Origin of the sequence: Nocardia sp. NPDC049737 (genome assembly GCF_040674755.1) — a bacterium.
Taxonomy (GTDB): Bacteria; Actinomycetota; Actinomycetes; order Mycobacteriales; family Mycobacteriaceae; genus Nocardia.
In genome coordinates this window covers 1-57362 of sequence record NZ_JBFANH010000042.1, presented here as the reverse complement: position 1 = coordinate 57362, position 57362 = coordinate 1, and the positions used below count along the sequence as shown (strand labels likewise).

Below are 57362 nucleotides of genomic sequence, written 5' to 3'. Positions count from 1 at the left end.
CTGAAGGATCACGCGGTGGCCACCCAATTCCTGGTTACGACACACCCTGCGCTGCAAGGGCGTTCAGGTCGTACACCATCTTCCTGGACTCAACCTCAATGCGCCTCCAGTTCTCACTGTAGGTGGAAGATGGGCGACGTGAGCTCTCCGCAGAACCGGCAAGCCCCACGGCGCAAGATCCCTATTCGCACAACACGATTGAGAAACCCTCGTCCTGCACGCCGTCGGCCACCGGCAAGAACGTTGATGCGGCCTCGACCGATCGCGAAGCGACCGCGGCGCGTCGCGAGTGTCAAGCCGAAGCAGCTGAGCCGCTTCAGCCGTGCGAGGACACGCACACTCGCCGTGTTGACCTGGGACGGTTGGCTGAAACTCGGTGCGATCGCAGCAGCGGTCGGTGTTCTTGGGGGCCTTTGGTTTACAGCTCACTCGTTCGAGTTTGCTGGCAAACAGGTCGAGATCGCTAACAAACAGGCCGGGGTCGCAGAACAGACCGAGATCACAACAAGGTTTTCGAAAGCGGTCGAGCAACTGGGCAGCCAGACCGTAGATGTTCGACTCGGCGGCATTTACTCGCTCGAACGTCTGACGCGAGATTCGGATCCAGACCGTTCCACTATCCTTGACGTCCTGGCCTCGTTCGTGCGCAGCCATGCACCAAATGGCAAATCATGCACACGAGAAGAATCCCCAAGGCCAAGCCCCGATGTTCAGGCTGCGCTGACAGTCATTGGCCGCCGAAGCGTTGACACATACCCGCTCGACCTCTCCGGGGCCTGCCTTCGCGGAGCCAGCTTGATGCGTGCCAACCTTCGACTGACTTGGTTCTATCTGACGGACCTGACCGATGCCCAGTTGGTGGCAGCGGATCTGCAAGACACCACCTTCATCGGATCCGACTTGAGCAACACCCACTTGGAAGGCGCGAATCTGGGGCGCGCACGACTCGCCTACTCGAACCTCGATGGCGCCAAGATGGCCGGACTAGGAGTGCGCCGCGGCGAGGATTTCACCAGGCCGACAACCCTGGATGACGCGTACATCGAGGAATGCCACTACGACAAGGACACGGCTTGGCCTAGCGGTTTTCCCCAACCGCCGCAAGGACTTGGGAGCCACAAAACAGGATAATGAGACATCGGATTGCCTGAGGTTCCGCCACTTTCGTGGAGGGCTCTGACGATCAGGATGCCAGTGTGCGAGTGGAGTACTCAGTGCCTGTTAGCCAACTGCTCATTTCCGTTGTCGGGCCAGGTGGCGTGATATGAGCACGACCAGGAATGCCCTATTGCGAGCGCGACGACCCGAAGCAGCCAGGTCGTCCGGGAGTGGAACACGGTCTGAACGATGCTGTCGAGTGATGGCTGCCGTCGACGACTGCGGCCATGTAGCGGTCGATGTCCTCGATCGCGGGCAGGCCACTGGCACGGATCGCCAGCGGGGCATCGGCGCACACTTCAGGGCGTGCGCAGACCTGATTGAGAGTTGCCACCACCGAGTCCGCCACGGCCAGCCAGGTGTGTAGGAATCGCAGCTGCCGGTAGAGGCGGTAGCTGCTGGTGGCCTGTGGCAGGAACAGTTCCCGGCCGTCCCAGCCGATGGATCTCGTTGCGCGAGCAGCCATTGCATCGAGGCTGCGGCGGTGAGCGCCCCGGTCGTAGCTGCTGCGGGCAAGGTCGGCCGTGACCGGCGCCAACGCCGCGTGGGAGGGTCGGAGCGCTGTCAGGCGTTGCCAGGTGCGGTGCAGGTCACGCCGTAGCCGCACAGGCAGCTCGAAGATCACCAGCACGTCGGCAGGGATCTTGCGCCGCGCCTGCTTACCTGCGGTCGGCGCATTCTGGAACGTGCCCCACACGCGCCGCTGCAGCGACCAACCGGGCAGCACGCCCAGGCGGACGCCCGGCATCGGGTGCTGGTCGTCGATGTACAGCTCGAAGACCCAAGATCGCGCCACGCGTCATCGGTCTCTCGGGTGTGCGGCCTCGCATTGGGTGAATAGCTCCGCCATCGCTGCCAACGGGTGTTGCCATTTGGCGGTTGCTTCGTCCATGCGGCTGAGGGCCGCGCCTGCTGCGGGCGTGGGCGAATCCCCGACACGGCGCACCCACGGCCACAGATCCTGCTCGAAAACGGCCATCAACTGCGTCGCCTCGTCGATGATTTCGGTGGCGATCGCTCGGGCCATCAGCTGTGCGATGTTGGCGTCGGACGTGATCCGGCGGCCTTCGACGGATTCCTCGAAGTCCAGGGCGTCGTCGCTGCCCTGAAGGCGAACGCAGCAGCCCAGCCTACCTTGACTTGCTGCTGCGAATCACCCGCGTTCTCGACCTTGGCTTGCTTGTCGCAGCCATCGGCGTCCTTGGCTTGCTTGTCGCAGCCATCGGCGTCACCGGTAACGCGGTCGAGCTTGATCCTGCTCTACCTGGCACGCCGGTGTTGTGCAGAGCGTGGTGGTTGCGTCTGATCAGATTCGCGCGCCTTTTTCGAGATTGCATCTGCGGCAGAGGATCTGGAGATTTCCGACGCTAGTCGCGCCGCCTCGACTCAACGGTATGACGTGATCGAACTCGAGGTAGTGGCTATCGCCGCATTGGCAACACTTGCCGCCATCTCTTTGCCAGACTTCGGCTTTTATGTTTGGCGGTATCGAGCGGGTGTCCCGTTGCCCTGGAGCGAGTACGAGTCGCTTCGCTATCCGTAATGCCCCTTCGAGCACGGCCGCAACATATTCAGGGTCTGGGACGCTGTATGTTCCACCGCCGCGGGCCGTAGTCGCGGAGATAATGATATTCCCGTACTCGCTCGCTATCGAAACAATTTTCGCCCATGGAAGCTCGGTACCTGCTCCTGCCCCGACGAATCGGAACTTCTTGCTACTGCCGATAATCCTGCCGCTGTTGTGCCGCGGCCCACTTGCCGTGTATTTGATCTGTACTGCGTTGACGTCGATGTACGGTGTTTCGTCAGCTTCCAAATGTAGGTCCGATCGTTGTACGCGGGGCAGCTCGCCAGCGCGAACCTGGGTGAGCGATCGGCCACGGAGCATGCGTTGTCGAAGTTCGTTGACACGCGATTGGGCGACGCCCAGATCGACAGCCAATTGAAGATCAGTTACCGCTTGCTGAAAGCTGTCTAACTCGTGTTGCTCGATTTCGTCATCGGCGAAGGCGAAGGCGACCATCCGCTCCAGATAGCCGATTGCGAGTGGCCGCAATGCTTCCCGACCGCTTGTTTCGTGGATCCGCTGGAAGCGGAGGGCGATCCATAGCTCGTTCCATCCTGTGCCGCGCGGACCAGAGGTGGTCAGCACCTGCCACGCTTGGGACCGCCACATTTCCATGAATCCGTTCACGTCGGACTCACACCAGCGACACGGTGGTGGGGTACCGAAACGCGGCACTCGTTTCGCTCGGCCGCAGCGCTCGCAGATGGCCGGATCTACTGGAAACACCTGCCTGATTTCGTCGGTCCAGGTTGCACCGTTCCACCAGCGAAGACGATTCGAATCGATGGAGTCCGGATACCATGCGGGCTCCATATGCGGTGGGTATTCTTGCGGCGCAGCGTAGTTGGGCTCAAGAGCGGATGGTCCCACCGGAGGCGGGGTGGCGGGCGGGTCGTCGACCTCGACGCCGAACTCCTCAGCTAGTCCACGTAGCCCACTTGCCCATCCCTGGCCGACCGCCCGGAATTTCCATGCCCCGTTTCGTCGGTAGAATTCGCCGAGCACTATCGCTGTCACAGCATCGGGCTGGTCGACCTCGAACAAGATCGGTATGCTGTTCGTGCCCTGGACAGTCAGCGTGAGATCGGAAACATCTCGGAACGATCCCCGGTCGACCGATCCAGAAATGACGATTCGCGAAATGATGCCTTCGACATTAGTCAGGGAGACAGTGAGTTTTGCGCGCCCCACCGCTGACTCGTCCAGCGATACGGCGCCAGTCGGATGTTTCGCAGCGTTGTAGAATACGAAGTCATCGTTCGTCCGAATCTTTCCAGTTTCGGTCAGCAGCAGCGCTTGGGGGTCAACCTCGCACTGGGACCCCCATTCGAGTGTCACGGTCACGGTCGACGCGGTAACTGGAGCGTTTCCGCCACGTACGAGCTTCACGTTGTGCACACCGTTCCCACCGGGCCCGCTGTTACGCGCTGCAGCGGCGTGTCTGCTTTGCTGAAGGAGCCTCGCGTGTCGTCGCCCCTTCCGGGTGCGTGTGGGCAATCGGCGGCGCACACATCGGCTACCTAGAATGCGTTTACCAGACGCGGCCCCCCACTGCGACACACTGGTCCTAGACGTGACTTTTCGCTGATACAAACGGATCTCGGCCGCGACAGCCGCGTCGTAGTCCGGCGACCAACGACGTCGGAGTTTACCGGCGCGGCCAGCGCCCCTTGAGTGAGTCCTGCGTTGGATACGGGGATCGTCGAGCCGTGTGTAGCGTCGCCATGCGCGCCGCCCATTCGGTTTGGTCCGGTCCGAGTGCTTCGAGGCTGGCCAGCTTGCGAAACAGTGCTGTTCACTGTGGTCGGCGAAGTCGAGGAGTTCGACCGCCACGCCCCAGCCGTCGGCGCCGCGGCTGAGCGGATGGCGACCGGTGGGGTCGAACCAGAAGCGATTATGGGCACGGTGACCGCGTCGATGGTCAGGTCTGCAGGCACGAGATACAGGTATATGCCGGGCACGTTATACGCAGCCGCGACGGTTCGTTCGGTCGAAACCCCAGGAGTCGTCGGTGCGTTCTGTGATACTGGCCAGACCGAAAATGCTTGGGAGTGTGGTGAACACGGACGACGAGCCCGACAACGGCCAGTTCGTATTGGAGTGGGCGGAATCTGTTGCGCTCGCGACGATGCAGATCACGATGATGCAGGCCGATCTGGCGGCAACCCGGGACGAGGACGAGATCTCGGCGAAGCGGGTGGTTCGTGACGAGGCGGTAGCACGGTTGTGTACGAAGTTGTCGTCTGTCGAAAGTTCCACCGCCAAGACACAATTCGTATCGGAACTTGTCACCGAGATCGAGTCGAATGGCATCGCTCCCGTTGCGCAGCGAGTAGCCGATCTCGGTCGGCGGGCACCGCGAAGTATCGGTTCCCGCCCCCGGTCGCTGCTGGTGCTGGTCGATCTCGTGCTCTTCGATCCCTGGCCCGCCAAGCGCAAGTGGAATGCATCGGCTCGTCAGGAAATACTGCGGGTATTGACCGCGGGTTTTCCTGATGCGAGGGAATCAGACCTCGACGCGATGCTCGCCGAGCAGAAGGCACTCATCCGTCGGCTCCGCCGCAAGAACGTCCGTTGGGGTCGGGTAGCGGCGGCGGGTGTGCTCGGTCTTGGTGTCGGAGTTGCGACCGCTGGCTGGGCCGCGCCATTGATCGGCACCGCAATCGGCACGGCGGCAGGACTTTCCGGCGCGGCGGCCACCTCGGCTGGGTTGGCTACCCTCGGTGGCGGAGCGATCGCGGCGGGCGGCTTCGGTGTTGCCGGTGGTACGGCATTGGTCACCGGTGTCAGTGGCGTCGTGGTCGCGGGTGCAGCCGCGAGCGGTGCGCGTTGGACTCCGTTGGCCGCCGGACAGGTCGTGGTCGGGGCGATGCGTTTGGATCTGATCAATCGAGTTGTGCTCGCGGAGCAGACCGATCGGGACGAACAGCGTCGACGGGTGGTGCTGGCGCTGCATCAACGGTTGGAAAGCCTTGTCGCGGACCGTGAGTTGCTGATCGCGCGGATCGGGCGCCTCAGCGCCGATAACAAGCGACTCACGGCGGAGAACCGGCGGCTGCGCGACGAACTGCGCCTCGAGCGCGATCAGGTCGAAATGGTGGAGAGTGCAATCGAAGTCGTGCTCAGCCGCATCCCTGAATCGGCTGTGAGTTAAGATGGACGATTCATTTGATCGCAATCTCGATACCATCAGTCGGCGGATGGCCGAGCTCGAGGCCGCCACCGAATCGGCGCTCACCGACGGCGATGTGGTGATTGTTCGCGGCGAGCCGATGCCTGCTTCCTACGCCGAAATGACCGAGATCAACGATCAACTGCGCGCCGAATCCGGTTGGTCCGAAATAGATCTCGACGCCGCTCTCATACCCGGGCAACGTGCACAGTTCGAGAGTTGGCGGGCGCGCCAACGCATCGCCTGGGATCACGATGATCTGCTGGCGGTTGGTGTCACGGGCATCATCGGAGCGCTTGCGGCGTGGTTCGATTCGGCGCTGGATCGTGCCGTCGTCAAATCGATGGAGCCGATTCGACGCACCAAACAGATGCGGGCCTGGGAACGTGCCGGAAAGCGGCTGCCGATCGACTACACCGGGCCGGGATTCGGCGGGCGAGCACATCGTGTCCGCTCTGCCGGACACGATCTTGCCCGGCCGTTCGAGGCGCTGCGGCAGATCCGCACCGGCGAATTCCGTGGGGTGCGTTGGGATCACGGAGAGAAAGAAACGATCTCGAAATCGGGTAAGTTCCGTGAGGTCGAATCCACCCCGGAGGCGTTGGTACTGTGGCTCAAGCATCTCGCCGCAGATCTGGTGACACCGATGAGTCTGCCGCTGCCCGGGTCATCGTTGTTGTACGAGCTCGACAATCGAGATCTGCGTAAGTTCGCGCACGCGGTCTACCTCGGCCCTTCGGCGGGTAATGGGCTCAACATGCGATCCGGGGTCCTGACGCCATCGCTGAGTGTTCTGGCCACCGAAGTCGTCCTGCGAACCCACATCCATGCGAAAGCGTACGTCGTTACTGGCAGCGCCGATCTCGACGAGCGGCGTCAAAGGCTGCGTGCTGAACTTCTCCTCGCCGCGCACGCATTGGCGGGCGCCGCGGCGGCGGGCAAGACGCTGACCCGGTTCGTCACACTGGATGACAAACAACGCTGGACAGCGTTGCGTCACATGAATATTCCACTGGCACTGCGGATCGGTTGCCTAGCTGTCGAGAACGCGCGCGCGACGCGAGCCCGTCAGCAGTCCAGCGCCGAAGGATGGGATGAACTCGAGCGAATGCTGGCCGCAGACTAGCAAAAGGCAGCGCTCCAAGCGGCATGTCATCGAGCTTCATGATTTGTGGGCTGGGCCGATATTTCGGCACGACGTGAGCGTCCGCGACTTCAAGTGGTTGTCGTGAAATTGACCGGGGCACGGGCACGTAACGAGCCAAACGCCGCGGTCGAATACCACGACAATGCAGCCGGTGCCGCTCATCGATGTTGCTGGTCGTCGGTTCTCACCGGGTGGGTCGGATCTACTGGTGACCGTGGATATCGAGTCTGGGACGGGGTGTGAGTTCTCCGATGCGCGCCAGTGACAGATCGCAGCGATCGAAGAAGCGCAGGACATCCAGCAACGTCTCCACCACCAGTCGACCCCCAACCCAGTAGCGAGATAGCGTTGCGTCGGTTTCTGCGGCTCGCCGGACCAGCACCGGATTGTGCGTGGCGCAAATCGCGATCGGCAACGCTATCTTCCCGAACCAGAGCCACGATCGCGGCGGTGTGCTGATCGGTGTACAGACTGTCCACCCTGGGCGCATTCCGCGCTGAATACATATGTCCGTGCGGGCATGGCGGCGAGCAGCCTCGACGGTCTGACCGAAAGATAGGTAGTATTCGGCGGCATGAGCGACGGGGGTACGCCAGCTTCGGGACAGAACCTCTCGGTGGTACCCGAGAAAGTGCGCGAAGTGGGGGAGGAAGTATACGAGCTGTCCACCGCGATGCAGACCGCGCTGGGTTCAGCGGCCAGGGACGTCGAGTCGCTGGTCAACGGCACGTGGAAGGGCAACTTGGCCAACGAGTTCGCCGATGGCTGGAACGACATCCGTGACGGCGGTGGCCAGATCATCACCGCGCTGGCCGGGTTGGCTGAAAAGCTCGGGGTCACAGCCTCAACGTATGAAAACCTCGATGGCAGCAACGCGGAAGTGCTCTACAGCGCGAGTACGTCGAGCTTGGACCTGCCATGAGTTCAGAGGAGTTCGAGGTCGACCTGGACCACCTGGATGAGGTCGCGATCCGTCTGTCCGCCCTCGCCAGCGTTATCGCCGAACATCTCGATGCGATCGACGCCAAGGTCGCGACCTTGGCGGGAACGGGTTGGGACGGTGTTGCCGCGCAGGCATATTCGGATGCTCATCGTGAATGGGCAGCCGGGGCAAGAGAATTCGCCGAAGGTGCCCGCGATATCAGCGAGGTGGCGCGCAAGGCACACACCGGCTACACGACCGCGGTCGAGGAAAACTTGAAGATGCTCCGAGGGGGATGAGCGGTGAAGGTCAACTGGCGGACCTACTACGAGGCCGCCAAGCAATGCCACGACCTCGCCGGCGAGCTGCGGCACGCCGATAAACCCGTGCACGACGCGGTCAAAGGCGAGTGCGCAGGTATGGCCGGTGACGCTCCCGGCTGCAAACAGTGGGGCGAGGCGTACGACCGTTACGCCCGGGACACGATGCAGACCTGCACCGACCTGGCCGATGCGCTCACCAATCTCGGCAACATTCTCTACGCCAACGGGTACAAGTACGGGAAGGCCGACAACGCCAACCCTGAAAGCCCGCCTCTGCAACAGGTATCCGAGTACAAGGTCACCATCCCGACCTCGGTTCATGACAACGGCGACGGCGTCAAACACAACGGTGGCGTCGAGGAATTCTTCAACGAACTCACCTCGAAGATCGTTGGCACCTTCGAGAAACTTCCCAACGGCGACGTCGACAAGCTGTCGAAGGCCGCCACCACGTGGAAGACCTTCTCCACCCACGCCACCATCACCGGCGCACCCGCGAAGATCGCCACGATCGCCGCGTTGTTCGACGACATGGACGCCACCGAGAACCGCACGATCATCCAGGAACATTTCGGCACACTGAAATCCAGCGCCGACCTCCTGGTCTCCGCGTCCACCAACGTCGCCGCCCCTGTCGCGGATTATCACAGCTCGACAGTCGAAGTCGGTGACGGTATCAAGACGGCGATGACGACCTTCGCCTGGGCTGTCGGGCTGTTGGTCACCGGCGCCATCGTTGGTGCGATCTTCAGCTTCGGCGGGAGTATCGCTGTCGCCGGCGGTGGTGTCGCCCTCGCGGTCGAGGACACGATCGCGACCCTGCGCGGCCTCTACACGACGAAACGTCTCTTCCAGATCCTCGAGATCACGCTGGCCGCGAGCGTCGCCGTCGGCGTTATCGACGCCTTCGGCAAGGTCCCCGATCTCACCGAGTCCCTCGCCAAGCTCGCGGCGATCATCGCGTTGAAGGTCGCAATCGATGGTGAAGAGAAGAAGCTGACCTTCGAGCCTTCTCCGAAACATGGTCCAGAGCAACGAGGTAACGCTGCGCCGGAGCCGACGCATCCGCAGGAGACACTGGACAAGTCTTTACAGATCAAGCCCACCTCCTCCCGCCGCGTAGGCTTGGACTCCGAAACTGGGGAGTTCGACGTGTTCGATGAGACGTATCCGGAATCGGGGATCTTCCATGGCCACAAACGTGCATGGGACGAGCTGACACAGGAGATGCAGAACGCCTTGATCAAGGCGGGCGTGGTGAACAGGAAGGGCAAGCCGCTGTGAGTACGTACCAAAGCCTCGAACCGATCGGCCGGAACGAGGCGATCGCGATGCTCGATTCGGAGGACAACCTGGCGGTTTCGCAGGCCATACTGCGGTTGGCTCTTCACGACCCTGATGGCGGATGGGTCACCGACCGCGCGCTCGCCCTGCTCGAGAATCCGGACCCCAATGTTCGCTCCGGTGCGGTGACGGCCCTGGGACACATCGCGCGTATTCACAGGGCCATCGACACCGACCGCGTCGTTCCTGCGCTACGCGAACTCGTCAACGACCCGATCATCGGTGGTCGCGTTGAAGACGCATTGGACGACATCACCGTCTTCGGGGGACGGTCCTAGATCCCCAGCGCTGGCTGACAACAAGCAGGTGACCTGGCTGCCGGGTGGGATATAAGCGAGCCAGCGGATATCCGAATTTTGTTCTGCTACCGGCACGGTCACCGGGACCGGCCGTGGCTATCACGTCTTGGGATTCCACGGCGCTCGAGTGCCGACCGAACGGTGGTGTGGGCGACGTTCAACCGGTCGCCAATGCGGTTCAGCGACTCGCCGTGCTGGTAGCTGGTGACGGCGTGGTCGAGTTCGCTGGCGTAGGACGGGTCGTGGATCAGGAACCACTGGCAGATCCGTTCGAACCTTCGCGGCGGGGAAACGTCGTCTGCAGTTGCTCATGCTCTCAACAGGAGGAAACCGCCGCGTGCCATCACTGACCGAGCTTCTGGACCAGCTGGATCTATAAATTGCTAGTAGATTGCCAAAGTCATCAATGGGTCGGCGTGTCGGTCGGCGACATGCCGGAGAGTCTTCGGGAACTCGTGCCGGGTTGCAGGCGGGGTTCATGGTGCAAGCGGCGCCGCCTGTAGGGGCTATGCCCTTTTCGATCCTCGCCCTGCGTGCGGACGTCGTCTGCCATCGCGGTGAACGGCAGACTCTGTGAGGGACGACTCGACCAACGACACGCAAACGTCACGCTTTCAGTGGGAATTGACTGGATTCAACGGGATTTGTTGGGATCTTAATTTTCGGCATCCATGCAGCTCACGGGCACTATTGGGAACTGTCAGGAACTCAGAAACATCGCCTACTCAGAAACGGCAGGTTTCTGGTTCGAGTCCAGATGGGGAGCATAACTACCAGGTCAGGCACGGTCACCGTGCCTGACCTGTTTTAGTCTGCGGGCTGCTACCAAAAATACGCCAAGAATTCCGGGCCAAACTTCCTGAGGCGCTGTCACCGTTTCGCCTGTGGGTATGGCCCGTCGGCCTGTCGCCTCTGGCTCGACGGCCCGGTCGGTTGAACGTCGCAGGTTCGTGCCCTCGGCGGGATCATCCACAGATGCGAACCGTACCGACCAGCATCTTCTTCTTCGTGGAGAGCTGACTATTGAAGCCGAATTTCCATTGCGATAGGCAGTGGGCCTCAGAAGCTCGAACATCGAACAGATCGACTGATAGCGTGAGCTTATGGCCGCTTGCGAGGCGGCCGTGCTCGAATGCTAGCCGGGGTGCGTTCCACTGGTGGTTGTGATCGCGTTCGCACGGTTCGCGTATAGAGCCCGCTGGTGTGCCTGGCGGGGGCTGGAGCTAGTGGGTCGTCTCATGGGTCGACACCAAAGTCTGTAGTTAATCCGTTGCCACGGATAGTATTTGGCCGTGTTGTCTCAATTGCTCGGCACGTTGGGTGGGGTTGTGATCGGCGGTGGGATCACCTTTCTCGCCTCTTACGTCAACGAGCGGTCGAAGTGGAATCGGAGTCAGGCTGCGCGGTGGGATGAGCGTCGATTGCAGGTGTATTCGGAGTTCCTGATCGTCACCAGGGGGATGCACACCTTGGCTGGCCGTTTGGTCAGGATACGAGCGGGCGAGACCGACACGTACGGGATCTCGTTGCAGGAGGGCATTGTTCAGCTCGGTGAGCTCGAGCGTGAGCGCATTCAGCGGTGGCAGGAGGTGCAGTTGCTGGGCAGTCCGAACGCGGTGGCGATAGGGGATGAACTCAACAGGTGCACATGGACTTTGGAATGGTTCGCGTACGGAGAGCTCGCCGGTGATGATGATTGGTTGCTGATTGTTCGAGAGGCTTACCGTCTGCGTAAGGACTTCAGTGTGGCCGCCCGTGAGGATCTCGGTGTCAGCGATACGAGTGTGGCGGTTCCTGTGTGGCGGGATGGGTGGACGCCGCGGGATCACATGATCGTGGTCCGGGGGAGGGCGCAACCGCTCCCGCCGGCCTAGTCGTCGTGCAGTCCGGGTGGAGGATCTCTACGCCAAGGCCATCTTCGGAGGTCGGCTGAGCTGGCATCCTGTTCTTTCGGTGCTCTGAGCTGGGGTGCTCGAGCTGACAGCAACCCCCATGATGCGAACCTGCGACCGGCGACCTGGGGTTTCTCTGATGCGGTGGTCGGGTACTTGATGTGGGTACCCTGCCTGACCTGGTGAAAGGTCAAGGTCGGTGGTGCCCCGGCGGGGCGCGGTATAGATGGGAACAGGACCGACCAGCATCTTCTTGCTGGCCGAGTGGTTATCGAGGTTGATTTCGCCCTGCGCGGCGGCAAGCGCCAGGGGGTCATTGGCGTTGAGACTTCCTAGTGGCGGGTGGGTCGTTGCTGGGGTCGTCCCGTAGACGTGGATCGCCGATCGGCAGGGTTCAGGGACAGCCGGCCAGTAGTATGCATTTCAGTGGTTAATAGCCTACTAAATGCATACTCTCTGGGAGGTGGTGCTGGTGGCTGGGCGTCGCAACACCTTGTTGCCCAGTGAACTCTGGCGGGCACCGCTTCGGACCGTGCGGCCGCAGGACTTGGCTGGCATCTACGCTCAGCCGCGGCCCGAGGGTCGCGCGGCTTGTCGGTCAAGGTGTGCTGCACCGCGTTGCTCACGGCTACTACATCATCGTCCCGCCGGACTTCGTCGGCCGGACCTGGCTGCCTGGGCTCGAGGCAGCCGCCGCAGGTATTGCGTCGTCGATTTACGGGCCGGATCAGGCGATTGTCATGGGTATCAGCGCAGCGCGCATGCTGGGAGCCGTACCTCGTGGGCTGGCGACGGCGGTGATCGCGGTTCCGAACCAACACCGGCCGATCGCACTGACAGACCGCTCGGCGCAGGTTCGTTTCGTCCGTCGTGATACCGACACACTCGACGCTGAGCGCGTCGAAACGCCACTGGGCCCAGCGCTGGTCACTACTCCGGAATAGACCGTACTCGATCTTGCCCGTCGCCCGGAGCTGGGCAATGCCGAGGCGGAGGTTCGTTCGGCGATCGCGACGCTCTACCGCGGTAGAGATTTGTCGAGACTTACACAGCTCGCTGCAGATCACCGTCTGGGCGCGGCACTTCGACGTGTGGAAGGTTGGGTCGGGGCATGAGTTTCGGCGAACGTGACAGTGTCGCAGTGCGATTCGGGGTTCCCCGGAGCAGGTCGAACGCGACCATCTGATCTCCCATCTGCTAGCGGCAATCAGCCGCGGGTTCGGTGATCGGGTGCACTTCATTGGCGGAACTGCTCTTGCCCGTACGCATCTGGTGAGTGGCAGGCTAAGTGAAGACATCGATCAATGGGTGCTGTCGATGTTCGAAGTCGCGTGCACTGATGTTCGAAGTGGCTACACGCGGACGGGGTGTGGTGCATGCTCAGCCTGATGCGGATGGCGTTGGCCTGTCGCATTTTTCAAGCATCAACGCTGGTTTCGGTATCGCTGGAGTGGCGTGTGTGGGCGGCGTAGGATCCGGCAGTCAGAACTCAGAACATCGATGGCCGCGCCCGGTATGGTTCCGCAGCAGCCGGTCGACTTCATCACTCGTGCGCCGTTGGGCCGGTTACGCAAGCTGGTGCACCGTTCGCCGGTCGTCGTGGTGGTGACAGGGATGCGGGGTGTCGGTAAAACCGAGCTTGCCGCCGCTTATGCCCGCGAGGTGTTGACCGGTGATGGTGAGGGGTTGGTGGGGTGGGGCAACGCTGAATCCCGGGGTGTGTTGTTGGAAGGGCTGGCAGCGATCGCGCAGCGTCTGGGTGTGGATGACCCCAATGGTGATTCGGAGATCTCGGCGCACCGGTTGCGCGAGTTCTGGACCGGACGCCCGGTGGCGGGATTGCTGGTGCTGGACAATGCCACCGCACCCGATGAGGTCAAAGCGTTTCTACCGGCCGCGACCGGGATCAAGGTGGTGATCACCAGCACCGAACACGCCTTCACCACCCTGGGCGCCGCACTGGATCTCACGGTCTACACCCGCCGTGAATCGCTGCGCTATCTGAAGAAAGCCACCAAGCTCGCCGATACCGACGGTGCGGATCGGGTGGGCAGGGAACTGGGTGATCTGCCCTTGGCGTTGACCCAGGCCGCGGCCACGATCGACCGTCTGGGTATCGACTACGAGACGTATCTGGGGTTGCTTGCCGGATTCGGGGACCAGGCGTTCACCCGGATAGCGGGGCACGAATACCCCTTGCAGGTGCATCGGGCGATCCTACTGTCGATCGCTACCACCGAAGCCTCCAGTGGTGACCCCGCCTTGGATACCGCGGTCCGAGGCGTCCTTGAACTCGTTGCGATGCTTTCGCCTGCGGGTGTGGCCCGCGACCTGCTGCCCGATTATGGCGGGCGCCGCGATGAAGCCGTGGCCCGTTGCGTGCAAGCTAGTTTGCTCACTCGCTCGGTTGATCGGACCGCGGTCGTGATGCACCGGCTCGTCGCCCGCGTCATACGCGACCGCGCCGACAGTGACCAGGCCCGGGCGCGGTTGCTGGGCAATGCCCTCGACGTGATCGAACCCGGCCTGTTCGACCGTGGTCAGGCTTGGCAGCGCCGGATCGAAGGCGCTGGGCTTATCGACCACATCGACGCCATCACCGCCACCGGGCTGACCGGCCTCGACCCCGACAAACACAGCCCGCGTGGTCAATGCACGGATCTGGGCTAGCAATCAGCTGACCGCGGCCGCGGACCTCGCCGAGCGATCGACTACACCCGCCGAACACTCCTCGACGCCGAAACCCACCTCGGTGCCGAGCACCGCCACATTTTGAGTACCCGCCACAACCTCGCCGACGCCTATCGGAGTGCGGGGCGGCCGGGTGAGGCGATCGCCCTGCTCGAGCGGTTACTCCCCGATCGGGAGCGAGTGCTGGGCGCCGAGCACCCCGACACCTTGAGCACCCGCTACAACCTGGCTGGCGCCTATCGGACGGCGGGCCGACCGGGTGAGGCGATCGCCCTGCTCGAGCGGTTGCTCCCCGATCGGGAGCGAGTGCTGGGCGCCGAGCACCCGGGTACCTTGACCACCCGCCACAATCTGGCTGGCGCCTATCGGGCGGTGGGGCGAGCGGACGAGGCGATCACCCTCTACGAACAGGTGCTCCCCGATCGGAAGCGGCTGCTGGGCGCCGAGCACCCCGACACCTTGAGCACCTGCCACAACCTGGCTCGCGCCTATCTGTCGCTAGGGCGCACGGGTGAGGCGATCACCCTCTACGAACAGTTGCTCCCTGTTGTGGAGCGGGTGTTCGACCACGATGCTCAGATTGTTCGCGGGTTGCGCGAGCGACTGGCTGCTGCGGATAATCGGCCGGTCTGAGTAATCGAGGGCTCAAATTCCATTTGTCTAGTTGAGGTGCACCCCAACACCACAGCCCGACCGGCGCGAACAGCGTCAAAATATAGTCAGTTGTCGAGATTCTTGAGCTGGCGATCGACGCTAGCCACAAGGTCCATCAGCAGGTCGAGCGTGAGGCTAGGCTGGACCCGACCAGCACTCCGAGCAACTGATCCACCGAATGTGGTTCCTGCACAACAAACTCAAGCTGACTTTCCGATTCAGCGAACATGGGCACCGGCGGCAGGTGATCGTGATATTCCGTGAGGGCCGGGCTGGCTGTCGCACGGTCTGCGTGAGCAATTCGCAGACTGACCGGATGTCGGAGCGGTGGCCGGTCGCATCATCCAGCCGGCGACGTCACGAGGTGCCGCCAGGGTGTTCACAGCTGCTGATGGTGTGACGTCGCGCCAGGTCTCTACCAGCCGCCGCACCGACCGATGGCTGCCGGTGTAGGCGCGTTCCCGCAGCTCCTCAAGTAGGCGTAGCGCATTCGTGCACCCTGGTCCCAGCGTTGCCGCAGGCAGGGTGTGCTGTCCGACTTCAAGAAGACAGCCATCTCACGCCTCGCGGCGCAGCACGACGAAATCACAAGGCTACGAACCACTTTGGCAGACCGAGGCGACGTTCACCCCTTGCCGCTCCCGCCGGCAAGACACGTCACGCAACGATCAACCCGACAACAACCCCCGCCGAACCGATGATCACCTGATCGCGGCGAACGATAACGACAACAACGAAAATCGTTGCCCTCCAACAGAAAGAGCACCCGAGTGTTCGTTTACCGATTGACCGAACCGATCGACTCCTTCGGCGGACTCATCCCGATGGACGACTGGCTCGTCGGCGACCCCGGCCGGGCAGCCTGGGCGCTGCAAGCCGTTCTCGCTCTCGCCGACGCCGCTGACGCCCCTGGCTGGCAAGGCGACATGCGCCATCTGCCCATGGTCGGAGGCCTGCCTGCTCCGGCCCTGCGTGTCAAACAGGGCAACAACGGAGACTGCTTCGTATTCAGCGCCACCGACGACATCCATCGACTCGATGCGCGTGCACTCTCCGTCGAAGTGGCCAACCGGCCTATCGGAGCGTGGTCGCTCGACGACGACAGTCACGAGCCCCCGTTCTGACTGTCGTTTGGCACCGTTGTGCTCACCACGTTGCCAGTCGTGGGACCACCGACAGCAGGTGATCCACTGAGAGAACATGTTCCAGATACGTTTATTCGGACCGATCATGGCTCCGGAAGCGGAGTGATGAACATTGGCATGGGGCGCGGTGCCGGTTTGATGTCCGGCCCGTTTGCCCAAGCATGCGCTCCCGAACCGGACAGGCCAGCTTTCCCGGCACGGTGTCGCGGCACTCACACTTGAACGTGTTCAACAAACAGCCTAGCCTCGTAGTTGAACACGTTCAAATAAGTGAGGAGCTGGGACAATGAACCTCGTCGTCGCCACATACGCGGCCTACGCGACCATCAGCTTGGTGCTCACGTTCTGGGTGGCACGCACCCTGCACAGCACCGGCGCACGGTTTCTGGTGGATGTCATGAATGGAGACAGCGATCTCGCCGAAGTCGTGAATCATCTGCTGGTCATCGGGTTCTGGCTCGTCAATGCGGGCTTCGTGGCGCTGGCGTTGCGCATCAGCGGCCCAGTCATCGATGCGCGCGCCGCAGTCGAGGAACTCGCCACGAAACTCGGCATGGTTCTGCTGGTGCTCGGCGGTATGCACTTCGCAAACCTGATCGCCCTGAACAAGATCCGCCGCAGCAGGCACCAGGAGAAGCAGGTCACCGTCCCTCCCGTTCCGGTCGCCGCAGCCACGCTAGCCTGAGCCGCATGACCCGCCCCGAGCCCGCGACCGCGCGCGGAGAGGAAACTCGCCAGCAGATCATCGACGCCGCCCTGCGTCTGTTCGAGCAGAACGGCTATACGAAGACCACCATGCGCGCGATCGCGGGCGAAGCCGGCGTCAGCGTCGGCAACGCCTACTACTATTTCACTTCCAAGGAACACCTGGTTCAGGGCTTCTACCAACAGATCCAGACCCTGCACGAACAGCGGGTCGAGCAGACTGCCCGCGGCGACTCTCTCGCCGCCCGGTGGCAGACGATGGAACTGGCCTTCGTCGACGTAGCCGCCCCCTACCACGAGTTCGGCGGTAAGTTCTTCGCCAGCGCCGCCGAGCCCACCAGTCCGCTCAGTCCGTTCAGCGACGAAAGCCGGCCTGCCCGAGAGGCATCCACCGCCATCATGCGCAACCTGGTCATCGGCAACGACGTCAAGGGTGACAAGCGGCTGATGGCCGAGCTGCCGAATCTGCTGTGGCTGGCCCACATGGGCATCGTCCTGTTCTGGGTCCACGATCGCAGCCCCGACCAGGAACGCACCCGACTGCTGGTCCGCCGGATCGCCCCACTCGTCGAACGCGTCGTGGCGCTGTCGAGACTCCGTCCACTTCGTCCCGTCCTGTACCCAGCCCTGGATCTCATCGAGGACCTCGACAACTAGACGTATATGCCGACGGAGGTAGCGGCCCAACGTGGAGGCGCGGTCAGCCCACGTCCAGACCTGGACGCACAACGTATCTCCATGCGCTGGTCGCGCTGTTCAGAGCGGCCACACGGAGGCTGACCGAATGCACTCTAGTAGCCGCATATCGGTCGTTCGGGAACGTTGCGTTCGCCGACCGGCAAAGCGATAACCTGTTTCGCTTGTGCGCTGCTGTTGGTGGTCCCACGAGAGGTTCGCGCTAGCACGAACCCCGCCAGCACATCGGTTTCGAACGCTGCCAGCTCCTCTGGGCTCGCCAGCTCCCGACGTTCACGCAGATCCTGCACCGCCGCCAGGCTCAACCTGACACCCTCACCTTCAGCTCGGACCGCAGAACCTCGGACCGGCCGAATCTACTTCAGAAATCCCGAGATCTGATCAAAATCCGAAAACCGGCTCAGGACACCCGAAACCCCCAGCTCCCATGCCAGACACTCGAGCCGAGACCACAGGAAACTCAGGGGTTATCTCTTAAGCCCTGGACAGTTTGCAGGCCAGCTGGCTGACCGCAAAGCTTGTCAGGGTCCTCCGAACCGGCCTGCCATCGATCATCCGCGAGGCTGTGCGCGACGGCCACGGCGAATTTGGTTGTATTACAGACAAATTCGACAGGTGTGTGTCAATGCCGAGGGAAGGTTCGCTCGGCATTGACGGCGCGGTGCCAGCCTTTCACCGGCGGCGACACACCGACACCCACGATCCCAGCTAGAGTCTAGGCTCCTGGCATGAGCACGGCCCAAACCGAGAAAAGCCGACCGGGGAACCGACGATACCGGTCACTGCTTAGCAGACATCTTCTGCTCGTCTGCACCATCGTGGCCTGCCTTGGGATACTCGTCTCGGCGAGCGAGCCGGCCAGCACCAAGCTGAAGTCGTTGTCGCCGTCGCCGTTGTTGATCCTCGGGGGGACATTCGTGGTGGTTGTGGTGTGGTGCATGGTCATCGTCTACCCGATCCTGGCAGTCCGATCCCGGCGGCTTCGGGTACCTGAGCTCGGCCCCCTGGCTGCTCCCGCACTGATAATCGCGCTCACGCCCATTTTATGGAGCGCAGACCTGCCAATGGCTGTGCGCTGGCACCTCTCGGCGCACGCCTTCGACGATGCGGCACAGCAGGTGAGTGCCGGTGTCGATCCACGGACGTTCGAAGGTGACCGCCTCGGCCTTTATCGCATTCGCGGTGTGGAACGCCTCGACGACGGCATCTACTTCAGGACTGGCCCTATGGCGGCCTATTGCTCGATGGGAAGTGGCTTTGCCAATCTTTCTGGCCACCGGCCCGCATCCCATCACCTCAGCGGCGAATGGTATTGGTTCTGTTTCAACAGTGCGTTCAACAGCGCGGGGGTTACAGTGCCCGACCACCCCATCGGAGAACTGCACTAGCCGGTGATGACCGCACTCAGCTGCGCTACTACAGGGTGCACGAGATGCCTTCCTTCCAAGGCCCGACGCGGGGCTGGACGCAGATACCTGTTCAGTTCAGTTCTAAGCCGCGGCGGCGGCCCGGGCCGAGGTGGCGCGCAGTTGGCAACAGTGTAGGGAACTCGATCTCGGGGTGCCGTTAATGCCCACCACGTCTGAGAAGTTGTTGAGCTGAAACTGACGGCCCGGCAGACCCGCCACGAAGGCGCTGGTGTCCCCACCTCGTCCGAGCGGTTGCGGTGATTCATCGACTTGTGGGGTGCCGCTGACGTTCGGTTTGCTCCGCGACAAACTCCAGGAACCGCCGGGCCGCGCGCCCACTCGGACCATGTGTGCGAGTCACCGCACCGTACTGCCGGAAGACAGCGTGGTCGCGAAACGGGATGGTAGGAGTCGTGGGCGGGTGCCCCGGCTGTGCGGCCGGGATGATGGCTACGCCCATTCCTGCCGCCACGAGTGCCCGGAGGGTGGACAGCTCGGTCACCTCGGTTTCGATTCTGGGGCTGAATCCCGCCTCGCGGCAGAGGCGGTCGGTCACCTGACGCAGGCCGTACCCGACTTTGAGCGCTACCATGGGCTCGTCCATCAGGTCGGCGACCGCGATATCGCCGCGACCCTCGAACGCGTGGCCCGGCGGGACGCCGAGGCCCAGTTCTTCGTGGCCCAGCGGCAGCCAATGCAGATCGTCCGCGGTGGGTTGGGGAGCGACGAAGCCGATATCGATTCGCCCATGGCGGACATCATCGACCACGGCGTCGGATGCACCGCCGCAGAGCTCGAAGGATGTGCGTGGCGCGAGGGCACGATAGCGATCCAGAAGCCGCGGTATCAACCATCCGCCGAATGAATGCAGGAACCCGAGTGAGACCACTCCGCGGTCCGGGTCCACGAGGGTGGCGATTCTCTCTTCTCCCTGGTTGATCTCATCGATAGCGCGGACCGCGTGCGCGCGAAAAATCTCGCCGTACTTATTGAGCCGCAGCCGATTCTGGCTACGGTCGAAGAGTTTCACGCCGAGTTTGCGTTCGAGCCGGGCCAAAGCCCGTGAGAGCGTCGGCTGACTGATGTTCAGTTGGTCGGCCGTAGTTGTCATATTTCCGGTTTCTGTCAAAGTGATGAACCATTCGAGCTCACGCAATTGCATGCCGGGGATGATACGTCGAAAAACGTTGCGGCCGAGAGTCGATTTTTTGGGTCGGTTGCTGCCCGAATGTGACTATGCGCCGGACGCATAGTGTGTGCGAAGTTCCTGGTCTTGTACTCCATCCGGCCGATTACGCATTCTGAAATAGCTGGCCCGTGATGTCGATCACGACAGTTTCTCGCATGATCACCAGGAAAGAGGCACCATGACACAGTCGTCGTTGACCGCCGTCAGGTCCGACATCGGCGCTCCGGACGCGGAGTTGGTTGGCCGCGCAACCAATCTTGTCCCATTGATCCGCGAATACGCCGCGCAGGGCTCCGAGGCTCGCCGAATCGCCCCGGAGGTGGTCAAGGCGATGACCGAGGCCGGCCTGTTCCATCTGCTCGTGGATCGGCGACTCGGCGGGCACGGGGCCAGCATGCGGACGACCGTTGAGGCGGTCGCCGAGGTCGCACGAGGCGACGGTTCCACCGCGTGGATTGCCGCATTGCTCGCCTCCGCCACCGGATTCGCGTCGACCTTCTCCGAAAAGGCCCGGGAGGACATGTTCGGGTCGAATCCGCAGGCGACGTCGTGTGGCATTTTCTCACCGGGTAAGGCGGAGCCGGTCGAGGGCGGTTATCACATCAATGGCCGCTGGCCGTACGCATCCGGTTCCTTCGCGGCCGACTGGGCGACCGTGGGTATTCCCCTCGACGGTGGCAAGGAGGTGGGACTGGCGTTGATTCCCGCCGAGGCCTTCACCATCGAACCGACCTGGTTCGTCACCGGAATGCGGGGCTCGGGTAGCGACACCATTGTGGTGGAGGACCATTTCGTGCCGGAGCATCGGGTACAGCGCTTCCAAGAAATGGCCGAAGGCCGATACCTCACTCCGCACAAAGACGAGCACATGGCATCGATCGGCTTCACCGCTGTCGCCTCGGCCATTCTCGTAGCGGCACAGATCGGTATGGTTCGGCACGCGCTGGAAATCACTCGAGCCAAATTGCCGGAAAAGCCCGTGGCCTACACGAATTTCCCGCATGCGAAGCTGTCGGCCACCCATCAGATTGCCGTGGCTAAGGCAGCCACGAATTTGCACCTCGCGGAAATGACCTTGAATCGGATTTGCCTCGACATCGACCAGGCGGCCGCCGAACGCCGGCGACTCGACCTGGAAACCCGGGCGCGCATCCGGAATGACACCGGCGTGGTCGCCGAGCTGGCCACGCGAGCGATCGACGAGCTGATGAACGCCAATGGCTCGGGTTCGTTCGCCGAGGTCAATGTGCTGAGCCGAATTTGGCGGGACTCCTCGATCGCGGCCCGGCACGCCTACGTCAGCGCCGACATCGGCAGGGAAGCCTACGGTCGGGTGCTGCTGGGCAACGAAGAGCCCACGACGGTTCTGTAAGGACGGCCATGGATACCACAGTGAAAGCCGTCGACACCGAACTGGCCGCAGCTCCCATCGACTACCGGCGCGTTCTCGGCCATGTCCCGACGAGCGTGGCCGTGGTCACCGCGGCCACCAGGTCCGGGCCGGTCGGTATGACGATCGGCTCGTTCACCTCGGTCTCGCTGGATCCGCCGCTGATCGCCTTCTTCATCGACCGCTCCTCCAGGAGCTGGCCGCGCCTGTACGGTGCGAGTCGCTTCGGCGTCAATATCCTCGGGCACAACCAGAGCGAGGTGTGCCGGACGTTCTCGCGACCGAGTGACGACCGCTTCCACGACGTGGGCTGGAGTGAGTCCGTCAACGGCGTGCCATTGCTCGACGAGGCGATCGTCGCCCTGGAGTGCACGCGATTCAAGGTGGACCTGATCGGTGACCATTACCAAGTAGTCGGCCGGGTCGAGACGCTGGAACTGCGTGCCAGCGAACCACCGCTGATCTTCCTGCGCGGTGGGTTCGTCGACTTGAGCGACGGCTCGGACAAATCCCAGCGGAGCTAGCCGAATTATTCGGCATTACGCCGCATCTCAGATGAAGGACCCCGAGATGATCAACGTCAAAGTAGATTTCGGCCGTTGCGATGCCAACGGCACCTGCGCCGCACTGATGCCCGATGTATTCGAGATCGGCGCGGACGGCTCGCTCGCACAATTGAAGACGCGGATCGAGGACGATCGGCAGGAGGAGTTCGACGAGGTCGTGCTGTGCTGCCCGATGGGAGCGATCTCTCGATGACGGAGACACTACTGCCCCGCTTCGATCCGTTCGCTCCGCAGGCCCAGGCACACGAGGGCGGAGCCTTGCCGGACGGCCCACTGGCGCTCGGTCCATCCGGTTACACAGTGCTGACCTACGATCTCGCGACCACGGTCCTGCGCAATACGCGCTTCAAGAACGCCGCGCTCGAACTAATGGAACAGTTCGGAATCACCGACGGACTGGCTCACGAATTCCGTGCCAATAGCGTCATCATGGCGGAGGGTGCGCGTCATTTCCGACTGCGCGCGCCGATGGCGCGGTTCATGGGTCCGCACACTGTGCAGGAAATCCGCGGAATTGTTCGCGAGATCGTCGAGAGCATTGTCGCAGATCTCGACACGAGCGCTCCCATCGATTTCCACACCGGGATCGACCAGCGCATTCCCGCGCGGATCTATTGCTATCTCGCCGGCGCACCCGCGGCGGACGAGCCCTTGGTCGCCAGCCTGTCGGAGCGGACGCTCTCACTGCTGCAACGGGACCGCTCCCTCACCCCCGTGATCGTGAACGCCTACGCCGAACTCTTCACCTATCTGCGTGCTCTCATCGCGCGAAAGCGAGAACAGGCCCTCGGCGAGGACATGCTGTCCTTCCTCATCGGCCAGCAGGAAGCGGGCAAGCTGTCGGAGGATGAACTGCTCAACGAGGCCGCCGCCATGCTCGAGGCGAGCTCGGTCAATACCTCGCATCAAACCGGCCTGGTCGTGTGGACACTGCTGCGTGATCGAGAGACCTGGCGGCGACTCGTCGAGGATCCCGAACTGATTCCTGCCGCCGTGGTCGAGGCCATCAGGTTGTATCCGCGGCCCGGAATCGTGAGCAAGGTGGCGACCGAAGATATCGAGCTGAACGGAACGATCATTCCGGAAGGCTCCGATGTGCATGTGGCGGTCTGGTCCGCGAACCGCGATCAGGCGCGCTTCGAACGTCCCACCGAATTCCGCCTCGACCGGGAATCCAATTCCCCGCTGACATTCAGTACCGGCAGTCACGGCTGCCTCGGTCAAAGCTTGGCCAGGGTCGAAATGGAAGAAGTGGTCAGGTATCTGGCCGACCGGCACCCCGATGCGCTGGTGGTCGACGACGGCACCGAAATCGGACAGAGTGGCGGCCGCTGGCTCGTCAAGGCGCTCACCGTGAACTTGAACCCGGTGTAAGGGGAATATGGTGATGAATGCCGAGTCTTTGACGGAGCGCCTGGCATCCAATTGGGCGAAAATTCAATTCGACGATATTCCGAGTGAAGTCGTCGCTGGTGTCAAGAAGAATATTCTGGACACCCTGGCCGTGGCGATGGCCGGTGCTCACACCGATGAGGCCCGGCGGGTGCGGACCGCGCTCACGGGCGTGCGCGCCGAGTCCGGAAGCCTGGTGTGGGGCACTCCCTTTCGGGTTTCGCCGGCTCATGCCGCGCTCGCGAACGGCACCGCGGCCCATGCGCGCGACTTCGACGACGGGGGTGGGCCGGGCCACGCCGGGTCGACGGTGCTGCCCGCGGCGCTGGCCGTGGCGGAGGCGGCGGGCGGCGACGGGCGGACACTCATCGCGGCGACGATCGCCGGATACGACATCGGCTACCGAGCGTTGCAGGCGATCGGCGGTTTCGCCGCGCATACCGGCCGAGGCTGGCACTCGAGCGGCACCATGGGCAGTTTCGCCGCGGCCGCGGCCGCGGCGAAAACCCTTGGCCTGGATACGGAACGGTTCGCCGACGCGCTCGGAATCGCCGGCTCGTTCACCGGTGGTGTGTGGGCGTTCAAAGACGACGGCGCCATGACCAAACGCATCCATCCCGGCAAAGCGGGGGAGACCGGCGTGGACGCGGCGCTGCTCGCCCAGGCCGGAATTACGGGTCCCCGTAGGGTTTTCGAAGCCGAATGGGGTGGCCTGTATGCCACCTACAACAACGGACAGGGGTTCCCCGAGCAGGCGCTCGCCGACCTGGGCGTGGATTACAACGTGGCCACCGCGTACATCAAGCCCTACGCCTGCTGCCGGGGGTGCCACTCCACGATCGACACGGTTCTGGCGATGATTCGCACGCGCGACGTGAAACCGGCTGATATACACCACATTTCGATCAAAGCCTCGGAGACCGCGGTGAACATGCTGTCGGTCGACCCGATAGAGACCGTCTTCGATGCCCAGTTCAGCCTCGCCTACGCGATGAGTGTCGCACTGTGCAACGGCAGTGTCGGACTGGACCAGTTCGAGCCGCCCCGCATGAACGACCCGCTGGTGGCGGAGACCATCGCGAAGATCTCGATGCATGTCGACTCCGGCATCGAACTGGAGGACGGACCACGTCTGGACGTGGAGTTCACCAGTGGCGAAACGATCACCCTGTTCGCCGGAAACCCGACTACCGCCAAGGGCTCGGCGCTGAACCCGATGTCCCACGAGGAGGTCGTCGCGAAGGCAGAAGCACTGCTGGCGCCGATCGACCCCGAGCTTCCCCGCCGACTCGTGCACGCGGTCGGGAACCTGGAAGACGCTTCCGATCTTTCAGAACTGCTGAGTGCACTCCGAGCAGAAAGACGAGACAACTGCCTTGGTGACTGATCGGAAGTCAGAGACGATCGAGCGAACGGAAATGATCGCGGCCGAGCCGACCGAGTCGCTCGCCGCCATGCTCGACATCGAGATGCCTTGTGCCGCTGATGATCCGGTGCCGCCGCTGTGGCATTGGGCGTATCTGCTGGAGCGCGGTCCACAACGTGAGCTCGGTCCGGACGGTCATCCGGTCACCGGGATACCGGCCCCTCCCGGGCCCGACCGCCGACGGATGTTCGGGGGTGGACGCGTGACGACCTTCGGTCACTTGGTGATCGGCGAGCCCGCTACCAAAGTGACCTCGGTCAAGAGCTCGCTCGACAAGGACGGCCGAACCGGCCCGTTGACCTTGGTCACGGTCCTCCAGGAGATCTTCCAGGGCGGCGAGCTGGTGATTCGCGAGGAGCAGGACATCGTCTACCGCGCGCCCGGATCCGGCACGCTGCCGCCCGCGCCGGCTGCTCCCGCGCCGCCGAGCGGGCCGACGCTCGAGCTGGCCGTGGACGAGCGAACGCTGTTCCGGTTCTCCGCATTGACATACAACGCGCACCGGATTCACTACGACCTCGGGTGGACAGCGCAAGAGGGTTACGACGGGCTGCTCATCCACGGGCCCTTGCTCGCGCTCATGATGGGTGAGCATATGCGGCGCGAGGGAATCGACCTGCGCGGCAAGACATTCGGATACCGCTTCATCTCACCCATGACGAAACCGCAGACCTTCACCGTCGTACCCGGCCCCGAAGGGTTGATCCACGGGGCCGCGGCTCGCAGTGCCGCCGGCGCCGTCTGCGCTGTGAGCACGCTAGCGGAGCTCTGAGAGCATGACAGCGGTATCCGATGTGGTCATCGTGGGTGGTTCCATCGCCGGGTTGCGGGCGGCGGAAACTGTCGTCCGACTTGCGCCCGAGCTGAGCGTGACGGTCGTAAGCGATGAGGCTCACCTGCCCTACGAGCGCCCGCCCCTGTCCAAAGTTGCGTTGCGCGATCCGCTCGAACTGGACGACCTGGTCTATCGGTCGGTCGGCGAGCTCGGTCGGCACGGAGTCGACTTCATGCTCGAAACCCCGGCCCTGGGTCTCGATCTCGCCGCGCGACGGGTCCGCCTCGCCGAGGGCGAACTGGGGTATCTAGCGCTCGTCATCGCGACCGGCTGCGAGCCGGTGATACCGCCTGTGTTCGCCGGGCTTCCGGAGGTTTATCCGCTGCGTAGTTTCGAGGATGCCCGCGCCCTGCGTGCGGCGGTCGCCGATACCTCGAAGTCGGTGGCGATTGTGGGCGCCGGGTTCATCGGTGGTGAATTCGCGTCGACGCTCGTCAAGGAGGGTCGTGCGGTCTCGCTCGTCGATATGGCCCCGAAGCCCCTCGGCAGGTTCGGCGCTCCGGTAGCCGACACCTACGCGGCGTTGCATCGAGACGCCGGTGTCGAGCTGTTCCTCGGCAGGGCGGTCACCGATGTCGCCCACATCGCGGAGGGCCGGGAATTGGTTCTCGACGACGGCACCCGAGTTCGCGCGGACGTCATTCTCGTCGGGGCCGGGGTGCGTCCCTCCACACGATGGCTGGAGGGCTCGGGTCTGACCCTCGACAACGGGATTCTGTGCGATTCCCAGCTGCGGGTATCGGAGGGTGTTTTCGCCGCCGGCGATGCCGTTCGGTGGCCTAATCCGCGATTCGACGCGATCATGCGGGTCGAGCACTGGACCAATGCGGCGGAGCAAGGGCGTATCGCCGCCATGAACGCCGTGAACCATATTCGGGAACTCGATGGCGCGGTCTGCGCGAACGTGCCGTATTTCTGGTCGGACCAGCATGGCATTCGCATTCAATTCGCCGGATATCTGACGGGCGACGAGGAATTGCTGGAGAACCGCAATTCCGACGGCTCGCTCTTCCTGTACCGGCGCGGCCAGGCGGTGACCGGCGTGCTGGCCTTCGAGCGGCGGTCCGAGTTCGTCAAAATTCGTGCGGCACTGAGGCGAGAGAATCCCTCACTGCGCCAAGTCGTTCCCGATGTGCCGGATCACGAAGAAGTGCGCATCGGCTGAGTTTTCCCGGGCTCCGGCCGGTAACGGACGGGCATTCGGGATCGTCACCGTGGAGGATTAGTGCGAGAAGAACAGCAAGTGATAGTCGTAGGCGCAGGTCCCGTGGGACTCTTGAATGCGCTGGGTTTGGCGCAGCAAGGTGTCGTCGTCACTGTGCTCGAGCGAGCGTCGACTCTCTCGGACGCGCCGCGGGCGATCGTCTATCACTGGGCAGCGCTGGATGGCCTGGCCCGCTTGGATCTCCTCGACGACGCCGTAGGGGCCGGATTTCTGAAGCAGGACTACGCCTATCGAGTGCACAAGACCGGCGAAATCATCGAGTACGGATTGCAGGCGCTCGAGGGAAAGGTGGAACGTCCGTACAACCTGCACCTGGGGCAGGGTGCCCTGGCTCGCCTGATCCTGCACCGCCTGGAAACCTACGACAACGCGCGCGTGCTCTGGAACCACGAGGTCACCGCGATCACCCAGGATGACGACGGAGTCCGAGTCGGCGTCCGATCCGGGACCGGCGAAAGAGAACTTCGCGCGTCCTGGCTCATCGGCGCCGACGGCGCGAGCTCCAGGATTCGGAGCGAGCTGGATCTCGGCTTCGAGGGGATGACCTGGCCGGAGCGGTTCGTCGCCACGAATGTCCGCTTCGCCGAGGAACTTTCGGGCTGGGCGCAGTCGACATTCTATGTCGACGACGTCTTCGGCGCGATCATCGCCAGGATCGACGATTCCGGTGCGCACGGCATGTGGCGGTACACGTATATGGAAGACGACGCCCTGCCCGCCGAATCGGCGGCCGAGCGCCTGCCCGAGTTCCTCACCACCGTGTTCGGTGAAAAGACCGCTGCCGCAGCCGAACTCGAGGCCATCTCGCCCTACCGGATGCATCAGCGCAGCGCGAGGTCCTACCGCGCGGGCAGGGTACTGCTCGCCGGTGACGCGGCACATGCGACCAATCCCACCGGCGGGCTCGGGCTGACCATGGGCCTGTTCGACGCGTACCTGTTGAACGAAGCCCTGGGCGCGGTCGTCTCCGGCCGCGCCGACGACGGCATCCTCAACGTCTACTCCGACGAACGCCGCCACGCGTTCGTCGATGTCGCGAGTCCACGAGCCAGCGCCAACAAGCGGCTGCTGTTCCATTCCACCGATCCGGTCCAACTCGATCGTGACCTGGACGTGTTCCGGAAGATGTCCCGCGACCGAGAGTTCGCCGCGGAACGCCTCTACTTCACGAAAACCCTGGAAACACCCTCCCTGATCGCGCATTGAGTGTGGCTGGTTTCGTATCGAACGAAGGAATTCCTATGAACCCTCTCGACGGACTCACCGTCGTATCGCTCGAGCAGGCCGTGGCCGCCCCGTTCGCCACCCGCCAGCTGGCGGATCTCGGCGCGCGGGTGATCAAGGTCGAGCGTCCCGACGTCGGCGACTTCGCCCGCGGATACGACGAGACGGTGCGCGGAATGGCCAGCCATTTCGTCTGGCTCAACCGCTCGAAGGAATCGGTTTGCCTCGATCTGAAGTCCGAGCACGGCAAGGACAGCATCCAGACCCTGGTCCGCAACGCGGACGTGTTCGTCCAGAACCTCGCTCCCGGCGCGGCGGAACGACTCGGGCTCGGCAGCGACGAATTACGAAGAGTCAAGCCGGAACTCATTCATGTCTCCATCTCCGGTTACGGTCCCGGTGGACCGTACTCGGCGAAGAAGGCCTACGACCTGCTCGTGCAGTGCGAGGCGGGCCTGGTCTCCATCACCGGTACCCCGGACGAGCCGTCGAAGGTAGGGATATCCATCGCCGACATCGCCTCCGGAATGTTCGCCTACTCCGGCGTTCTCACGGCGCTGATCCAGCGTGATCGCACGGGTGAGGGCGCCACCATCGAGATCTCGATGCTCGAGGCGCTGTCGGAGTGGATGGGCTACCCGCTGAACTACGCGATGTATGGCGGCACGGCGCCGCAGCGGACGGGTGCGCGGCACGCGTCGATCGCGCCGTACGGCCCGTTCCGGTGCGGAGACGGAAATCAGGTGTTCCTCGGACTGCAGAACGAGCGCGAATGGGCGACGTTCTGCGCGGAGATCCTGGACGACCCCGCCATAGCGGCGGATCCCCGGTTCCTTCGAAACTCGTTGCGGGTGAGCCACAGTCGAGAGTTGCAAGAGGAGATCGAGCGCGCATTCTCGGCGTGGGGCGCCGAAACGGTCGCGAAGCGGCTCGAGGCGGCGGGCATCGCGAACGCGATCCTGCGGGACATGCACGACCTGGCGGAGCACCCGCAACTCGAGGCGAGGGGACGGTGGTTCGACTACGAGTCACCCGTCGGTTCGCTGCGGGCACTCGTTCCACCGGCGACATTTGTCGGAACGAAGCCGGTGATGGGCCCCGTGCCAGGGGTCGGTGAGCACACTGAAGCCGTACTCGCCGAGTTCGGAATCGCCTCAGCGGCAGCCGAATTACCGAACTGAGCACCGGCCACCGAACCGAGAAAGGCGGAGAACCCATGAATCAGGAGGAAACCATTCGGGTCGCCAGATCGTTTCTCTTCGTACCCGGTGATCGTCCGGAGCGTTTCGACAAGGCGATCCGGTCCGGGACCGACGTCGTCGTGCTCGATCTGGAGGACGCTGTTGCGGACGAGGACAAGGGCAGCGCCCGAAGGGAGGTAGTCGACTGGCTGTCCCGCGGTGGACCGGCATGTGTGCGAGTGGTTTCCTCAGCGGGTCAACACTTTTGGGACGACGTGGCGGCACTGAAGGGCCTGCCCGGGCTGATCGCCGTGATGGTCCCCAAAGCCGAAAGCCCCGATGAACTGTCGGTCGTCGCCGAGCGGGTCGGGGTACCCGTGATCGCGTTGGTCGAGTCGGCGCTGGGGATGGTCCGAGCACAGTCTCTAGCCACCGCTCCTGGTGTTTCGCGAATTGCGTTCGGGCACTTGGACTATGCGCTCGACCTGGGGTGCGACACCGGCCGGACGGCCATGCTCCAGGCCCGGTCCGCGCTCGTGCTCGCATCGCGGGCCGCGCGGCTTCCGGGACCGATCGACGGTGTGACCGCCGCTCTGGACGATGCCGCGGCCCTGGACGAGGATCTCAGGTGTGCGAAGGAGCTCGGCATGACGGGAAAGCTGCTGGTGCATCCCCGTCAGGTGGTGGGCACCCACGCGGCGTTTCGGCCCGACGCGGCGGCAGTCCGCTGGGCTCGGCGGGTGGTCGAGTCCAAGGCCGAAGGCAAGGCGGTCCGAATTGAGGGGCAGATGGTCGACGCGCCTGTCGTCGCGTGGGCGCGGGCGATCTTGCGAGATGTGCGTTGAAGAGGCGACCGCGAAAGGAAAACCGCTGTGGATTTCAATGAGACCGCCGCGTTGGATGCCGTCGTTGCAAGCTTCGAGGGTACGTCCGACCCGAGACTGAAAGAGATATTGCAGGTGACGACGCGTCACCTCCATGCCCTGGTTCGTGAGTTGCGGCCGACGCAGACCGAGTGGCAGCAGGCCATCGACTTTCTCACGGCTGTCGGTCACACCTGCGATGACACCAGGCAGGAATTCGTTCTCCTCTCCGATGTGTTCGGCGTATCGATGTTGGTCGAGACGATCAATGGTGACGAGCACGGCACCGAGGGCACCGTTCTCGGTCCTTTTCACATGACCGAGTCGCCACGTCGCGAGCTCGGCGACTCGATCGACTTGATGGGCGGTTCGCCGCCCTGCTTGGTTACCGGGGCGGTAGTGGACGACGCCGGCCGGCCATTGGCGGACACCACCATCGACATCTGGCAATGCAGCGTGGACGGCTTCTACGACGTGCAGGAGCCCGACAAGCAGCCGCCGGGTAATGGGCGCGGTCTGTTCACGACCGATGAGCAGGGGCGCTTCTGGTTCCGAACGGTAGTGCCCAGTCACTATCCGATTCCCACGGACGGCCCGGTGGGCGATCTGCTCGGTGCGTCCGGACGCCATCCATTCCGTCCCGCGCACATTCACGTAATCGCCGAAGCGGCGGGGTACCGGCCGGTGACGACACACCTGTTCGTCGCGGACAGCGCGTATATCGACAGTGATGCGGTGTTCGCGGTGAAGAAGAGCCTCATTGTCGATTTCACCGAAATCGACGATACCGCGGGGTTCGAGCACTACGGCATGACCGGACCTTTCCGCCATGCGCACTTCGATATTCGACTCGGCCGAGAGGGCGGACCGCAATGACAGGCACCTTCACGTATGACGCGCTGCCCATGCGGGTGGTATTCGGGTCCGGGAGCATCGAGCAGCTCGCGGCCGAAACGGACCGATTGGGGTTGCGGCGCGTGCTCGTCCTGTCGACCCCGCAGCAGCGCGACCTCGCCGACAGAGCCGCCAGCCTGATCGGGAAATCCGCTGTGGGAGTGTTCGATTCGGCACGGATGCACGTCCCGGTCGAGACGGTCGAGGCGGCGGAGTCGGTGGCGTCCGAACTCGCGATCGACGGCTGTGTCGCGGTCGGAGGCGGATCGACGATCGGTTTGGCCAAGGCGCTCGCGCTCGGCAGCGACCTCGGCATCGTGGCGGTACCCACGACCTACGCGGGCTCGGAGATGACCCCCATCTGGGGAATCACGAAGGGCGACAAGAAGACAACCGGCCGCGACCGCAAAGTCCTTCCGAGCAGCGTCATCTACGACCCCGATCTGACGATGACACTGCCCGTTCCGGTGTCCTGCACGAGCGGAATCAACGCGATGGCGCACGCGGTCGAGGCGCTCTACGCCCCCGACGGCTCGCCGGTGATCGCCGCCATGGCCGAACAGGGCATCCGCGACCTCGCCGACGCGCTACCGGCGTTATCGGCTGCCCCGAACGACGCGCGGGCACGGGCGACAGCATTGCAGGGCGCGTGGCTGTCCGGAGCCTGCCTCGGGGCGACGACCATGGGCCTGCACCACAAGCTGTGCCATGTCCTCGGCGGATTGCTGGATCTTCCGCACGCCGAAACCCATGCGGTAATGCTCCCGTACGTCACGGCATTCAACCTCCCGTCGGCTCGCACGGCCGCCGCTGCCCTCGCCCGCGCACTACGCACCGACAATGCGGTTACCGGCCTCCTGGCATTGACCGCCGACCTCGGAGCACCGCGAACTCTCCTCGAGCTGGGTGTGAACGAGAGTGACCTGACTCGCGTCGCTGACGAGGTCGTGAGTAACCCGTACTCGAACCCCCGATCGTTCACGCGGGAGGAATTGATCGAACTCCTCCACAATGCCTGGAAGGGCATCCACTGAGTTTTCGCCCTGGCCGCTTGCGGGCCCTTTACAGGTCCAGCACGAGCCGATCGGTGCGGGCGCGCGAAACGCACACCATCATGCAGTCTCCGACAGCCTGCTCTTCGGGGGACAGCACCACGTCGCGATGTTCCGGCTGTCCGTCCAGAACTGGTGTTTCACACGTGCCGCAGGTGCCGGTCCGGCACGAGGACGGTACCGGGATGCCGGCCATTTCGACGATGTCGAGCAGGCTTGCCTCGGCCGGCACGTGTAACTCCATACCCGACCTTTGCAGGACCACGTCGAATTCGCGGGCAGGCTCATCCACGACAGGTGCCTTGAATCGTTCCGTGTGCAGCGCTCCGGGCGGCCAGTGCAGGCCGGCTTCTTCGACCGCTTCGAGCAGTCGCTCCGGGCCGCAGCAGAAGATCGCGGTGTCGGTACGCGGCTCGTGGAGGAGGTCATCGAGATTCAACCGCTGGTCGCGGTCGGCCGACACTACCGAGACGCGTGGGTCGTCGGGAAGTGCGTCGACGTACGCCATCGCCGACCGTGAGCGTCCACAATAGACGAATCTCCAGTCGGCCCCACCCGCGCGGACCCGATTCAGCATCGGGAGCAGCGGGGTGATACCGATTCCTCCGGCGATGAAGAGATAGCGTTCGGCGTCGACGAGCCGAAAGTGATTGCGGGGCACCGATACCTCAACAATATCGCCGGGTTCGGCGGAATCGTGAATGTATTGTGAACCACCGCGACCGCCCTCCTCGCGCAAAACGGCGATGCGGATGGACCCTCGATCTTCCGGACCTCCACACAGCGAATACTGACGCACGAGGCCGTTCGGGAGGTGAATATCCACATGTGCGCCGGGTTCCCATTCCGGTGCACGGCCGCTGTCGGGCTCGAAAACCAATTCGACGACACCCTGTGCCAGCGGACGTTTCTTCGCCAACCGAAATGGGAACGGCTCCCCAGCTGCCGAGGGCGGTGTCGGCGCCACCATCCAGCTGGGCAATCCCACATTCATCGCAGTCAATTTCCCTCCACCACACCGGGCGTGAATCGAACGGGTAGCCGACCCATGTGCACATAGTCACCGCCGCTGAACTCGTACTCGGGCTCAGCGATCTCCACCGACAGGTCGGGCAGCCGCCGCAGTAGCTCTTCCAACGCGACGCGAAGTTCCATGCGCGCCAGTGCTGCGCCCGGGCAGGTGTGCACGCCGGAGCCGAAGGTCAAGTGACGGTTGCGACCTCGATCCAGACGGAATTCACAGGGATCGGCGAACACCGCCGGATCCCGGTTGGCGGAGGCCCAGCCCAGATAGACATCACTGCCCTCGGGAATATCGATGCCGGCGAGCTGCGTATCCGCGGTCGCCCGGCGGAAGAAGCCGAAGAACGGGGGCCGCAGCCGGAGCGACTCCTCGACGGCGATCGGAATCAATCGCTTCGGATCCGCCGCGATTCGCGCGGAAATATCGTTGTCGCTGAATACATCATGGATGAGACTACTCATCGCCGAGGTGGTGGTGTGGTGTCCGGCACCCAGGAATCCGGTGAACAGCGCCACGTAGTCGTCGTCTTCCAGCGACCTGCCCTCCACCTCGATATTGGAGAGATATGTGAGGTAGTCGTCGCGTGGTGTGGTCTTCCTGTCGTGTACCTGGGCAAGGGCGATCTCGGCGAATTCGGTCTGGCGACGGCGGAATTCGGCGGGGTCGCCCTGCGCGCCGAACATAGCCGCCGCTCGATTTCGCACTTCCGCGACGAGTTCGTCCTCGATGCCGACGAGCCGGCAGATCGCTTCGGCGGGAATCGGCTCGGCCAACTCCTCGACCAGATCCGCCGTGCCACGCTCGATGAAGCCATCGATGCGCTTGTTGATATCGGCCCTGACCAAAGGCTCCAGCACACTGACGGTATGCGGTGTCACCGCCTGGTCGAAAAGCCTGCGCCACTCCTTGTGCTGCGGTTCATCCATTTCGAGTGCCGCAAACGAGTTGCGCGGCAATATCGGCCGTAGCACCTGCGGTTCGGACGAGAAGAGCTTGTGATCGCTGGTACCGCGTTTGACGACATCGTATTCCAGCAGAATGTGAAATCCGCCGTGTTCTTCGCTGTGCGCGACCGGGCACCGGCTGCGAGCCGCGTCGAAGAGTTCGAGGGAGCGCTTCGGGGTCGTGGTGTGCGAACTCAGTCGGCCGATTTCCTCGTCGAGCTGAGTCTCCGGAATGTCTTGCGAATCAATCATTGATTCCTCCATAGCGCGTGAATCAAGTCATAGGTCGGCCGCTGAATCAAGAATGTGAGGTATCCGCTTTTGTGTAAAGAACAGGAATTTCGGATAAGCGATGCGCGTAGCGCATCGGATTGCGGCCCGTACGGTGTGATCGTGCTGTTCGTCGGTACTACGCCGACACCGGCCAGGCGGCAGGTACCGCGGTCCGCAGCACATGTTTCGGATCGCCTTCGGACGGCGAGCGATTGGATCGGGCCGGCAACGGCGAGACACCGGCGACGAATTTCAGGAAGCGCCGTGCGGCCTGGCCGCTCGGACCATTCCGGCGGACGACCGCTCCATAACATCGGAAGGCGGTCGGGTCGCTGAGCGCGACGGTACCGATCGCGGCCGCGTGTCCCGAGTGGGCGGCAGGCACGACGGCGACGCCCATTCCGGCCGCGACCAGGGCGTGCAGTGTGGAGAGTTCGGTGACCTCGATTTCGATCCGGGGGCTGAACCCGGCCTCCCGGCACAGCCGGTCGGTGACCTGCCGCAGGCCGTACCCGGCCTTCAGTGCGATCATCGGCTCGTCCGCCACGTCGGCCATTGCGACGTGATCGCGGCCTTCGAACACATGGCCCGCGGGAACCCCCAGACACAGCGCCTCACGTCCGAGCGGTACCCACTCGAGATCGTCCGCGGTCGGCTCGGGAGCCACGAAGCCGATGTCGATTCGCCCCTGCCGCACGCTATCTACTACGGAATCGCAAGCGCCGCCGTGCAATTCGAAGGATGTGCTGGACGCGACCCCGCGGTACCGATTGAGCAGGTCTGGTATCAGCCAGCCGCCGAAGGAATGCGCGAACCCGAGCGACACCGAGCCTCGATCCGGATCGACCAAAGCGGCGATCCGCTGTTCCCCACGGTCGATCTCGTTCAGTGCTCGCAACGCGTGGGCTTGGAAGAGCTCGCCGTATTTGTTCAGTCGGAGCCGGTTCTGGTGTCGGTCGAAAAGCTGTACGCCTAGCTTGCGTTCGAGTCGGGCCAACGCTCGGGACAGGGTCGGCTGGCTGATGTTCAGCCGGACCGAGGCCTCCGTGATGTGCTCGGTGTCCGCCAGCGTTGTGAACCACTGGAGTTCGCGCAATTGCATGGTCAACCTACCTCGGGAAGGGACGCCGTCACTGGCGGATACCTACCGGTTGTCCAGCGCTGGAGACCCGATCATCGTGGGACCATCTCTCGACCTGAGCCTCGGGATGGGAACTCCACCTTCCCCCCGGGAGCATGTCCGTGACATGCGGGCGAACACCTAAGCGCTACGCAATTGGGGATCTACGTAGCCTGTGACGTGGGACACCGTATCGGGGATGTGCGTCACGGCTTCTTGCCGAAGGCGGTGGCCGCCCACACACCGGCTTCGGTGCGGGAGCCGACGCTGAGCTTGGTCAGAATGTGCTCGACGTGAGCCTCCACCGTGCGCGGGGAGAGCACCAGCTTGCCGGCGATAGCGCGGTTGCTGAGACCCTCCGCCAGCAACGACGCCACCTCCCTTTCTCGGGGCGTCAGCAGCCCGGCCAAGGCCACCTCTTCCGCCTGATCCGCTGCGACGATGGCGGCCGACCCCAACGCCAGGCGCATCCGTTGCCCTCGGTCGAGTCGGCGCCCGATCTCGTGATGGCGGGTGAACAGGTCCTGCCCGAGACGTTCCTGGGTGGCGGATTTGATCTCTCGATAGCGCGAGCCCAGCAGGCCCGGGACCTCAGTATCGACAATGGACAGCAGTTCCGCGACGACACCCAACAGCTTTGCCGCCTTCTTGGGATCGCCGGTGTCCAGCGCGATTCCGGCCATCAGATTGAGGACGACCGCACTGCCGAAATCGTCGTGGTAGTCCCATCGCAGTGTGAGACTCTGTTCGGCGTACTCCTCGGCGACAGCGAGGTCTTGGCGCGTCCACGCGTCGAATCCCAGCATCCACAGCGAGTAGGACCGGCCCCACGTATCGCCCAGCCGCTCGCTTCGCTCGACTGCTTCCCGGCCGGCTGCCGCGGCTCCCTGATGATCTCCGGACAAGCTCCTGATCAATCCGAGTAGGAACAGGGTCATCAGCAGACCCTCGACGTCCGCGTGCTCGCGGTGCCTGGAGTAAGCCGCTTCGAGAGATGAGCGGCAGCCCTCGAAATCCCCGGCGACCATGGCGGTCAGGCCCGTCCACGTGGCGGCGCGCGCGGCCATGCGCGAATCGCCGAACCTCTGGGCTATCCCGTCGGCTTCGTCGAGAAAGTCTCGGGCAGTGCGCGTTTCGCCGTGCAGTGCCTCGAACCACCCCGCTGCCCACAGCGCGTTGCCGCGCTCGGCGCAGGCGGTCGTGTCGCCGGCGAGAGCTCGCTCCAACCAACGTCGACCTGCGCGGAGATGGCCGCTCATCCACGAGAAGCGGAGGTCCGCGGCGAGCTCCAGCGCGCCATGGGAGCCAGGGGCCGCCCGCAGGAGATCATCGAAAGCCAGCTCGAGGTTGGTGATATCGGACTCCCACCGCCGGACGATGTCGGGTTGGCCCGGGCCGAAGAAGTTCTCGGCGGCTCGGGCCGCCCAGGTTCGGTAGTACTCCGTGTGGGCACGGCGGGCGCGGCCGCAGTCTTCGCTGTCCCGAGCTTGCTCTCGAGCGAACTCGCGCAGCGTTTCCAGGAACCGGTAGCGCATATCACCCTGTGCCGTCTCGGTGAGGACGATCGACTTGGACACTAAGCCGTCGAGCGCGTCGAGAAGTTTGGTTCCTTCCAGTGGCGGGAGTCCGCACACCGCCTGGATCGCGGGGAGATCGGCGCTGCCGCTGAACACGGCCATTCTCTCCCAGAGCAGCTGTTCGGTCGGGGAGCACAGGTCATAGCTCCACCGCACCAGCGCGTCCAGGGACCGGTGGTGCGGTGCGGCGGTGGGATCGCCGGAGGTCAGCAGCGCGAATCGGTCGTCGATGTGGGCCAGCAGCTCCTGCACCGACAGCGACCGCAGCCGCACGGCGGCGAGTTCGATGGCCAGCGGCATTCCGTCCAGAGTGGCGCACAGCCTCGCGACCGCCGCCGTGGTGTGCGCGGTGATCTCGAATTGATCGTTGACGGCCCTCGCTCGGGCTTCCAGCATGGCCGCGGCCGGATATTCGCGTAGTTCGTCCGCGGTAACGTCGCGATGGCTCGGGGGGATCGCCAGCGGGCGGACGACGATCACACGTTCGCCCCTGATTCCCAATGGCTCTCTACTGGTTGTCAAAACCCGTAGCTCGGCGGACGCGGCGAGGAGCGCGGACAGCAGTCGCCGGCATCCGGGCAGGACATGCTCGCAATTGTCCAGTATCAACAGCATCGAGCGTTCGGCTACGTGCCGGCAGAGCTGTTCTTCGGCATCCACGGTGGCCAGGGCGCTCAGCCCGAGCTGGGTCACCACGGCCTCGGCGACGGTGTCCGAACTGCGTTGCGCGCCGAGCTCGACGAACCAGGTGCCGTCCCGGAATGCCCGGTCGAGTGTGGCGGACAACGCCGCGGACAACGTGGTCTTGCCCACGCCACCGGGGCCAGTGAGTGTCACGAGGCGGGTAGCGGAAAACAATTCACGTGCGCTCGCCAGCTCGCGCTGGCGCCCGAACAATTCGGCTGGTGGTGGCGCCAGTGCGCGAGCACGAGATACTTGCTTGCTCATCCCGGCCATTGTGCTCCAGCGACAAACCGGTCGTCATGGATTTCTCCGGTCGGGCGAACCAGCGGGCCGCGGCATGTCAGTTCCAGGCCACCGGCAGCGCGGTGAGCCCGCGGAACACCCAGCCGAACCATGCCTCGTCACGACGCGAATCCACGTGCAGCCCAGGGAGTTCCGCGTACAGTATCGGTACCGCGATCTCCCCGATGCCGATGCGCGCGGCCCAGTGACCGGCGCACAGGTGCACACCTGCGCCGAAGGCCAGGTGCGGATGCCGCGGGCGGGTGATGTCGAACTCGTCGGCACTCTCGAAAACCGTGGTGTCGCGATTGGCTGCGGCGACGAGAATGCCAACCATCGTGCGCGCAGGCAACCGTACGTCCTCGAGCACGGTCTCGCGTGTCGTCTCCCGTGGGTAGTAGCCGATCGGTGACAACCACCGGACCGTCTCGTCGAACACGGCGGGCCACAAGGCCGGATCGGCCAGCACGTGGTCGCGCTGCTCGGGATGGCGGTCCAGCGCCCACACCGTGCTCGTGATCGCGTGCTGCGGTTCATTCATGCCGCCGGAGATGACGAGGTCGACATTGGCGGCGATCTGCGTCATCGGCATACCCGCATTGGCGAACGCGGAGATGATGCTGCGGTCCGGGTGCGCCCGGTAGTAGGGGACGAGCTCCTCGAGCCTGGCGTCGACCTCCGCGCGGGCATCGTCGCAGCGCCGCCAGGTTTCCGGATCGTCGAAGATATTGCCGATTCCCTCGACGAAGGTGTTCGACCAGCGGCGCATCACCTCGACCTCGACGTCATGGAAACCGAGCAGGTCGATCAGGTTCTGCGCGGCGACCGGCGCGGCATAGTCGCGATTGAGGTCGGCACGGTCGGGACCCTGCTCGCGCATGAGGGCGAGATGAGTCCGGGCATTGCGTTCGAAGATGGGGGCCCAGTGCGCACGCATGATTCCCGGCCGCAAGGTCGGATTGACGGGTTGCCGTTCGCGCGCATGGTCGGGATCGTCCTTGTTCACCATCGGCTGCGAGCCCACTGCCCTGGCCATCTGCGCGGTGGCTCCGGTGGTGACATTCGCGCTGAAGGTCTCTTGGTTCGCTTCGACGGCGCGGCACGCCTCGTGGGAGGTCACCAGGTACTGGTTCAGCGCGGGGACCCAAGCCACGGGCGATTCGTCGAGCAGACGCCGGTAGGTGGGGTAGGGGTCGGTCAGCATCGCGGCGGGATCGACCCAGTCGGCGGTGGGGACCGCGGAAGTCGACTTCGTTGTCATGAAGAGCTCCTCGAGGAAAGGGCGGATTCTCGATGGGGTGCCACGGAGGCCTGCGCGAAGGCCTTGAGACTGAACGCTGGATCGCTCAGCTGGCGGATAGCCGGTGAGCGGCCGGCCGCGAGCAAGCGGCGCGCCGCGACGTGGTCGGCGGGGCGATTGAGTGATTCGACCGCGGCGAGACGGCCTTGCCGATAGCAGCAGACCGAGAACCGGTCGGTGCTGGGATCGCCGATGACGATGTGTGCGTCGTCGGGCCGGCGCACCCCGGCGATCTGCAACTTCAGCCCACCCTGGTGGCTCCAGAACCAGGGCAGCTCGGTGTAGCCATCGGTGTCGCCGAGTATCGCCGAGGCCACGTGGCGGGCTTGATCGGTGGCGTTCTGGATTGACTCCACCCGCATTCGGACACCGGCGTAGACATTCGGATGGTTGGCGCAGTCCCCGATGGCGTAAATCGCGGAATCGGGGGTGCGCAGGTTCTCGTCGACCACGATCCCGTCAGACACGGGAAGGCCGGCGTCGGCCGCGAGTTCGTCCCGGGGCACGACTCCGATGCCGACCAGGACGATATCGGCGCGGTACCGCTCACCTGTGGTACCGACCGCGCCGACCACGTGATCGTCGGTGCCGATGAATCGCGCGACCGCCTCGCCGAGCCGGATATCGACGCCGGCCTCGCGGTGAGAGGCAGTGAGGTGGCTCGCCATTGCCGGGGACAACGCTCGTCGCATCGGGCGGTCCCCGGATTCGAGGACGGTGACCGCGAGCCCGTGTTCGCGGGCTGCCGCCGCGACCTCTAGGCCGATGAATCCGGCGCCGACGATCAGGATCGACCGGCTCCGGCTCAGTGCGGAGTGCAGTATCTCGGCTTCGGCGAGCGTACGCAGCGCGCGAATACCGGCTAGGTCCGCTCCGGGGACGGTGATCGTGCGATTGGCTGCCCCTGTGGCGAGAATAACTGTGTCGTAAGGTAATTCACCGCCATCAGAGAGCCGCACGGTCCGCGATAGGCGGTCCAGTTCGGTAGCGGTGACACCGGTGCGCACATCGATCCGGCGGTCGGCGAAGTATTTCGGCGTCCGCAACGGCATCGCCGTTGGTCCCTCCGAGGGGGAGAGGAATTCCTTCGACAGCGGTGGGCGATGGTAGGGGTGTCCAGGCTCGTCGCCTACAACCGTCAAAGGCCCGGCGTGGCCACGCGCTCGCAGCGCGTCGGCGACCTCGACTCCGGCGTGTCCGGCGCCGATGACGACCACACGCTGAACGGCAGGATCAGACCTGGGATTCCGGGACATCGACCTCCACCTCCTCGAGATCGGTGCCGATCAGCAGTTGGCACCCCAGACGGCTGCGCTGACCGTCACGCGGGCTGGCGGTGCACTGGAGCATCTCCTCCTCGTCCTCGCCGATGGGCGGCAGTCTGTCCACGTAGGGCTCGCGCACGAGGACATGGCAGGTCGCGCACATCGCCTGCCCGCCACACTCACCGACTATGCCGGTGACGCCGTTGTGTACGGCCGCGTGCATCACGCTGACGCCGGCATGGGTCTCGACGATGTCGGTATCGCCTCCGACGTGGTGAAAGATGATCTTGTGCAATGGAACTCTCCTGGTCGGCCGACAAGCTCGGTTTGCGGGAACGCGCGTGCTCGCTACGAGACCGCGCCGATCTCGTCGTAGCGCCGGGTCTTCACGCGCTCCATCACGGTGCGCAGCGATTCGGGCTCACGGCCGGTGATCAGCTTCACGTGGTGCGACAGCAACGCCTGGTATCCCTCGGCCACCGCGACTTCGGCGGAAACCAGTTCATCGCTGGCCCACATATGCCCGTCGGGGCTGGGCGGCATGCTCGGGTCATAGGTGCGGGGAATGCCGACGGAGTCGAAGAACGCCAGACGCTCGTCGGACGTCACTCGCTCGTACTTGATCGGAACGCCGAAGACCTCCGAGCCGAGTCGCGCGATATTCTCGAAATTGAACAACTCCGGTCCGGTGATTTCATACACGGCTCCCGCATGCCGCCCGGGCTCCACTAGGCATGCGGCAGCGCAGTTGGCCACATCGCTTTTCGCCACCGGCGCCAGGTATCCATCTCCGGTGGCCTGGGCCATCACTCCGGCTTGCGCGGCGGGCGCGACCAGTATTTGACTGACGATTTCGGAGTAGAGGGAACTGCGCAAAATTGTGTGCGCGATGCCGGAGTCGCGGAGGTCGATCTCGGTTTGACAGTGGTCCTTCGCCGACAGCGCCGGATTGGTGGGGTGCACGCCGCCCACTGAGGTGTACACAATGTGGCGGATGCCCGCCCGCTGTGCCGCGTTGATGGCATTGAGATGCTCGGGAACTCGCCGTCCGAGGTTGAGCCCACTGATCAAGAACAGGACGTCTCCGCCGCGGTAGGCGGCGTCCAGTAGATCAGGTTCCTGGTAGTCGCCGCGTCGGACGTGGATCCCTTCCGTCTCGCGCTGTGCGAGCTTGTCCGGGGTGCGGGTCACGAGCGTCAACTCGTGGCGTGGGTTCGCGTTCGAGAGCAGAGCGGTGACCCGCCGCCCCAGGTCGCCCGAGGCTCCGCTGATAACAATCCGACTCATTGAGTTTCTCCTGTCGATTTTTGGTCCGGGCTCGCGTAGTGAACGATCCGAGGCGGTGCGATGTAGTGGGCTGCAATCGCGTTCGCGATCACGTCCGATCGGGGGTGTGGCGGGGAAGGTCTCGGTGGGTCCTCGAGTCGCTCCCGGCCGACCTGAAGCAGGTACGTATCGAGGTGATCGACATTGCGGATCGGTTCGGCGAAAACGCATCCCGGCGACTGCAGCAGCAGGTGCCGGACTCTGGCGAAATCCGTTGGAGCCGTGGCCCGTCGCCGGACCGGACACGGAGTTCGGTGTGCTCGTAGATCATGAGGTCACATCCAGGTCCGCGCGTTTGGGTGTTGCCGACCCACGATGCCGTGATCGAAATCACGCAGTGGGCGAAAGTCAGAATGCGGATTCGCCATGGGGCGTGTAAAGGTCAAGAAGTTCAGGTCGACGATGCGCTGACCGCATAAGAAGCGTGCTCGGTGCGTGAATTCCTTTATCCCGCCGCGCTTGCGCACTCGGCCTCGGCTGTCGTCATGAAATGGCAGATCATGCATGCGATGCATGGTCTGACTGAAATTCCTGGCCTTTACGTGTCATTGATGCGATACGCATGCTTGCTACGACGGAATTCGCCGCGCCACGCAAATTCACCACATCGCCTCTGATGACAAATCCAGGAGGACCACATGTCCCTCATTGCCGAGCGACACACCGACCTCGACCGCACGCGGTTCTTCATCGACGGGGAGTGGGCCGAGCCTCGGAGCAGCCGCACCTACCGCGTGGTCGAGGCGGCGACCGGGGAGGGGCTCGGTATCGCCGCGCTGGGTGGCGAGGACGATATCGACGCCGCGGTCCGGGCTGCTCGCACCGCTCTCGATCACGGGCCCTGGGGCCGCACGTCGGCGGCCGAGCGTGCGACGGCGATGCGGCGGTTCGCCGCTGCGCTGGAGCGACGCGCCGATCACACCTCCACCTTGGTGACGCGTGAGAACGGTATGCCCATTCAGTTCTCGCAGCAGGTGAACGGTGGCCTGCCGGCCGTGCTGCTGCGGATCTATGCGGAGGTGGTCGAGAAGCTTCCACTGGAGGAGGTGCGGCCGAGTCCGAAGGGGTCGACGATCCTGCGGCGGGAGCCGGTTGGTGTGGTGGGGGCGATTACGCCGTGGAACTTTCCGCAGGCGTTGGCGATGTTCAAGGTGGCGCCCGCGCTTGCCGCGGGGTGCACGGTGGTGTTGAAGCCGTCGCCGGAGACGGCGCTGGATGCGTATGTACTGGCGGAAGCGGGGCTCGAGGCCGGGCTGCCCGCGGGGGTGCTGAATATCGTTGCCGGTGACCGTGATTCGGGAGCGGCGCTCGTCTCCCATCCTCTGGTCGACAAGATCGCGTTCACGGGCTCCACCGCGGCCGGAAGGATCATCGGTGCCGAGTGCGGGCGGTTGCTCCGGCGCCACACTCTGGAACTGGGCGGGAAGTCCGCGGCGATCTTCCTCGACGATGGGGACATCGACACCTTGCTCGCGGGTCTTGGTGGCGCTTCGTTCCTCAACAACAGCCAGACGTGCACGTCGCAGTCGCGGATTCTCGTGGCCCGTTCGAGGTACGACGAGGTCATCGACGCGGTGGCCGGTTATGTGTCCGCCATGAATATCGGAAATCCGCTCGATCCGGCTGTGACCTTGGGGCCGATGGCGACCAGCGCACAGTTGGACCGGGTTCTGGGCTACATCGACATCGCGAAGAAATCGGATGCCCGGCTGGTCACAGGCGGTGGCCGTCCGACCGGTCTCGATCGGGGCTGGTTCGTCGAGCCGACCGTATTCGCCGATGTGGACAACAACGATTTACTCGCTCGTGAAGAGGTTTTCGGTCCTGTGATCGCACTGCTGCCGTTCGACACCGATGAGGAGGCGGTGCGGGTCGCCAACGACAGCGACTATGGGCTCGCGGGTTCGGTGTGGAGCGCGGACGAGGATCGCGCGCTCGAAATCGCCGGGCGGGTGCGCACCGGCACGATCGGCCTCAACTATTACGAGCTCGACCTGGGCGCGCCGTTCGGCGGCATGAAGTCCTCGGGCGTCGGCCGTGAGCTCGGGCCGGAGGGAATCGACGCGTACCTCGAATACAAGGCTGTATACGCATCGAAGAAATACCTGTCGGCCTGATCAGTGTGAATGCCGGAAAGGATATGAATATGAGTGATCCCGTTGCCGTGGTGCGTGCCTATTTCGACGCCGTCGCGGCCGGTGACCCGAGTGCCGTCGGAGCGCTTTTCGCGCCGGACGCGGAATTGCACAATGCGGCGGGCACGCTTCGGGGCGCGGAAGCGATTACGAGGATGTACGAGGGCGGTCTCCGGCCCGGCGCCATGAAGCCCAGCCCCGGACCCCTGGTGGTCGACGGCGAACGGGTCGCCGTCGAGATCGATCTGAACGCCGACGGGAAGTCTATGAAGCTCGGCGACTTCTTCACGGTTCGCGAGGGAAAAATTCATCGCCTCGCGATCTACAGCCTCAATCCGGTAAACCCGAAGTTCTTCGACGCTGCTGAAGAGAATTCGTGAGGAGAATAATGAAGATTGCAGTCTTTGGACCTGCTCGCAGGATCGGTGTCGTCCATGAAGGATCCATCGTCGATATCAACGGTGCGTACGCAAAGTATTTGGCCGAGTCGTCCGATACCGCGCGGCCACATGCCCGTGCCGCGGCGGAGGTCCCGGCTTCGCTGAACGACTTCATCGAGGAAGGCGACCGGGCTCTCGACGGCGCGAGAAACGCTCTGGAGCATCTGTTCTCCAAGGCGTACGACGATCGCGGGGTGGCGGGAGAGCGACTTCGCTACGAGACGGATGAAGTCATCCTGCACGCACCAGTGGAGGGCAGGTCGCGGATCTTCGCCGCGCTGGCCAACTTCGCCGACCACATGGACAGCGCCGCACAGAATTCCAGCTCCGAGGATCAGGCTGAGACGCTCCAGCGGCTCACGTCGGGCGGTCCGAAGTTCTTCCTGAAGGACTCGCGGGCGGTGTCCGCCGACGGGCAGCCCCTACGCTATCCGAGGCGAACCCAGCGGCTGGACTACGAGGCCGAAGTAGCGGCCGTGATCGGCAAACGTGGCCGTGACATCCCCGGCGGTGAATTCCGTTCATACATCTGGGGTTACACCTTGCACAACGACTGGTCCGTGCGCGACAACGTCTCCTTCGGCCCGGACTTCCTGTATTCGAAGAACTTCGACACCTCGGCGACCGTCGGGCCCTGGATCGTCGTGGACGAGGACATCGACCCGCAGCACATCCCGCTCGAATGCCGTGTCAACGGCGAGGTCAGACAGTACGGCAACACCAGCTCCATGGTGCACAGCTTCGCCGCATTGGGCGAATACCTGTCCGCCGACACGACTTTGTGGCCCGGCGATCTGATCAGTAGCGGTACTCCGAAGGGCACGGCCGTCGATTCCAGCAAGCAACTGCCCGATGGAACGCTCCCGGACACGCTCTTCGTGAAGCCGGGTGACGTCGTGGAGATCTCCTCCAGCCTCATCGGATCCATCCGCAACAAGATCGTCGCGCCCACCGAATGAAGGAAGTCATGGCAACAGGGCAATTCCCGGTCGGCGGGGTTCTCTACGATCGCCCGTTCAAGATCCGCCGACTCAATCATTTCGGCATCAGCGTGGATGACACCGGCCGCGCGCTCGCCTTCTATCGAGATGTGCTCGGATTCTCCGTCTCCGACAAGATCGATCTGAAGATCGTCGAGCCAGGGGAGTGGATGGACGGTGTTCCGGACACACACATCTATTTCCTGCGCCACAACAGCGACCATCACACGTTCGTGTTGATGCCGCGTCCGTGGATCGACCAGACCGCCTCCGCGCCGCGTTCCGATCTCACCATCAACCAGATCACCTGGCAGGTCGGCAGTCTGCGGGAGGTGGTCGAAGCCCGGGTGTGGCTCGAGTCGACCGGAACCAAGATCAGCCGGTACGGCCGCGATCCCGGATCCAATTGGCACACCTACTTTCCCGAGCCCACCGGGCACATCAACGAACTCGAGTACGGCATCGAGCAGGTGGGCTGGGACGGGTTGAGCAAACCGGAAGCGATGTGGCCCTGGGGGATTGGGCACCCGCCGCTGCCGACCAGTTCCGAGAGCACCGAGATGGCGGTGGCCGCGGTCAAGGGCATCGACTTGAACTCCGGTCACCGGTGGGTCGACGAATTGCCGAAAACTCATGATGTGGGAGGGGTGCTGCTGTCGCGGCCGTTCAAGGCCGTTCGGATCGGACCTGTCAGCATCTTCGTCGAGGACGTCGCTTCGAGCGAGCGCTACTACATCGAAACACTCGGCCTCGCGCCGAGCGAGGAGGTCACCGTCCTCGGACATCGCGTCGTCTTCTTGCGGGCGAACACCGAACATCACAGCATCGGCCTGTTCCCGCTGGAACTTCGTGCGGCCCTTGGGCTCAGCGAAAACACCACGCTGCTCTCCTTCGGTGTGCAGGTCGGCTCCTACGAGCAGTTGCGCGCGGCTCGGACCCACCTGCTCGAGCGCGGCGTCACGCTGCTGGACCTGCCGCCCGAGATCCACCCCGGTATCGATTACGTCATTCACGCCGTCGACCCCGAGGGACATGTGATGCAGCTGTACTACTACATGGAGCAGATCGGCTGGGACGGCAAGCCCCGGCCGGCGGACCAGCGCCGCCGGGTTGAGCCCGGTGTCTGGCCCGAGACCCTGCCCGCGTTGCCCGATACCTATTCGGGCGAAACCTTCTGGGGGCCACTGGGATGACGGACAGTATTGTGAACGAAAGAACCGCGGTCGTCACCGGGGGAGCCCAGGGTTTGGGCGCAGCCATCGCATCGCACCTCGCCCGGGACCGGTTCGCGGTCGCGCTTCTGGACATGCAGGAGGATGCCCTACAGCGCGCGAAGAAGAGTATCGAGACCCGGTTCCGTGACGCCCACGTTTTCGCCGCCGCCGCCGATCTGTCCCGGCCGGAGGACGTCGAGCGAGTGTTCCAGGAGATCGACTCCGAGTTCGGCAGGATCGATGTGCTGGTGAATACTGCGGGAGGCAGCGGAACCGTCGCGGTGCGCGAGATCGAGGACTTGCCGCCGGATGTCTGGAACACCGTCATCGGCAATAATCTGACGAGCGCGTTCCTGTGCGCTAAGTACGCCGTTCCAATCATGCGGCGCAAGGGCTTCGGCCGCATCGTCAACTTCTCCTCGGCCGTGGCGAATGGCCTCGCGGGTCCATCGGGGACGGTGGGTGCGCTCCTGCCGTACGCCGCCTCGAAGGCCGCCGTCAATGGCTTCACCAAGCAGCTCGCCAAAGACCTCGGCGGTAGCGGCATCACCGTGAACGCGATTTCCCCGGGGCTGATCCTGCCGGAGGAGGGCCGGGTCCGGGCGACGTTCGACGCGTTGCCCGCCGAGGCCCGAGCCGCTACCGAGGCGGCGATTCCGGTCGGGCGCACCGGCACGACGGACGAAATCGCCGCAGCTGTCGGGTATTTGGTTTCCGAGGATGCCGGGTTCACTTCGGGTTCCGTGCTGAGCGTCGACGGCGCCGCGTCCTGATTTCACCAGTTGCCGCCGCGAGGCGAGCGACGTCGCGAGAAGGGATTTAAGAATGCTCCCGTACCCGTTGGTCCTGCTGCCCGCGCTCGGCGCGGATTCCCGGTTGTGGGAACCGGTCGTCGAGCGGCTCGGGGATATTGTCGAGTCGACCGTGGTGGCGCATGCCGGAGACTCCGTCGAGTCGATCGCCGACAATGTGCTCGCGCAGGCACCGGATCGGTTCTATCTGGCGGGACTGTCCATGGGCGGCTATGTCGCCGTCGACATCGCGCTGCGGCGGACCGGTCGGCTCGCGGGGCTGGCGCTGGTCAACACCTCGGCACGCGCGGCCTCGCCCGAACGGCGGGCCAGCGGGGAGGACATGATCGAGTTGGCGGAGGCCGGTCGTTACGACATCGCGATCGAACGATTGGCGGGCGCTGTGGCGCCGCCGGGGCGAGACGATGTGGTCGCGCTCGCCGCCGCCATGGCTGGTGATCTCGGGGCCGCTGCGTTCCGCGACCAACAGCGCGCTGCTCTGGACCGGCACGACCGTCGGCCAGAGCTGTCGTGGATCGATACTCCGACGGTGGTGGTCTGCGGTACGGCCGATGGCGTGACGCCGCTCGAGCACAGTGTCGAACTCGCGGAGGCGATTCCTGACGCGGAGTTGATCACCATCGAAGGCTGCGGACATTTCTCGGCTGTCGAAGAGCCGGCGCGGATCGCGGAGATTCTCCGGACACGACTACTGCGGGTCGACGCACCCACCGCGCGGTAGCACCCGGAAGGTATTTCGCCATCCACTTCGCGAGGAATCACAGCACTTACTTGTTCTCCAAAGTATGGTCGCCAACCGCGGCACGATCGCCATTCGCGCCGCGTACGAATTCGGCATCGGCACGGTCGCCGTCTTCCCGTATGAAGACCGCAACTCGGTGCATCGATTGATGGCTTTAGCCATGTCGCACGGTGACGCGCCAGTGAGTTTTCGGCAGCCGCAATCAGCCAGCGAGTCGGATTTCTCGGACATATCGGCGCGGCCGAAATCGTGGAACAAATGTCGTCGTTCATATGGCGGCGGCCTTCACCGGCTTTCGTGTGGTACGGCCGCGAGCTGGGCGCTGGGCACACACGATGGCGAGCGCAATATCGATATAGCGTGCTGCCAGCTGTGCGAGCGGTCCAGCGGGCTGGTACCAGCGTGCGATGGACTGGCACATGCCCAGCAGTGCAGTGCCGTCTCTCTCCGTTGGATCGGCGGCGGTGAAGGTCCCCTCGCGCACACCCGTCCCGATGATTTCGGTCAGCAGGGTCCCGACCGCGCACCGCGGCCCCGGCCGCACGGCGCAGCCGGAGGGTGACCCGGGCCAGGTGCACGACCGGTCGGTTGTCGTTGTCGTTGTCGACCGCGGTGACGACCAGGCCCAGCAGCCCAGTCGCATCGTTGAGCGTGCTCGTGGCTCTTCTGTTGCGATCATCCTGCGTAGACAACAGGAATGATCACCAAGGGCCACGGGCTCCTCCTCCGCGCCCTATCAGGTGTGTCTGGCGGTCCGTCGACCCCGATCAAGCTCGAAACAACCTGAAACTCTCAATCTAGTCACTGCCACGAAGGGCGGCCCAGATCCGCGGCGGAAGGACCTTGGCTGCCCTTGCGAGGTCGATGTCCGCGCCGCTGAGCCATCTCCGGGACAGTTCCGACACCGGGCCGATCAGCAGCATCTCGGTCAGCGAGTCCGTCAGGTCCATGATCGCCCCGGCCGCGATGTGGGGTGCCAGCCATTCCTCGATGCGGGCCATGCGCGGAAGTTTCGCCTCCGCGATCACGTCAGCGTAGGCAGGCAGGTAGGCGATGGGCGCCGACGAGTAGAGAAACCGGGCCTTGGCCGGCTGGTGCATGACGAACGACAGGTAGGCCGTCACGATCGCGGTCACTCCGATGCGGGCAGTTCTCGCGCGCTCCAGCGTGGCCACGACACCGTCGAGCAGTTCGGTCAAGCATTGGGCGTGCAGGGCCGCGGCCAGGCCGTCGAAGCTGCCGAAGTGGTGGTACAGGCTGCCCAGGCTCACCCCGCTTTCGGCAAGTACCGCCTGCACCGTGAACTGACCCGCCTCATGGGTGGTCAGCGCGGCGTCCAGCAGGCGCTGCCTGGTCTGCTCGCCTCGGCGTTGCCTAACGGGCACCGGTCAGTTCCCATGCCTGGTCCCACACTCGGCGCACCAGCTCAGGCTCCTGCGGAAGCGGTTGTTCCTTGTCGATGTTGAAGTACCGGCCCGTGCCGGTCTGCGTCTGCATCTCCGCGGCCAGGCGCACCACGGGTGCCGCGCCGGTCGCCGCCGCAGGCCACAGCCGTTTGAACAGGCGCAGCAGCGTGCCCTGCACGCCACCCCGATCACCCAGGTTGGTACGGATCACGCCGGGATGCACCGCGTCGATGGTCGTCCCGGCATCCTGCCAACGTCGCGCGAACATTGGCACCATCAGCAGGTTCGCCCGTTTCGTGTCGCAGTAGGTGCGCATCGGGTCGAAGTCCTTGCCCCACGGCGTCCGCTCCGGATCGATGCGGCCCCTCACGTACAGGCCGGCACTGACCTGGACCACGCGCCGCAGTCGCGGTTCCAGCGCCAGGTTCAGCTGGAACGGCGCCAGGTGATTGACCGCGAACGATTCCTCGATGCCGTCTTCGTTGTGCCGCAATTGGGTCGGCCACACGGCCGCGTTGTGCACGAGCACGTCGATCGTAGGGCACCTCTCCGACAGAGCCACAGCCAGCGCGTTCACTGTTCGCCGCGAGGCGAGATCGCCTTGGACCACCTCGACATCCGGCGGCGCCGACGCCGCCGGGTCACGGGACACCGCAACGACACGATAATCCTTGGCCGCCAATGCTTCGCAGACCGCGTAGCCGATACCCCGATTGCCGCCCGTCACCACAGCCGTTTGCATGCAGCAGAGCCTAATTGGAGATGTTTTCTAGAGCAACTTTCTAGTTCAGGGTGGACTCGTCGCACATGGCGCTCGACCGGGCCCGCCAGCAGGACGGATGGCCCTGAGGGTGTCGCTTCTACGCTTGGATCGAGACCGCGGTCGTGCGCTGGCCCACGGGCGGCCCGTCCTATCGGGCGTACGTCGCGCCTACTGGGGCAGGTCGAGGGCGTCATCGACGAGGTGCGGTATCGGCGCACCGCCGAGGTGCGATGCCGCCGCGGTCGGGCTGGGGAACGGGAACGGGAACTGCGTAACAAGCTCGACGCCAATGTGGAGAACCGTGACGGGGACAGGGGCCGTGCGATGGTCGCCGAGTTGGCAGACCTGGACCAGATCGGGCCGGTGGTGCTGGCCGCGTGGCTGGCCAAGGAGGAACTTCGTCATCTGCTCGCGCTGGCCGGCGCCGGAGCCGACCGGCACTGCATCTCCCATCGGCTGCACCGGTTCTACAGCGTCTGCGCTGAGGGTGGTGTCGCCGAGTCGAGCGTCTGGCCGGCACCGTGCAGACCTGGTGGCCACAGATCCAGGCGTTCATCCATACCGGGATCACCAACGCCGCCAGCGAGGGCATCAACCGGGTCGTCAAGCTCGACGCCTGCACGCATACGGCTTCCGCAACCCGGTCAACCAACGGCTCCGCACTCGCTGTGCGACCACTCGACGAGGACGCGGATGCCTCAACCCCGCCCAACTTCGAAGAGCCCTCGATCGCCGCTCTGACGGGTTTCGTGCTCGGTGGCGTTGGTCGGTTCGGCGGTAGCGGCGGGTCGGGAGAACACGATGGCGACCGATTTGGGGCCGTACCCGGACGACGTTGTCGTCGAAAGGAATTCGATGCGCATTGCCGGGTGGGCGGCCTTGCCGAGCGCTGTGAACGCCGATCGGCTATAGGACCGTAGCGCGCTGATGAACCCATCGTGGGCCATATGTCTGAACGACGACCGTACTGCCAGCATCGCCACGGCCACAGGCGCCATCAGCAATGACATGACGAGCAGACGCATCGGAGGCTGGCGTTCGAGGTCGATGACGAGGAACCGGTTGCCGACCCGGGTGGCTTCGGCGATGGCGCGCACTGCGGTGGCCGGCGGTAGGTGGTGAAACGCCTGGGCAAATACCACGTACCAGGTCTCGTGCGTTCTTCTCGACGAGTTCGACCGCGCGCCCAGGATCTCCGGCGGCCATGGCGTGATCGACTGCCTCGCTGAGCATTTGGTGGAGGCGCGCGGTGCCAAACCCGGCCGCCACCGCCACTGCCGCCGCGGCACAGTCGGCGGCGTCGTCCTGTCTGCAAGCTGGGATACCGCGACTATGGCTGGCGTGCCACCGTAGTCGGCTTCGTCTCCGAGAGCCCCGACGTCATCCACACTGTGTTCTTTGATGAAGGCATGAAGATGTTCCACGTACGGGGTGGCAAGCCGCAATCGCCGCGGCCGTCTAGAGCTCCTTGAGTGCCGCCGCAGTCTCGGAGAGGATGTCATCGGAGAAGTCGACGTCGCTGACAGCTCGCGCCATGGCTATGGCGCCGACCAGCGCGCTGAGTACTAAGCAGGCGCGACGTCGATCGGCAGCGGCGTCCGAACTCGGCGTCAACCCGGCGAAAAGCTCGAGATACTGCTCGACTTGCTGACCGTAAGCCAGGCGGGTTCGATCATCCGCGCGCGAAATATCTTGAGCCAACCCGGCCACCGCGCATCCGGCCTCGGGATGGGCGCGGTGGGCATGACTTAGGTAGTCGTCGACGATCGCCTCGAAAGCCTGTCTGCCGCCTTCCTCGGCCGTGCCCATAGTCCGTGCGCTTCCCTGGACCAAGGCGCGCTCCACCGCGGCACCGACCAATTCCTCTCGGGACTTGAAATGTCGGTAGAAGCCACCATGGGTCAGGCCGGCTTCCTGCATCACCTCTGCTACCCCGACGCCGTTGATGCCACTACGGCGCATTCGGGTCGCAGCGATGTTGACGATGCGGTCGTGGCTTGCCGCCTTGTCGGCCTGCGAACTACCCACGAATAGACCTCCGAGCCTGATCCGACATCAGTCTGATACCGGCGAACTTAACTTTTACCCTGTGCAGCCGAACGTACGCCATGGCTGTGGCCGTACTCAGGTGAGCCGCTCTGGGTGTCAATTGGAGTCACCGCCAAGATCGCCGAGGTGATGGCCGAAGCGTGCTTCGAAGTCGGGACCCACTTCGCCTGCTCGATGGCGGATTCGGGCCCCCCTCTGCTGCACAGTGGGCCAGGAGAATGCGTCGAGGAATGCGTCTTGTGTCTGCACCAGATCCTCAGCGGAGGGCAGTGTGTTGCGGTTGATCAACCGCTTGGCCTCAGCGAGCGCAGGCTTGTCGAACGACGCGATGCGCCTGGCAAGGTTGTCGACGTAGGCGTCGAGCTCGTCGTCGGGGAACGCGCGGTTCACCCAGCCGTAGTTCTCCGCGGTTGCTGCGTCGAAGTCGTCACTGCCGAGGACGATTTCGAGTGCCCTGGCCCGTCCGACGAGCAGAGGCAGGCGCTCGATGCCGCCACCTCCCGGGAAGACGCCCGCCCCGACTTCGATCTGCGCGAAGATCGCTCGCTCCAGACTGGCGAAACGCATGTCACATGCCAGGGCGATCTCAGACCCCCCGCCGCGTGTGCGACCGCGGATGGACGCGATGGTTACGACCGGGGAGGTGGCCAGCCGTGTCGTGGTGTCGATGAACGTCGGCAGACCAGTCGGCCCGGGCGCCAAGGGGAACTCGACGAACCGGGAGACGTCGTAGTGATTGATGAAGAAGTCGGGGTCAGCGCTGTCGAACACAACGACCCGCAGCGTGTCGTCGGACTCGATGAGACCGACGACACGCTGTAGCTCGAGGAGGGTGTCCGTATCCGACAAGTTGATCGGCGGATTGCTGAACGTCACCCTCCAATATCCCGGCGCTGCCTCGGTGATCGTGAACTGGGTCAATGATTCGGCCATCGGAAGGATTCCTTCATTCTCGGGCGCTGCGCACCCCAAGCGGAGTGCAGCGCATGTGGCGACCTGCAATCAGGATTATGCACATCATCTTGATTGTCAATGGACGCCCCTGCGGCGCCGCTCGCCCGCCGGGCGTGCGAGTTGGGTAGCGGATCCGGGATCGCTCATCAGTGCGGATAGTGGGAAGGCTCGCCACTCCGGCGCATCGGCTTCTGTGTTCGTAGGTCCGGTCCACCCGTTCGGGCTGCCGTTCGCACAGTAGCGAAATCGGTCGAATCGGCTCGGGCTGATCACGTCGCCGGCATGGGCGGCATGAGGTCCGCCGTCGTCGTCGTTGGGCTGTTCGAGCCTTCGGGATTCACATTGCCTTCGCAAGGGCTTGTGACGCGGTTGCCCGAGGGGTCGTTCCTCAGGCGATGCGTGCCGGAAGTGTTCGGTGTCGCAGCCCATTTGGCGATTGACAATCAGGATGATGCGCATCATCCTGATTCTGACGACGAATCGAGGCCACGTTCAACAGCTGGACAAGCGAGTTGGACAGCGGAGCCACTGATTGCAACAACTGAGGAGTCCAACATGACCACTGCCACACAATCACTCGGCATCGACGCGGAACGTCTATCGCTTCTTCCGGCGGCCATCAAGTCCGACATCGACGCCGAGAAATACGACGGGGCAGTGGTCCTGGTCGCCCGGCGTGGTGAGGTCATTCTCCACGAGGCGATCGGATATGCCGACCGGGCAGCCGGGCGCCCAATGCAACTCGACTCGGTCTTCGTCACGCTGTCGATGTTCAAGACGATGACCAACGCCGCTGTGCTCCAATTCATCGATCGCGGTCAGATTTCCTTCACTACGCAGGTCCGCGAGGTCATTCCCGAATACGCGGCAAATGGCAAGGGCAACACCACCATTGCCGATCTGCTGTTGCACAAGGCAGGGCTGCCCCTGGGCGCGCCTCTTCCGCCGGAAGTATTGGGCGACATCCAGGCGACCACTGCCGCTGTGTGCAAGATGGTTCCACAGTCCGTTCCCGGGACGACCATCAGCTATTCGGCGGTGGTCGGACACAGTGTCCTCGCTGAGATCGTGCGCCGATTGGACGGCGGCAGCCGTACGTTCGGTCGAATCTTGCACGACGACTTGCTCGAACCACTCGGCATGACCGACACCTCACTCGGTGCCGGGCTGCGGGCAGACCTCGCCGATCGAGCGGTTCCCGTGATCGTCCGTGACCGCGGGGCCGCCCTGTTCGATCCAGCAATGCTGGAGGGTGTCGCTGTCGCGTCGGCGATCGAGGGGGTCGAGATTCCGGCAGGTGGCGCGTTTACCACCGCGACGGACTGGCTCCGATTCGCCGAGGCCTTGCGTCGCGGCGGTGAACTCGACGGTGTCCGCGTGCTGAGTCCGGCAATCCTGCGGCTGGCCACCACCGTGGCGACAGGTGATCTCCCGAACAGTCTGTGGGATTACACCCGCCAACAGCGCGGATGGCCCGAATTTCCGGCGAACCTGGGACTGGGCTTCTACGTTCGAGGATCCGCAGCCTTCGTCCATGCGTTCGGGCTTCTCTCTTCGCCAGGAACGTTCGGTGGAGTAGGTTCGGGCTCCACGTGCTTTTGGGTCGATCCGGCCCGTGACATCTCCTACGTCTTTCTCTCCGCAGGCCTGATGGAAGACTCGCGCAGCTCTGAACGGCACCAGCGCTATGCCGACCTCGTCCAGTCGGCCGTCCTGGACTAGACACACTACGGCGAGACTGCGATTTCTTGACGCAGCCCTGAAGTGCAAACGATTTCGGCCGCTGTAGTTGTGGCGATGTACTACAGCCGCCGCAACCGGTTCCCTCTACACAGTCGTCGATGCACAGATGTCACCCGCTGACGAGAGAAGAAAAGACGATGATCAACGCACTCACGATGGACGAGCACCCCTTATTGCTGACCACTTTGGTCGAACGGGCGCAGTTGTTTACCGACGCTGACGTGGCTATGCGCCGACCAGACGGTCGTATCGTAAGGTCCAATCTCGGCGAATGTGCCCGTCGCGCAAAACGTCTTGCGACTTCTCTCGCCGACCTCGGAGTCGCCCCGGGGGACCTGGTGGCCACGCTGCTATGGAATCAAACCGAACATCTCGAGTTGTACTTCGCCGTGCCAGCGATGGGCGCGATCCTGCATACACTCAATCCGCGACTGCACCCAGACGAACTAGCGTTCATCGCTGACGACGCCGGCGACTCGGTACTTGTCGTCGATGAATCGCTATGGGATGTCGCTTCAAGCATCATCGAAACCCACTCCTTCAACCATGTCATCGTTGTCACGTCGGGCGAGCCGGTTCCTGACGGAACGATTGCCTACGAATCCTGCATCGCGACAGCAGAACCAATGGTTTGGCCAGCGCTCGACGAGCGTAGCGCGGCGGTGATGTGCTACACCTCGGGCACAACAGGACGCCCCAAAGGCGTCGTCTACTCGCACCGCGCCCTCGTCCTTCACTCGATGGCCGCAGCACTGCCGGACGTCGTGGGGATCTCGATGCAAGACACCGTTCTTCCGGTTGTTCCGATGTTCCACGCAAACGCCTGGGGCTTGCCGTATGCAGCTGCACTCGTTGGTGCGTCGATCATCTTTCCCGGACCTCTGCTTGATCCCGCGAACATTCTTGACTTGCTGGCGAGCGAGCACGTGACCGTGACGGCTGGCGTTCCCACGGTGTGGATGGACATGCTGGCCGCCCTCGACGCGGATCCGCATCGGTGGGATCTGTCACGACTGAACCGGCTGATCGTGGGGGGAGCTGCTGTTCCACGCTCCATGCTCGAGGGTTACGACAAGCACGGCTTGGAAGTGATTCAAGCTTGGGGAATGACCGAGCTGGCGCCGCTGGGAGCGATCTCCCGGCTACCGCGCGAACTCGAGACCGATGACGATCCTGACGCTGGGTACTCGCATCGAACCAGGCAGGGCACGGCGCTTCCGCTGATCGAGATACGCGCGGTCGACGATACTGGCTCTCCGATCGATTGGGACGACACAGCGGTCGGTGAACTCGAAGTACGCGGACCATGGGTTGCTGCGGCCTATCACAACGGCAGGGGCGCCGACAGCTTCACCGCTGATGGATGGTTCCGCACAGGCGATGTCGTACGCATCGATAGACGAGGGTCTATCCGCATCTGCGACCGCGTGAAGGACTTGGTGAAATCCGGAGGCGAATGGATCTCCTCAGTCGACCTGGAAAATCACCTGATGGATCACCCAGCCGTCGCGGAGGCGGCGGTAATCGCGGTCCCTGACCCCCGATGGGGCGAGCGTCCACTCGCGGTCGTAGTGCCCCGAAGCGGGCACACCGTCGCATCCGACGAACTCAGAGAACACCTCTCGACCCAGTTCGCGAAATGGCAAGTGCCGGATCGATTCGAGTTCCTCTCCGAGATCCCCCGCACGGCTACTGGCAAGTTTCGCAAAACCGCTCTGCGTGAGCAATTCGCAGACTGACCGGATGTCGGAGTCAATGGCCACTTGTAGGTGGCTCTGGCGCACTTTCGGTGGCGGCGTGCTACTCGACCAAGAGAACACGGCGACGTAGGAGGTCGAAGTTGGCTCTGCCGAACATTTGCCGTTTCAGCATTTTAAAAGTTACGTGGAATCTGGCTCGGGATGATCATGTCTCCCTGGGGTGACCACGGACTTTGGAGGCAGGTTGAGTGGCGCGGTGGCGCTGGTG

At 63.9% G+C, this 57362-nt stretch carries 56 protein-coding genes and 3 pseudogenes; 38 read left to right on the top strand and 21 right to left on the bottom strand.

Going from position 1 to position 57362, the window contains the following annotated elements:
- The first annotated feature begins 348 nt into the window (after nucleotides 1–348).
- On the top strand, nucleotides 349–1131 hold the full coding sequence (locus tag AB0J47_RS37580) for a pentapeptide repeat-containing protein (RefSeq protein WP_364357782.1): 783 nt from the start codon (nucleotides 349–351) through the stop codon (nucleotides 1129–1131).
- A gap of 154 nt (nucleotides 1132–1285) precedes the next feature.
- On the opposite strand, the gene AB0J47_RS37575 is transcribed toward AB0J47_RS37580, so the two are convergent.
- From AB0J47_RS37575 to AB0J47_RS37565, 3 genes are all read right to left on the bottom strand, one after another.
- On the bottom strand, nucleotides 1286–1954 hold the full coding sequence (locus AB0J47_RS37575; RefSeq protein ID WP_364357779.1) for a hypothetical protein: 669 nt from the start codon (nucleotides 1952–1954) through the stop codon (nucleotides 1286–1288).
- A 3-nt stretch (nucleotides 1955–1957) separates the two neighbouring features.
- Complete coding sequence (locus tag AB0J47_RS37570) at nucleotides 1958–2185, bottom strand: hypothetical protein (RefSeq protein WP_364357776.1); 228 nt, start codon at nucleotides 2183–2185, stop codon at nucleotides 1958–1960.
- Between the two features lie 279 nt (nucleotides 2186–2464).
- Nucleotides 2465–4114: a TerD family protein gene (locus AB0J47_RS37565; RefSeq protein WP_364357773.1), complete on the bottom strand. Its 1650-nt coding sequence runs from the start codon at nucleotides 4112–4114 to the stop codon at nucleotides 2465–2467.
- A gap of 664 nt (nucleotides 4115–4778) precedes the next feature.
- Between AB0J47_RS37565 and AB0J47_RS37560 the strand changes: the two genes are divergently transcribed.
- Together AB0J47_RS37560 and AB0J47_RS37555 are read left to right on the top strand one after the other, a co-directional pair.
- Nucleotides 4779–5879: a hypothetical protein gene (locus AB0J47_RS37560; RefSeq protein ID WP_364357770.1), complete on the top strand. Its 1101-nt coding sequence runs from the start codon at nucleotides 4779–4781 to the stop codon at nucleotides 5877–5879.
- Nucleotides 5880–5925: 46 nt separating this feature from the next.
- Nucleotides 5926–7023: a hypothetical protein gene (locus AB0J47_RS37555; RefSeq protein ID WP_364357767.1), complete on the top strand. Its 1098-nt coding sequence runs from the start codon at nucleotides 5926–5928 to the stop codon at nucleotides 7021–7023.
- Between the two features lie 223 nt (nucleotides 7024–7246).
- Here the strand turns inward: AB0J47_RS37555 and AB0J47_RS37550 are convergent, their stop codons facing one another.
- Complete coding sequence (locus AB0J47_RS37550; protein ID WP_364357764.1) at nucleotides 7247–7459, bottom strand: hypothetical protein; 213 nt, start codon at nucleotides 7457–7459, stop codon at nucleotides 7247–7249.
- Nucleotides 7460–7618: 159 nt separating this feature from the next.
- On the opposite strand from AB0J47_RS37550, the gene AB0J47_RS37545 reads away from it, so the two are divergent.
- The 13 genes and pseudogenes from AB0J47_RS37545 (at nucleotide 7619) to AB0J47_RS37485 (ending at nucleotide 19103) form a co-directional block, all read left to right on the top strand.
- Nucleotides 7619–7966 carry a type VII secretion target gene (locus AB0J47_RS37545; protein ID WP_364357761.1) on the top strand — a complete coding sequence of 116 codons (348 nt, stop codon included), beginning with the start codon at nucleotides 7619–7621 and terminating at the stop codon, nucleotides 7964–7966.
- Entirely contained in the window at nucleotides 7963–8265 is a 303-nt protein-coding gene (locus AB0J47_RS37540) for a WXG100 family type VII secretion target (protein WP_364357758.1), read from the top strand. The genes AB0J47_RS37545 and AB0J47_RS37540 overlap by 4 nt, the downstream gene beginning before the upstream one ends.
- Nucleotides 8266–8268: 3 nt before the next feature.
- On the top strand, nucleotides 8269–9573 hold the full coding sequence (locus AB0J47_RS37535; protein ID WP_364357755.1) for a hypothetical protein: 1305 nt from the start codon (nucleotides 8269–8271) through the stop codon (nucleotides 9571–9573).
- The gene (locus tag AB0J47_RS37530) at nucleotides 9570–9911 is read left to right on the top strand and encodes a HEAT repeat domain-containing protein (RefSeq protein ID WP_364357752.1); all 342 of its coding nucleotides are present in this window, start codon (nucleotides 9570–9572) and stop codon (nucleotides 9909–9911) included. The genes AB0J47_RS37535 and AB0J47_RS37530 overlap by 4 nt, the downstream gene beginning before the upstream one ends.
- Nucleotides 9912–11224: 1313 nt before the next feature.
- Nucleotides 11225–11806, top strand: coding sequence for a hypothetical protein (locus AB0J47_RS37525; protein WP_364357749.1), 582 nt, complete (start codon nucleotides 11225–11227; stop codon nucleotides 11804–11806).
- 623 nt (nucleotides 11807–12429) lie between these two features.
- On the top strand, nucleotides 12430–12768 hold the full coding sequence (locus tag AB0J47_RS37520; RefSeq protein ID WP_364357746.1) for a hypothetical protein: 339 nt from the start codon (nucleotides 12430–12432) through the stop codon (nucleotides 12766–12768).
- Between the two features lie 167 nt (nucleotides 12769–12935).
- Nucleotides 12936–13126: pseudogene (locus AB0J47_RS37515) on the top strand (nucleotidyl transferase AbiEii/AbiGii toxin family protein); the annotation flags it as partial.
- 198 nt (nucleotides 13127–13324) lie between these two features.
- Nucleotides 13325–14494, top strand: a complete 1170-nt coding sequence (locus tag AB0J47_RS37510; RefSeq protein WP_364357743.1) for a hypothetical protein — start codon at nucleotides 13325–13327, stop codon at nucleotides 14492–14494.
- A 102-nt stretch (nucleotides 14495–14596) separates the two neighbouring features.
- On the top strand, nucleotides 14597–15148 hold the full coding sequence (locus AB0J47_RS37505; protein WP_364357740.1) for a tetratricopeptide repeat protein: 552 nt from the start codon (nucleotides 14597–14599) through the stop codon (nucleotides 15146–15148).
- Nucleotides 15149–15954: 806 nt separating this feature from the next.
- Nucleotides 15955–16293, top strand: coding sequence for a hypothetical protein (locus tag AB0J47_RS37500; RefSeq protein WP_364357737.1), 339 nt, complete (start codon nucleotides 15955–15957; stop codon nucleotides 16291–16293).
- A gap of 307 nt (nucleotides 16294–16600) precedes the next feature.
- On the top strand, nucleotides 16601–16999 hold the full coding sequence (locus AB0J47_RS37495) for a hypothetical protein (protein WP_364357734.1): 399 nt from the start codon (nucleotides 16601–16603) through the stop codon (nucleotides 16997–16999).
- A 5-nt stretch (nucleotides 17000–17004) separates the two neighbouring features.
- Nucleotides 17005–17676 (top strand): TetR family transcriptional regulator, encoded by a 672-nt coding sequence (locus AB0J47_RS37490; protein ID WP_364357731.1) that lies wholly within the window; start codon nucleotides 17005–17007, stop codon nucleotides 17674–17676.
- Nucleotides 17677–18443: 767 nt separating this feature from the next.
- The gene (locus AB0J47_RS37485) at nucleotides 18444–19103 is read left to right on the top strand and encodes a hypothetical protein (protein ID WP_364357728.1); all 660 of its coding nucleotides are present in this window, start codon (nucleotides 18444–18446) and stop codon (nucleotides 19101–19103) included.
- A gap of 283 nt (nucleotides 19104–19386) precedes the next feature.
- Here AB0J47_RS37485 and AB0J47_RS37480 read toward each other — a convergent pair whose 3' ends face one another.
- Nucleotides 19387–20286, bottom strand: a complete 900-nt coding sequence (locus AB0J47_RS37480) for a LysR family transcriptional regulator (protein ID WP_364357725.1) — start codon at nucleotides 20284–20286, stop codon at nucleotides 19387–19389.
- 205 nt (nucleotides 20287–20491) lie between these two features.
- Between AB0J47_RS37480 and AB0J47_RS37475 the strand changes: the two genes are divergently transcribed.
- From AB0J47_RS37475 to AB0J47_RS37420, 12 genes are read left to right on the top strand one after another with little or no spacing between them, the layout of a single operon-like run.
- On the top strand, nucleotides 20492–21685 hold the full coding sequence (locus AB0J47_RS37475; RefSeq protein WP_364357722.1) for an acyl-CoA dehydrogenase family protein: 1194 nt from the start codon (nucleotides 20492–20494) through the stop codon (nucleotides 21683–21685).
- Between the two features lie 8 nt (nucleotides 21686–21693).
- Nucleotides 21694–22227: a flavin reductase family protein gene (locus tag AB0J47_RS37470; protein ID WP_364357719.1), complete on the top strand. Its 534-nt coding sequence runs from the start codon at nucleotides 21694–21696 to the stop codon at nucleotides 22225–22227.
- A 46-nt stretch (nucleotides 22228–22273) separates the two neighbouring features.
- Nucleotides 22274–22462, top strand: a complete 189-nt coding sequence (locus AB0J47_RS37465) for a ferredoxin (RefSeq protein ID WP_364357716.1) — start codon at nucleotides 22274–22276, stop codon at nucleotides 22460–22462.
- Nucleotides 22459–23643 carry a cytochrome P450 gene (locus tag AB0J47_RS37460; RefSeq protein WP_364357713.1) on the top strand — a complete coding sequence of 395 codons (1185 nt, stop codon included), beginning with the start codon at nucleotides 22459–22461 and terminating at the stop codon, nucleotides 23641–23643. The genes AB0J47_RS37465 and AB0J47_RS37460 overlap by 4 nt, the downstream gene beginning before the upstream one ends.
- Before the next feature lie 13 nt (nucleotides 23644–23656).
- Nucleotides 23657–25048 (top strand): MmgE/PrpD family protein, encoded by a 1392-nt coding sequence (locus tag AB0J47_RS37455; RefSeq protein WP_364357709.1) that lies wholly within the window; start codon nucleotides 23657–23659, stop codon nucleotides 25046–25048.
- Complete coding sequence (locus AB0J47_RS37450; RefSeq protein ID WP_364357706.1) at nucleotides 25041–25859, top strand: mesaconyl-C4 CoA hydratase; 819 nt, start codon at nucleotides 25041–25043, stop codon at nucleotides 25857–25859. The genes AB0J47_RS37455 and AB0J47_RS37450 overlap by 8 nt, the downstream gene beginning before the upstream one ends.
- A 4-nt stretch (nucleotides 25860–25863) precedes the next feature.
- The gene (locus AB0J47_RS37445; protein WP_364357703.1) at nucleotides 25864–27087 is read left to right on the top strand and encodes an FAD/NAD(P)-binding oxidoreductase; all 1224 of its coding nucleotides are present in this window, start codon (nucleotides 25864–25866) and stop codon (nucleotides 27085–27087) included.
- A gap of 60 nt (nucleotides 27088–27147) precedes the next feature.
- Entirely contained in the window at nucleotides 27148–28353 is a 1206-nt protein-coding gene (locus AB0J47_RS37440) for an FAD-dependent monooxygenase (protein ID WP_364357700.1), read from the top strand.
- Nucleotides 28354–28388: 35 nt separating this feature from the next.
- The gene (locus tag AB0J47_RS37435; RefSeq protein ID WP_364357697.1) at nucleotides 28389–29552 is read left to right on the top strand and encodes a CaiB/BaiF CoA-transferase family protein; all 1164 of its coding nucleotides are present in this window, start codon (nucleotides 28389–28391) and stop codon (nucleotides 29550–29552) included.
- A gap of 35 nt (nucleotides 29553–29587) precedes the next feature.
- Nucleotides 29588–30397, top strand: coding sequence for a CoA ester lyase (locus AB0J47_RS37430; RefSeq protein WP_364357694.1), 810 nt, complete (start codon nucleotides 29588–29590; stop codon nucleotides 30395–30397).
- A gap of 27 nt (nucleotides 30398–30424) precedes the next feature.
- Nucleotides 30425–31291, top strand: a complete 867-nt coding sequence (locus tag AB0J47_RS37425) for a dioxygenase (RefSeq protein WP_364357691.1) — start codon at nucleotides 30425–30427, stop codon at nucleotides 31289–31291.
- Complete coding sequence (locus tag AB0J47_RS37420) at nucleotides 31288–32343, top strand: maleylacetate reductase (protein WP_364357688.1); 1056 nt, start codon at nucleotides 31288–31290, stop codon at nucleotides 32341–32343. Before AB0J47_RS37425 ends, AB0J47_RS37420 begins: the two co-directional genes overlap by 4 nt.
- Before the next feature lie 28 nt (nucleotides 32344–32371).
- On the opposite strand, the gene AB0J47_RS37415 is transcribed toward AB0J47_RS37420, so the two are convergent.
- The 9 genes and pseudogenes from AB0J47_RS37415 to AB0J47_RS37375 all read right to left on the bottom strand — a co-directional run bounded on the left by AB0J47_RS37415 (nucleotide 32372) and on the right by AB0J47_RS37375 (nucleotide 42117).
- Complete coding sequence (locus AB0J47_RS37415) at nucleotides 32372–32869, bottom strand: iron-sulfur cluster-binding domain-containing protein (protein WP_364357788.1); 498 nt, start codon at nucleotides 32867–32869, stop codon at nucleotides 32372–32374.
- A gap of 147 nt (nucleotides 32870–33016) precedes the next feature.
- Nucleotides 33017–33331, bottom strand: a pseudogene (locus AB0J47_RS37410) (FAD-binding oxidoreductase); the annotation flags it as partial.
- Nucleotides 33332–33360: 29 nt separating this feature from the next.
- Complete coding sequence (locus AB0J47_RS37405) at nucleotides 33361–34581, bottom strand: cytochrome P450 (protein WP_364357685.1); 1221 nt, start codon at nucleotides 34579–34581, stop codon at nucleotides 33361–33363.
- A gap of 157 nt (nucleotides 34582–34738) precedes the next feature.
- Complete coding sequence (locus AB0J47_RS37400) at nucleotides 34739–35704, bottom strand: LysR family transcriptional regulator (RefSeq protein ID WP_364357682.1); 966 nt, start codon at nucleotides 35702–35704, stop codon at nucleotides 34739–34741.
- 224 nt (nucleotides 35705–35928) lie between these two features.
- Nucleotides 35929–38247: a LuxR C-terminal-related transcriptional regulator gene (locus tag AB0J47_RS37395; RefSeq protein WP_364357679.1), complete on the bottom strand. Its 2319-nt coding sequence runs from the start codon at nucleotides 38245–38247 to the stop codon at nucleotides 35929–35931.
- 76 nt (nucleotides 38248–38323) lie between these two features.
- On the bottom strand, nucleotides 38324–39526 hold the full coding sequence (locus AB0J47_RS37390; RefSeq protein WP_364357676.1) for a cytochrome P450: 1203 nt from the start codon (nucleotides 39524–39526) through the stop codon (nucleotides 38324–38326).
- Entirely contained in the window at nucleotides 39523–40821 is a 1299-nt protein-coding gene (locus AB0J47_RS37385; protein WP_364357673.1) for an FAD-dependent oxidoreductase, read from the bottom strand. Before AB0J47_RS37385 ends, AB0J47_RS37390 begins: the two co-directional genes overlap by 4 nt.
- On the bottom strand, nucleotides 40799–41125 hold the full coding sequence (locus AB0J47_RS37380; RefSeq protein WP_364357670.1) for a 2Fe-2S iron-sulfur cluster-binding protein: 327 nt from the start codon (nucleotides 41123–41125) through the stop codon (nucleotides 40799–40801). The genes AB0J47_RS37385 and AB0J47_RS37380 overlap by 23 nt, the downstream gene beginning before the upstream one ends.
- A gap of 53 nt (nucleotides 41126–41178) precedes the next feature.
- Nucleotides 41179–42117, bottom strand: a complete 939-nt coding sequence (locus tag AB0J47_RS37375; protein ID WP_364357667.1) for an SDR family oxidoreductase — start codon at nucleotides 42115–42117, stop codon at nucleotides 41179–41181.
- Nucleotides 42118–42794: 677 nt separating this feature from the next.
- Here AB0J47_RS37375 and AB0J47_RS37370 point away from each other — a divergent pair.
- The 6 genes from AB0J47_RS37370 to AB0J47_RS37345 are packed head-to-tail and all read left to right on the top strand — an operon-like array spanning nucleotide 42795 to nucleotide 48458.
- Nucleotides 42795–44273: an aldehyde dehydrogenase gene (locus AB0J47_RS37370; RefSeq protein ID WP_364357664.1), complete on the top strand. Its 1479-nt coding sequence runs from the start codon at nucleotides 42795–42797 to the stop codon at nucleotides 44271–44273.
- 29 nt (nucleotides 44274–44302) lie between these two features.
- A complete protein-coding gene (locus AB0J47_RS37365; protein WP_364357661.1) occupies nucleotides 44303–44671 on the top strand; it encodes a nuclear transport factor 2 family protein in 369 nt (122 codons plus the stop codon).
- A gap of 8 nt (nucleotides 44672–44679) precedes the next feature.
- Entirely contained in the window at nucleotides 44680–45690 is a 1011-nt protein-coding gene (locus tag AB0J47_RS37360; RefSeq protein WP_364357658.1) for a fumarylacetoacetate hydrolase family protein, read from the top strand.
- 8 nt (nucleotides 45691–45698) lie between these two features.
- Complete coding sequence (locus AB0J47_RS37355) at nucleotides 45699–46904, top strand: VOC family protein (RefSeq protein WP_364357655.1); 1206 nt, start codon at nucleotides 45699–45701, stop codon at nucleotides 46902–46904.
- 11 nt (nucleotides 46905–46915) lie between these two features.
- Complete coding sequence (locus AB0J47_RS37350; protein WP_364357652.1) at nucleotides 46916–47698, top strand: SDR family NAD(P)-dependent oxidoreductase; 783 nt, start codon at nucleotides 46916–46918, stop codon at nucleotides 47696–47698.
- Between the two features lie 52 nt (nucleotides 47699–47750).
- Nucleotides 47751–48458 (top strand): alpha/beta hydrolase, encoded by a 708-nt coding sequence (locus AB0J47_RS37345; RefSeq protein WP_364357649.1) that lies wholly within the window; start codon nucleotides 47751–47753, stop codon nucleotides 48456–48458.
- A 289-nt stretch (nucleotides 48459–48747) separates the two neighbouring features.
- Here the strand turns inward: AB0J47_RS37345 and AB0J47_RS37340 are convergent, their stop codons facing one another.
- Nucleotides 48748–48963 carry a hypothetical protein gene (locus AB0J47_RS37340; RefSeq protein ID WP_364357785.1) on the bottom strand — a complete coding sequence of 72 codons (216 nt, stop codon included), beginning with the start codon at nucleotides 48961–48963 and terminating at the stop codon, nucleotides 48748–48750.
- On the opposite strand from AB0J47_RS37340, the gene AB0J47_RS37335 reads away from it, so the two are divergent.
- On the top strand, nucleotides 48899–49180 hold the full coding sequence (locus AB0J47_RS37335; protein WP_364357791.1) for a hypothetical protein: 282 nt from the start codon (nucleotides 48899–48901) through the stop codon (nucleotides 49178–49180). The two genes, AB0J47_RS37340 and AB0J47_RS37335, sit on opposite strands and share 65 nt — an antisense overlap.
- Nucleotides 49181–49276: 96 nt before the next feature.
- On the opposite strand, the gene AB0J47_RS37330 is transcribed toward AB0J47_RS37335, so the two are convergent.
- From AB0J47_RS37330 to AB0J47_RS37320, 3 genes are all read right to left on the bottom strand, one after another.
- Entirely contained in the window at nucleotides 49277–49864 is a 588-nt protein-coding gene (locus AB0J47_RS37330; RefSeq protein WP_364357646.1) for a TetR/AcrR family transcriptional regulator, read from the bottom strand.
- Nucleotides 49854–50627, bottom strand: a complete 774-nt coding sequence (locus tag AB0J47_RS37325) for an SDR family NAD(P)-dependent oxidoreductase (protein WP_364357643.1) — start codon at nucleotides 50625–50627, stop codon at nucleotides 49854–49856. The genes AB0J47_RS37330 and AB0J47_RS37325 overlap by 11 nt, the downstream gene beginning before the upstream one ends.
- A 189-nt stretch (nucleotides 50628–50816) precedes the next feature.
- Nucleotides 50817–51101, bottom strand: a complete 285-nt coding sequence (locus tag AB0J47_RS37320; protein ID WP_364357640.1) for a hypothetical protein — start codon at nucleotides 51099–51101, stop codon at nucleotides 50817–50819.
- A 56-nt stretch (nucleotides 51102–51157) separates the two neighbouring features.
- Here AB0J47_RS37320 and AB0J47_RS37315 point away from each other — a divergent pair.
- A pseudogene (locus AB0J47_RS37315) lies at nucleotides 51158–51247 on the top strand (hypothetical protein); the annotation flags it as partial.
- Between the two features lie 99 nt (nucleotides 51248–51346).
- Here the strand turns inward: AB0J47_RS37315 and AB0J47_RS37310 are convergent.
- From AB0J47_RS37310 to AB0J47_RS37300, 3 genes are all read right to left on the bottom strand, one after another.
- The gene (locus tag AB0J47_RS37310) at nucleotides 51347–51790 is read right to left on the bottom strand and encodes a hypothetical protein (protein ID WP_364357637.1); all 444 of its coding nucleotides are present in this window, start codon (nucleotides 51788–51790) and stop codon (nucleotides 51347–51349) included.
- A 316-nt stretch (nucleotides 51791–52106) separates the two neighbouring features.
- Entirely contained in the window at nucleotides 52107–52676 is a 570-nt protein-coding gene (locus tag AB0J47_RS37305; RefSeq protein WP_364357634.1) for a TetR/AcrR family transcriptional regulator, read from the bottom strand.
- Between the two features lie 117 nt (nucleotides 52677–52793).
- Entirely contained in the window at nucleotides 52794–53630 is an 837-nt protein-coding gene (locus tag AB0J47_RS37300; protein ID WP_364357631.1) for an enoyl-CoA hydratase/isomerase family protein, read from the bottom strand.
- A gap of 576 nt (nucleotides 53631–54206) precedes the next feature.
- On the opposite strand from AB0J47_RS37300, the gene AB0J47_RS37295 reads away from it, so the two are divergent.
- Nucleotides 54207–55373 carry a serine hydrolase domain-containing protein gene (locus AB0J47_RS37295; RefSeq protein WP_364357628.1) on the top strand — a complete coding sequence of 389 codons (1167 nt, stop codon included), beginning with the start codon at nucleotides 54207–54209 and terminating at the stop codon, nucleotides 55371–55373.
- A gap of 158 nt (nucleotides 55374–55531) precedes the next feature.
- Entirely contained in the window at nucleotides 55532–57133 is a 1602-nt protein-coding gene (locus tag AB0J47_RS37290; protein ID WP_364357625.1) for a long-chain-fatty-acid--CoA ligase, read from the top strand.
- Nucleotides 57134–57362 lie beyond the last annotated feature (229 nt).

Bases quoted from the DNA above. Each gene is read 5' to 3' on its own strand.
- AB0J47_RS37570 (WP_364357776.1), bottom strand. From the start codon at position 2,185: ATGGCCCGAGCGATCGCCACCGAAATCATCGACGAGGCGACGCAGTTG.
- AB0J47_RS37555 (WP_364357767.1), top strand. From the start codon at position 5,926: ATGGCCGAGCTCGAGGCCGCCACCGAATCGGCGCTCACCGACGGCGAT.
- AB0J47_RS37545 (WP_364357761.1), top strand. From the start codon at position 7,619: ATGAGCGACGGGGGTACGCCAGCTTCGGGACAGAACCTCTCGGTGGTA.
- AB0J47_RS37540 (WP_364357758.1), top strand. From the start codon at position 7,963: ATGAGTTCAGAGGAGTTCGAGGTCGACCTGGACCACCTGGATGAGGTC.
- AB0J47_RS37510 (WP_364357743.1), top strand. From the start codon at position 13,325: ATGGCCGCGCCCGGTATGGTTCCGCAGCAGCCGGTCGACTTCATCACT.
- AB0J47_RS37495 (WP_364357734.1), top strand. From the start codon at position 16,601: ATGAACCTCGTCGTCGCCACATACGCGGCCTACGCGACCATCAGCTTG.
- AB0J47_RS37490 (WP_364357731.1), top strand. From the start codon at position 17,005: ATGACCCGCCCCGAGCCCGCGACCGCGCGCGGAGAGGAAACTCGCCAG.
- AB0J47_RS37485 (WP_364357728.1), top strand. From the start codon at position 18,444: ATGAGCACGGCCCAAACCGAGAAAAGCCGACCGGGGAACCGACGATAC.
- AB0J47_RS37480 (WP_364357725.1), bottom strand. From the start codon at position 20,286: ATGCAATTGCGTGAGCTCGAATGGTTCATCACTTTGACAGAAACCGGA.
- AB0J47_RS37475 (WP_364357722.1), top strand. From the start codon at position 20,492: ATGACACAGTCGTCGTTGACCGCCGTCAGGTCCGACATCGGCGCTCCG.
- AB0J47_RS37470 (WP_364357719.1), top strand. From the start codon at position 21,694: ATGGATACCACAGTGAAAGCCGTCGACACCGAACTGGCCGCAGCTCCC.
- AB0J47_RS37465 (WP_364357716.1), top strand. From the start codon at position 22,274: ATGATCAACGTCAAAGTAGATTTCGGCCGTTGCGATGCCAACGGCACC.
- AB0J47_RS37460 (WP_364357713.1), top strand. From the start codon at position 22,459: ATGACGGAGACACTACTGCCCCGCTTCGATCCGTTCGCTCCGCAGGCC.
- AB0J47_RS37455 (WP_364357709.1), top strand. From the start codon at position 23,657: ATGAATGCCGAGTCTTTGACGGAGCGCCTGGCATCCAATTGGGCGAAA.
- AB0J47_RS37445 (WP_364357703.1), top strand. From the start codon at position 25,864: ATGACAGCGGTATCCGATGTGGTCATCGTGGGTGGTTCCATCGCCGGG.
- AB0J47_RS37435 (WP_364357697.1), top strand. From the start codon at position 28,389: ATGAACCCTCTCGACGGACTCACCGTCGTATCGCTCGAGCAGGCCGTG.
- AB0J47_RS37430 (WP_364357694.1), top strand. From the start codon at position 29,588: ATGAATCAGGAGGAAACCATTCGGGTCGCCAGATCGTTTCTCTTCGTA.
- AB0J47_RS37420 (WP_364357688.1), top strand. From the start codon at position 31,288: ATGACAGGCACCTTCACGTATGACGCGCTGCCCATGCGGGTGGTATTC.
- AB0J47_RS37415 (WP_364357788.1), bottom strand. From the start codon at position 32,869: ATGGCGTACGTCGACGCACTTCCCGACGACCCACGCGTCTCGGTAGTG.
- AB0J47_RS37405 (WP_364357685.1), bottom strand. From the start codon at position 34,581: ATGATTGATTCGCAAGACATTCCGGAGACTCAGCTCGACGAGGAAATC.
- AB0J47_RS37400 (WP_364357682.1), bottom strand. From the start codon at position 35,704: ATGCAATTGCGCGAACTCCAGTGGTTCACAACGCTGGCGGACACCGAG.
- AB0J47_RS37395 (WP_364357679.1), bottom strand. From the start codon at position 38,247: ATGAGCAAGCAAGTATCTCGTGCTCGCGCACTGGCGCCACCACCAGCC.
- AB0J47_RS37390 (WP_364357676.1), bottom strand. From the start codon at position 39,526: ATGACAACGAAGTCGACTTCCGCGGTCCCCACCGCCGACTGGGTCGAT.
- AB0J47_RS37385 (WP_364357673.1), bottom strand. From the start codon at position 40,821: ATGTCCCGGAATCCCAGGTCTGATCCTGCCGTTCAGCGTGTGGTCGTC.
- AB0J47_RS37375 (WP_364357667.1), bottom strand. From the start codon at position 42,117: ATGAGTCGGATTGTTATCAGCGGAGCCTCGGGCGACCTGGGGCGGCGG.
- AB0J47_RS37370 (WP_364357664.1), top strand. From the start codon at position 42,795: ATGTCCCTCATTGCCGAGCGACACACCGACCTCGACCGCACGCGGTTC.
- AB0J47_RS37365 (WP_364357661.1), top strand. From the start codon at position 44,303: ATGAGTGATCCCGTTGCCGTGGTGCGTGCCTATTTCGACGCCGTCGCG.
- AB0J47_RS37360 (WP_364357658.1), top strand. From the start codon at position 44,680: ATGAAGATTGCAGTCTTTGGACCTGCTCGCAGGATCGGTGTCGTCCAT.
- AB0J47_RS37355 (WP_364357655.1), top strand. From the start codon at position 45,699: ATGGCAACAGGGCAATTCCCGGTCGGCGGGGTTCTCTACGATCGCCCG.
- AB0J47_RS37345 (WP_364357649.1), top strand. From the start codon at position 47,751: ATGCTCCCGTACCCGTTGGTCCTGCTGCCCGCGCTCGGCGCGGATTCC.
- AB0J47_RS37335 (WP_364357791.1), top strand. From the start codon at position 48,899: ATGCCCAGCAGTGCAGTGCCGTCTCTCTCCGTTGGATCGGCGGCGGTG.
- AB0J47_RS37325 (WP_364357643.1), bottom strand. From the start codon at position 50,627: ATGCAAACGGCTGTGGTGACGGGCGGCAATCGGGGTATCGGCTACGCG.
- AB0J47_RS37320 (WP_364357640.1), bottom strand. From the start codon at position 51,101: ATGGGAGATGCAGTGCCGGTCGGCTCCGGCGCCGGCCAGCGCGAGCAG.
- AB0J47_RS37300 (WP_364357631.1), bottom strand. From the start codon at position 53,630: ATGGCCGAATCATTGACCCAGTTCACGATCACCGAGGCAGCGCCGGGA.
- AB0J47_RS37295 (WP_364357628.1), top strand. From the start codon at position 54,207: ATGACCACTGCCACACAATCACTCGGCATCGACGCGGAACGTCTATCG.
- AB0J47_RS37290 (WP_364357625.1), top strand. From the start codon at position 55,532: ATGATCAACGCACTCACGATGGACGAGCACCCCTTATTGCTGACCACT.